We start from the raw sequence: 57,671 nt of genomic DNA, 5'->3' as shown, positions 1-57,671 counted from the left end.
GCATGAATGCGCACCTTACGATGAACCTTACTTCAACAACGCCAGCACATCATCGGTGGTGCCGGTTTCGCCCAGGCGCGGGAAAATGCGCTCGACGCTGTTTTTATGCGTTTCGGCATTCAGGCAGGTCATGGCGTCGGTTGCCAACGTGACGTTGTAACCCAGCTCATACGCCTGACGCGCCGTGGATTCCACGCCGATGCTGGTGGCGATGCCGCAAACTACAACTTGTGTGATGCCGCGCTGCTGCAGCTGCTCGTGCAGATCCGTGTTGTGGAATGCGCCCCAGGTTTTTTTGGTAACGATGATGTCGCCGCGCTGCTGCGCCAGGTCCGGCACCAACGTCGCCCAATCGGCTGGCAAATCGCCAGCGTGTTTCGGCTGCTCATTACGGCCAGGCGCGCCGCCCGCAACGTTGACCAGCACCACTGGGCGCTTTTTCCCACGGAATGCATCGGCCAGACGCGCTGAGCGCTCAATCACTTCATGCGCCTCTAACGGTGCGACCGGCAGCGCAACAATGCCGTTTTGCAGGTCAATCACAATCAGCGCGGTGTTGTCGTCAAGGGTAGTTAAAGCCATGTTGAGTCCTCTCAGGATTATTGGTTGGCAAGTCGTTGCAGTAAGGGAAGCGCGGCCAGCAGCGTGTGCTGTTCCTGCGGGCTCAGTTGCGTTGCGATGCTGTTGAGCAGCCAGTCATCACGTTGTGCGCGGTTGGCAGCAATCAGTTTCAGGCAGGCATCGGTGGGTTGATAGCGGGTTTTGCGGCCATCCAGCGGATCGGCTGCGCCCTGCACCATACCCAGCGTCTGCAGGCTCGCCACGGTGGCACCCATCGACTGCGTGCGCACCCCTTCCAGCGTAGCCAATTCTGTTACCGTCATCGCGCCATCGCGCACCAGATAGCCAAGTACCGACACCTGCGGCCAGGTGAGATCGCCCGGCGGCGCCGATTCACGCAGGCGACGCGCCAGTTTGCCATTGATGCTGCGCAGTAACGCTGCCGCACTGTTGAGATCGCTCATGGCACCTTCTCCTTACTGATGAGCCGCGAGTATATAAATACGAAGGAAAACTGTGTAGTTTACCTTCGTATCAATTTGTAATTGTGCCAGATTGTTAGGTGGTCGCCATGCATGGCGATCCTAGGCGCGCTGCAGATAATGAATCAAACTGTGGAAACGCAGCGGCGTGCTGAGGGGATTGCGGTAGCTGTGCGGCGTGTCGGCGGCGAACTGGCTAGCCTGGCCCGAAAGCAAGCGGCGCCATGTGCCTTCCACGCCCAGCAACAATTCGCCTTCCAGCACCACAACCTGCTCAATCACCCCGCTTTCATGCGCCGAGGAATCACTCTGCGCGCCACCCGCCAGCGTCACTTCCAGCAGATCAAAACGCAGTCTGGCATCGTACGGCAGCAGCGGCTTAACCTGCATCTGCGCGTTGGGCTGGCTGAAGGTCGCCACGCTGCCCGGCGGTTGATCGCTGCCCTGCACAAAAAAGGAAAACGGCACGTTAAAGCCAGTGGCAATTTTCCACAGCGTCGCCACCGTGGGGCTCGATTCACCGCGCTCGATTTGGCCGAGCATCGCTTTGCTCACGCCGGTGCGATCCGCTGCCAGCGTCAGGCTCCAGCCGTTGGCCTGACGCAACTGTTTCAGCGCCAGACTCAAATGTTGATGCAAATTTTCCATGTGTTCTCCCGAAAAGCTCGCGCGCAGTGTAGCACTTGTGCGCTATAACGCTCCATGCCACAATGTGCGTTATAACGCACAATCGGATGTGACCTGATGACCACCGCCACCACACGCAGTGCCTTCTCTTTCCCGATGCTGATTTCGGGTTTTATCGCCGTGCTGGTGGGCTACAGCAGCACGGCAGCGCTGATCTTCCAGGCGGCGCAGGCGGCGGGCGCTTCGCCGGCGCAGATTGGCGGCTGGCTGTCGATGCTCGGCGTAGGTATGGGGTTGGCCTCGCTCGGCTTATCGCTATGGACACGCATGCCGATCCTCGCAGCCTGGTCGACGCCTGGCGCGGCGCTGCTCGCCACCAGCGTGCAGGGTTTGACGCTGAATGAAGTGGTGGGCGTTTTTGTCGCCACCAACCTGTTGATTGTGTTATGCGGCGTTACCGGCCTGTTCGCCCGCCTGATGAATCACATTCCGCAATCGCTGGCGGCCGCGATGTTGGCCGGGATTCTGCTGAAATTTGGCATCGGCACCTTTAGCGGTTTGCAGAGCAATTTCGCGCTGTGCGGCAGCATGTGTTTGGTGTGGTTGTTGAGCCGCCGCTGGCTGCCGCGCTACGCCATCATTCTGGCGTTGATCGCGGGCGTGCTGGTGGCGCTCGGCCAGCAATCGATCCACTTTCCGCCGCATGCGCTGGCGATCAGTCGGCCGGAATTCATCATGCCGCAGTTTAATCTGGCGGCGCTGATTGGCGTGGGTTTGCCCTATTTTCTCGTCACCATGGCGTCGCAAAATGCGCCCGGCATCGCCACCTTGCAGGCGCACGGCTATCAGCCGCCGGTATCTGCACTCACCGGCTGGACCGGCTTTATCGCTTTAGTGCTGTCGCCGTTTGGCGGGTTTTCGGTGTGTATCGCTGCGATTACCGCTGCTATCTGTATGGGCGACGATGTCGATCCGAATCCGGCGCGCCGCTGGATGGCATCGGCATTGGCGGGCGTGTTCTATCTGCTGACCGGATTTACCGGCGGATTGATCGCCATCATGCTGAGCGCCTTGCCGCCGGTGTTGATTGCCACGCTGGCGGGTCTCGCGCTGCTGGCTACGCTGTCCGGCAGTTTGCAGCGCGCCTTAGCCGAACCGGATCAGCGCGACAGCGCCATCGTGGCGTTTCTCATCACCGCCAGCGGTGTTTCGCTGCTCGGCATCGGCTCCGCCTTTTGGGGTTTGCTCGGCGGCATGCTGACCTATGTGATCCTTTCCCCGCGCAGTCGCGCTTAAAATTTCAGCAATCTTCTCCGCACGCGGGAAAAACGCCCTGTTTTTCCCCCTTTATCAGCCGTTTGATTTCGCTGCATTTGGCTTAAGATCACTATCATCGCCAAAAACACACACTGTTCTGCCTCAGACAACCACCGATAAGGGCCCAACGAGTGGCAAAAACTTTTCTGCGCAGCGGCAATCTGGACACGGTACTGGCACTGGGTGAAAACGGCCAGCCGGTCTGGACGTCCGCGCTGCAAATCCGTGAAACCCTGCGCCTGCGCCGCCAAACCACGCTGGCCAATTGCCTCGCGATCCCGCAGGTCAACGAGCGCGGTGACCGCCTCGATTGGTACGCCCCGTTTACTGGCAAAGTAAAATCCTGGCTGAGTGCCAGCGATCACGAGCGCCGTCAGGCGCTGGAAATGCTGACGCTAAACCAGCAGGATCTGCAGGCGCTGAGCCTGCGCGCCCGCGACGCGGAGAATCCGGCGATGCGCTTGTTTGGTGCGTTGCTGAGCAAAACGTTGCAGTTCCCGGATCAGCAGTACGTTTATCTGGTGGATGGCAAACCGGTGATCACCTTCTGGGGCTTTGTTGATCCGCAGGCGCGTTCGCGTGATGACGCGCTGGCCTGCCTGCGCGATTCGCTGGAAGATGCGCTGCCGCCGCTGCTGCCAGAACCGCCAGCACCTGCTCCGCTGGTGGTTGCGCCGGTAATTGCGCCGCTGATCGAGGTGCCGCCTGCCGCTGCTCAACCAGTGATTGAGCCGGAACCTGAAGCCGAAGAACCGGCGGTTGAGGACATTGCTGAGCCCGCGCCTGAACCGCTACCCGAACCTGTCGCGCCGCCACGTCGCGCCTTTGCCGTGCGTCCGCTGATGCTGCTGTTGCCGGTTGCGGCGCTGGTGGCTGCGGGCGTCGCCTACTGGCTGCACAGCGCGCCGCAACCTGCTGCGATTAGCGTTGCGGATGTGCCGGTGCCGGTGAGTAAACCGCCTGCCGTGATGGTTAAAGCGGAAAAACTCGCCGCCACGCTGCCACAAACCGCCGCCACCGTCGTTGCCGCCGCGCCGGTTGCCGCACCTGTCGCATCGCCTGAGGTGGTGGCTGAACACACCGAACCGGCCAAAGCCGATGATTTGGTGATGACCACCGAAGATGCGCGCGTTGGATCGGTGAAATTTATTAACGGCACCTGGCGCGTCACGTTGCGTCAAACCAATCTGCCGACCGGCAAACCGCCAAGCCTGCGCTATCAAATCCGCAACGGCAAAGGCACCGCCACCATTACCCAGGGCGACAACATCCGCTGTAAAGCCGATGTCACTGCCGCGATGACCAGCGCCGGCAGCATGGAAGTGCGCAGCCGCTATACTGCGACCTGCAGCGATAAATCGCGTTACCGCATGCCGGAACTGGTGTGTAAAGCCGGTGATGGCATCGCCAGCTGTACTGCGCAATACGGCGCAGATCAGGTCTTCCCGTTGACGATTAAGCGTGAGAGTAAGTAAACATGTTGGCTCCCCTCATCGATGACAAACAGAAAATCACGCTGATTGAAGATAGCGGTGTGCAGTTTCTTGATTTCGGTTTGCGTTTACCTGCGTTGCAGGCACGTCGTCAGTTCGTGCGGCAAACCGCCAACGGCCCGCTGCTGCGTCTCAACGTCGACGGTAACAGCGGCAAGTTCCTGCTCTATCCGGAAGATGGCGGCGCGGCGGAAGTGGTGCGTCCGGAAACGGACATCGCGCTAGCCGACTCTCTGAAGCTGCTGGCTCATCAATGGCTGCCGCTGCCGGTGCTGCGCTGCACCAGTGGACGTCGTTTTATCGGCGGCCCGGACAACTGGGCACGTCTGCATCTGGCGCCGCTGGCGCAACCCGACGCGGCAGGCAACACCCATCGCATCACCCTCGCCTTTGATACGCGCATTGTGTCTGAGCAGGATGGCGGCGAGCAGCACGGTTTAAGCAAAGCCGATGCGCAGAACGGCGTCAGTTTCGCCCTCGCCTGGCACAACTACGAGCTGGGTGAATTCCTCGACCATACATGGGTTGATGGCTGGCTGCGTGAAACCTTTAGCCAGCAGGTGCATGCGCTGGAATCACGTCGCGAGCAGGAGCTGAACCAGGCGCTGCGTGAATTCGAATATCAGGCGCACTATCTTAACTTGCTGGAACTGCTGGGCGAGCAGCTCGATCTGGCGGAAATCTACATTCAGGCAACCTCGCTGCAAACCCCGGCGGTCAACGTCGATATCATTCTCGACGTCGGCAACTCGCATACCTGCGGCATTCTGGTGGAAGATCACGCCGAAGAGAGCAGCGGCCTGCGTCAAACCTACGAGCTGCAGCTGCGCGATCTCTCCGAGCCGCATCAGGTTTACAACGAGCTGTTCGACAGCCGTCTGGAGTTTGCTGAAACCCGTTTCGGCAAGGCCAATTTCTCGCTGGAGAGCGGCCGGGAAAACGCTTTTATGTGGCCGTCGCTGACGCGCGTAGGCCGGGAAGCCAGCCGTCTGGCGTTGCTGCGTGCCGGCACCGAAGGCAGCACCGGTTTGTCCAGTCCGCGCCGCTATTTGTGGGATGAAGCGCGCTATCAGCCAGGCTGGCGCTTCAACGCCAACGGCAGCAGCGATGAGCCGCAAGCCACCGCGCTGCCGTTCACCTTACTGATTAACGACGAAGGCCAGCCGCTGCACGCACTGGCGGAAGACGACCGTCTGCCGGTGTTCTCCGCCAGCTACAGCCGCAGTTCGCTGATGACCTTTATGCTGTGCGAACTGCTGGCGCAGGCGATGATGCAGATGAACAGCGTGGCGCAGCGCCAGCGCATGCCGCAAAGCCAGGCGCCGCGCCAGCTGCGTCATGTGATCCTGACGCTACCGTCAGCGATGCCGAAGCCGGAGCGTGAGATTTTCCGTCGCCGCATGCAGGAAGCCATCGCGCTGGTATGGAAAGCCGAGGGCTGGCATCCGGCCGAAGAGGAATTTACCGCCGCCAGCCAGGCAAACAGCCTGCGTCCGGTGCCGGATGTGCAGATGGAGTGGGACGAAGCCACCTGCGGTCAAATGGTGTGGCTATTCAACGAAACCCAGGTCAACTTTGCCGGCCGCGCAGAAGATTTCTTCAGCAGCATGGCGCGCCCGGATCGTCCGCGTGAAGTTGACGAGCTGCCGGGTAAAAGCCTGCGCATCGCCTCGATTGATATCGGCGGCGGCACCACCGATTTAGCCATTACCCAATATCGTCTTGATGACGGCCAGGGCAACAACGTCAAAATCACCCCGCGCTTGCTGTTCCGCGAAGGCTTCAAAGTCGCCGGTGACGATATTCTGCTGGACGTGATTCAGCTGTGGATTCTGCCAGCGTTGCAGCAGAGCTTGCAGAAAGCCGGTTTGCAGTTGGCCGAACCACTGATGAACAAGCTGTTTGGTCACGACAGCCGCATGGACGGACAAGCCACGCTGCGTCAGCAAGTGACGCTACAGCTGTTTATTCCGCTGGCGCAGGCGGTGCTGGAGCAGTATGAAAATTGGGATCCGCTCGACAGCCATAGCGAGATCAACGCGCTGTTCGGCGAGCTGGTGCCGCAAAAACCGGCCAGCAGCGTGCTGGCGTTTGTGAATGGCGAAATTCAGCGCACGCTCGGCGGCGACAGCCGATTCGATCTGCTCGAAGTGCCGCTGGTGGTCAGCATGGCGCAGTTGCACGGCGAGTTCCTGCAACACCGTATGGCGATCATTCCGGCGCTGCGCGCGATGTGTGAAGTGGTGTCGCTGTATCAGTGCGATGTGCTGCTGCTCACCGGTCGTCCGTCACGCTTTCCTGGCATTCAGGCGCTGGTGCGCCATCTGCAACCGCTGCCGGGCAGCCGTATTTTGTCGCTGGAAGGCTATCACACCAGCGACTGGTATCCGTTCAACAAGCAAGGCCGCATTGATAACCCGAAATCCACCGCCGCAGTCGGCGCGATGCTGTGCCTGCTGGCGCTCGATCTGCGCCTCAGCAGCTTCTGGTTCCGCGCCGGTGATTTCGAACCGTACTCCACCATTCGCTATCTCGGCGTGCTGGATGAGACCTCGGCGCTCAGCGACGATAATCTGTGTTACAGCGAGATCGATCTCGACAGCAGCAGCTTCGCGCTGGATCGCAAAAGCAGCTTCCGCATTCGCGGCAACGTTTGCCTCGGCTTCCGCCAGCTGGAGAACGATCGCTGGCCGGCCTCGCCGCTGTATAGCCTGAGCATTGTGGACCCGACGCTGGCGCGTCAGGTTGCCGGCGAAAGCGTACTGCGCATTAAGCTGGCGGTGCAGCCCGGCCCGGATAATCTCGGCCCTGAACGCTTAGTGTTAAGCGATGCACGCATGGATGACGGCACGCGCGTGCCGCTGGAGCAGCTGAGTCTGAAACTGAACACGCTTTCTGCCACCGGCAACGCGAATGCGCAATATTGGATCGACAGCGGGAGCGTCTGCAAACGATGAGAACTGCCAAAAAAGCCTCGCCGGTTACGCCCGCGAAACGTCTTAGCCTGATGCAGGAAACGCTGGATGGCGCGCTGAACTGGGTGGAAACCCATCAGGCGCACGCACCGCGTCTGGCAATGGAAGCTGAAACGCTGACGCTGCAGCTGCGCCGCGCGCGCGTGGAGAGCCATGCATTGGCGCGCCAGCTGGCGCGTCCGGTGACGCTGGCGCTGTTTGGCCAGTCGCAGGCGGGCAAAGCCTGGCTGCTGAGTGAGATGGTCGGCGATGCCCAGGGCCAGTTAATCGCACGTCTTGGCGATAAAACCCTGAATTATTTCCAGAACATCAATCCCGGCAATCTCGATTTCGCCATCGCCACCCGCTTCAGCCACCAGCGTGAAACGCAATCCAACGCCTGGCCGCTGGAGATGACGCTGCTAAGCGAAGTGGAACTGATTCGTTTAATGCTGGCCTGTGCCAACACCGAGCTTCAGCCGGACACGGCGCAGATCGATGCCGCATTGCAGCGTTTGCAGCGCCACCGTCAGGATGAAGCGCAGCCTGGCCTCGACAGCGATGCGCTGATCACGCTATGGGCGTGGAGCCGTCGTCACCATCGTCATGCCGAGATTCTCGATCGTCACTTCTGGCCGCAGGCGGTAGCGCTGGCGCCGTGGCTCAACGTGGACGACCGCGTGCAGCTGTTTGCCCTGCTGTGGCCGGGACAGAACGCCTTGAACGAAAGCCTGCGCAGCCTGATGCATTTGCGCCACCAGCTGCGCCATGCGCCGCGCGTGTTAGCGCCACTCAGCATGCTGGTGGATGATGCCGCGCTGCCAGCAGAAAAACTGATTGGCAATGATGCCGACTGGCAGGAGATGATCGAAGTGTGTCCGATCGTCGCCAATCGCGTGGGGAAAGCGCAGCATGTACCGCTTGGATTGCTGTCGCTGCTGACGCTGGAGATCACCTTGCCGCTCAGCTCCACGCCGCGTCAGGCGCTGTACGATGATGCGGATATGCTGGAGCTGCCTGCACCGGGCACGCCAGCCGATCGCGCGCAACAGGATGAACTGGCCCAGCTGCGCAAACGCGATCCGCTGCGCGCCACGCTGCTGGAACAGAAACGTGCGCTGCTGCCGGGCCTGTACGCCGCGCGTCAGGGCATTGATCTGATGCTGATCTGTACCGCCGCCAGCCAGCGTCACGACACCGATGTCGCCGCCAGCGCGCTGCGCGAGTGGCACATACACCAAACCATCGCCGCCAGCGGTGAGAAGCCGCGTCTGATTTGGGCGATCACGCCACATGATGCGCGCTATCAGCAGCAGCAGATTAACGTTGATGAAGCGGTGCAACGCCAGATTGGTCAGCCGGGACAGAGTTGGGGGTCGATGCTGGCGCTGGATCGCGCGGGCGTCGATCGCATGGGCAGCTGGTTGCAGGATGAGATGCAGCCGGAAGCGCGCCGTGAGCGTTTAGCGTTGCAGCTCAGCGCGCTACAGCACAAGCTGGTGGAACGTTTGCAGCCGTGGACCGAATCCAGCGCCACGCCAGAACAGGCAGCTCGCAAGCAGGCGATTTCCGATACGCTGCTGAAATGCTTGCAACATCGCACCGGTTTGCACGGCGAACTATTGGAGCGTTTGCAGCCGTCGCGTGAAGCGGTGCGTCAGCTGTGGCTGAGCCAGAGCAGCAGCCATCACATTCAGCACAGCGCCAAAACCGCGGCCGCTGAGCAGAGCTATTTCGGCATCGGCTTCGAGTTCGATCTGTTTAAAGATGAGCCGGTCGCTGCCGCTGAGCCGCGCAGTTCGGGCGGGCAACGCGATCAGCAGTTCCCGCAGCAGGTGTTTGCGCTGTGGCTGGAGCACTTGCGTCAGTTGCCGGAGAGCCGCAGCCTGCTGGCGCTGCTCAACGTTGATAAGCCGACACTGGAGATGCTGGTGGAAGAGTTAATTACCGCCAGTTTCCGTCTCAAGGTGCTGAGCAAACTGCAAAGCGCGCTTAACGAGCCGGATGCGCAGGCCAGCGCCCATGAAGCGCGTACCGATCGCCAGGTTTCACGCGCCATGACGGTGCTGGGGGATTTTGTGGCGTGGCTGGGCTTTTTACAACGCCCGGAGAGCGAGCGTCCTGAAAGCCGCGTCAATCGCGGTCAGACGATTTTCGCCCGTCCGCCTGCACCGAGCGTCAGCTTCTCGCCGGGACAGCGTTTGACGCGCTTGTCTGCCGCGCCCGCCAATCATACCGCTTACTACATCTATGACTGGCTGGTGGGGTTGAATTCGGTGATCGTTGAGAACAACGGCTACACCGGCGGTGGTGATTTGCCCGCTAATGCCCGCCAGATGCTGGCGATTTTGCTGTTACCGCTGCACGCGTAATTTATTCTCCACGCACCAAACGCAGCTCGCCTTCTAACTGCTGCTGCGCCTCTTCCAGTAACGCCAGCACCGGCGCGAATTCTGCACTCACGCTGGCGTCATCGGCATGCGCTAAATAGAAGGTGGCCGGCAGCGCCATGCCGCCGGTCAGCCAATCCCACAGCGCATCAAGATTGTTACCGAAATCCACTGGGCAGGCACTCTGCTGCACCAGCGCGCGGTAAAACGCCTGGCGATCTGACAAGTTTTCAAAGTCAAAATGGAGCGTCAACATGGTTAAGGCACCTGTTTGAAGCTGCGATAGTGATCGGTGGTGAGGAAAATCAATCCATCATTTGAGTAAAGCAGACGATCGGCGTCGCGGTGACCGCAATCGTAATTCACGTCAGCTTCATACCATTGCCTGCCCGCCTGCATCGGCAGCCTTCTTTCGCGGTTGCTAAAGCGATCGCCACCAATCGCGCGGCCCGGCAACACTTCACACAAGTTGCCTTTGCTGGGATTCCAGCCCTGACGACGCGCTTCATTTTTGGTGAGATAGAGATCGGGTAATGTGTGATGCTGCTGCAGCCAACGCGCCACGGTGTTGGCATCGGTGAGCTGTGAAATATCGGGGTGGCTGGTGGCCCATTTATCGGACAAACGCGGTTTTAGCCCGAGCCACAACGCGGCCAGGATCAGAATTAAGGCAATCCAGAGTTTTTTTGACATGGTGGCATCCTGAAAAACAGGACGACGATAATAACAGATTTAGGGCAGGGAAAAACGCGGGCCAGCAAAGCTGGCCCTGGCGGGGTTTACTGCATCGCGCTGGCGGATGGCGCGGCGTGACGACGCCATGCTCCCGGCGCTACGCCATACTGGCGTTTAAAGCTGCGGTTAAACGACTGCTGCGAGTCGAAACCGAGTGAAATCGCCACGTTAAGAATCGGTTCATTGCTGGTGGTCAAGCGATCCGCTGACTTCTTCAGCTTCTTCTCACGAATGTATTCGCCCAGAGGCAAACCCGTGTGCTCTTTGAACATACGCTGCAGGTGCCATTTCGAATAACCGGCGCGCCCCGCTACGGTATCCAGATCCAGACGCGTTTCAATATTGTTGTCAATCCAGTCGATCAAATCGTGAATAAATGCGGTGGTCATCATCTCGTTTTCTCCGGTCGCCGTTGCGAACAGTATCAGTATCAGTTGCAATTACACTTTAAGGTTGAACGACTATGCCAGTTAATGCAAGTTTTATTATTGCATTAAATGCCGCACTGCGCGTAGGGGCTTTGATCCTTCTGCAACGTAATGATCAAAACCGCACATAAAGTGTATCAGATATTCTTGCAGATGCAGTTTGAGCAAGCCTACACTCGTGGCGTTTTAATGCAATCATAAAAGTTGCAGATTTTTCGTACGTCTCCTTTCATTTTCACCAAAGCGGAATAACAACAATGCATCTGCAAACGTACAGGGTTCAATGGGCGGTAAGCCTGTCAGGAGTGATGTTGCTGGGAAGCCTGCTGGCCGGTTGCGATCGCGGTGTGGCGCAAAACGCCCCGCCGCCACCGCCCGAAGTAAGTGTCGCGCAGGTGGTAGAGCAGAAAGTCAGCCAATGGGATAGCTTTAATGGCCGTTTCGAAGCGGTGCAGAGCGTGCAGCTGCGGCCGCGCGTTTCGGGCTATATCGATCAGGTTAATTATCGCGAAGGCGATGAGGTGAAAAAAGGTCAGGTGCTGTTCACCATCGACGATCGCACCTACCGCGCCACGCTCGAGCAGGCGCAGGCCGAACTCGCTAACGCGCGTAGCCAGGCTACGCTGGCCCGCAGTGAATCGGCGCGTACCGATAAACTGATTGGCACCAATGTCGTGTCACGCGAAGAGTGGGAACAGCGTCGCTCGGCGGCTAATCAGGCGCAGGCCAGCGTGCTGTCAGCACAGGCGGCGGTGGATATGGCGCAGCTGAATCTTGATTTCACCCGCGTTACCGCGCCGATTGAAGGTCGCGCCAGCCGCGCGATGATCACCACCGGCAACTTAGTGACCGCCGGTGACAGCGCCAGCGTGCTGACCACGTTGGTATCGCAGGATCGCATGTACGTCTACTTCGACGTCGATGAAGCCACCTATCTGCATTATCAGGCGATGGCGCGTAAAGGCGAAAATCGCGGGTCACTGCCGGTAGAAGTAGCGCTGACCGGCGAAGAGGGTTTTCCGCATCGCGGCACCGTGGATTTCCTCGATAACCAGCTGACCGCCAGCACCGGCACCATCCGCATGCGCGCCTCGCTGGATAATCAGCAGCGTCAGTTCACACCGGGCCTGTTTGCGCGCGTGCGCTTGCCGGGCCGCGCCGACTTCACCGCCCTGTTGATTGATGATAAAGCCGTGCTCACCGATCAGGATCGTAAGTACGTTTTCGTGGTCGATGCGCAAGGTAAAGCCCAGCGCCGCGATATTCAGGCCGGCGAGTTAGCCGATGGTCTGCGTATTGTGCAGCAAGGCCTGAAGCCCGGCGACAAGGTGATCGTTAACGGCTTGCAGAAAGTCTTTATGCCTGGCATGCCGGTGAACGCCCAACCGGTGGCGATGCGCTCCGCTCAATAACCTTCGAGACTGCCTTTTATGGATTTCTCCCGCTTTTTTATCGACCGACCGATTTTCGCCGCGGTGCTGTCGATTTTGATCTTTACCACCGGACTGATCGCCATTCCGCTGCTGCCGATCAGTGAATATCCCAACGTGGTGCCACCGAGCGTGCAGGTGCGCGCGGAATATCCCGGTGCCAACCCCAAAGTGATTGCAGATTCTGTGGCGACGCCGCTGGAAGAAGCCATCAACGGGGTAGAAAACATGATGTACATGAAATCCGTGGCGGGTTCCGATGGCGTGCTGGTCACCACCGTGACCTTCCGTCCGGGCACCGATCCGGATCAGGCGCAGGTTCAGGTGCAGAACCGCGTGGCGCAGGCTGAAGCGCGTCTGCCGGAAGAGGTGCGCCAACTCGGCCTCACCACGCAGAAGATGTCGCCGACGCTGACGCTGGTGGTGCACATGTTCTCGCCGCACGGCAAGTACGATTCCCTCTATCTGCGTAACTACGCCACCCTGAAGGTGAAGGATGAACTGGCGCGCCTGCCAGGCGTCGGTCAGATTCAGATCTTCGGTGCCGGTGAATACGCGATGCGCGTCTGGCTCGATCCCAATAAGGTGGCGGCACGTGGCTTGACCGCCTCCGATGTGGTCAGCGCGATGCAGGAGCAGAACGTGCAGGTGTCTGCCGGCCAGCTTGGCGCGGAGCCGCTGAAGAAACAGAGCGATTTTCTGCTGTCGATCAACACCCAGGGTCGTCTTGAGAGCGAAGAGCAGTTCGGCAATATCATCCTGAAAACCGCTGACGACGGCACGCTGGTGCGACTGCGTGACGTGGCGCGCATCGAGATGGGTTCTGGCAGCTACGCGCTGCGTTCGCAGCTCAACAACAAAGATGCGGTCGGCATCGGTATCTTCCAGGCGCCGGGCGCCAACGCCATCGATCTGTCAAATGCGGTGCGCGACAAAATGGCCGAACTGGCCACCCGTTTCCCGGACGATGTGCAGTGGGCCGCGCCGTACGACCCAACGGTGTTCGTGCGTGACTCGATCCGTGCCGTGGTGCAAACGCTGTTCGAAGCGATTGTGCTGGTGGTGCTGGTGGTGATTCTGTTCCTGCAAACCTGGCGCGCCTCGATTATCCCGCTGCTGGCGGTGCCGGTTTCGGTGGTCGGTACCTTCAGCATCCTTTATCTGCTCGGCTTCTCGCTCAATACCTTAAGTTTGTTTGGGCTGGTGTTGGCGATCGGTATCGTGGTGGATGACGCCATTGTCGTGGTGGAGAACGTCGAACGTAATATCGAGCAAGGCTTATCGCCGACGGCGGCGGCGCATCAGGCGATGCGTGAAGTGTCCGGGCCGATTATCGCCATCGCGCTGGTGCTGTGTGCGGTGTTCGTGCCGATGGCGTTCCTGTCCGGCGTGACCGGTCAGTTCTATAAGCAGTTTGCGGTGACGATTGCCATCTCAACGGTGATCTCCGCCATCAACTCGCTAACGCTGTCACCGGCGCTGGCAGCACTGCTGCTGAAGCCACATGATGCCGCAAAGGATATGCCGACGCGCATTATCGATCGCCTGCTCGGCTGGCTGTTCCGTCCGTTCAACCGCTTCTTCCAGCGCAGTTCGGATGGCTATGAATCGCTGGTGGGTAAAACCTTGCGTCGTCGTGGCGCGGTGTTCGGCGTCTACGTGCTGCTGCTGGCCGGTGCGGGCTTTATGTTCCATACCGTGCCGGGCGGCTTTATTCCGACACAGGACAAGCTCTACCTGATTGGCGGCGTGAAGATGCCGGAAGGTTCGTCGCTGGCGCGTACCGATGAAGTGATTCGCAAGATGAGCGAGATCGGCATGAACACCGAAGGCGTGGCTTATTCGGTCGCCTTCCCCGGTTTGAACGCGTTGCAGTTCACCAACACGCCGAATACCGGCACGGTGTTCTTCGGTTTGAAGCCGTTCAGTGAACGTACGCGCACCGCCGCGGAAATTAATGCTGAGATCAACGCTAAGATCTCGAAAATCCAGCAAGGTTTTGGCTTCTCGATTATGCCCCCGCCGATTTTAGGTCTGGGACAAGGTTCGGGTTATTCGCTGTATGTGCAGGATCGCGCGGGGCTCGGTTACGGTGCGCTGCAAACCGCCATCAACACCATGACCGGTGCGGTGTTGCAGACGCCGGGCATGATGTTCCCGATTTCATCCTACCAGGCTAACGTGCCGCAGCTGGATGTGCAGGTGGATCGGGATAAAGCCAAAGCGCAAGGCGTGTCGCTGACCGAACTGTTCAGCACGCTGCAAACTTATCTCGGATCGTCGTACGTCAACGATTTTAATAAGTTTGGTCGCACCTGGCGCGTGATGGCGCAGGCGGACGGCGATTTCCGCGATAGCGTGCAGGGTATCGGTAACCTGCGTACCCGCAACGATCGCGGCGAAATGGTGCCGATTGGCAGCATGGTGAATATCACCACTACATATGGCCCGGATCCGGTGATTCGCTATAACGGCTATCCGGCGGCGGACCTGATTGGTGATGCCGATCCGCGCGTGCTCTCTTCGGCACAGGCGATGCAGAAGCTGGAGGAGATGTCGACGCAGGTGCTGCCGAACGGCATGAACATTGAATGGACCGACCTGAGCTATCAGCAATCAACGCAGGGCAATACCGCGCTGATCGTCTTCCCGGTCGCGGTTTTACTCGCATTCCTGGTGCTGGCGGCGCTGTATGAAAGCTGGACGCTGCCGCTAGCGGTGATCCTGATTGTGCCGGTAACCATGCTCTCGGCGCTGGTCGGCGTGTGGCTGACCGGTGGCGATAACAACGTGTTTGTGCAGGTTGGGCTGGTAGTGCTGATGGGACTGGCGTGTAAGAACGCGATTCTTATCGTCGAGTTTGCGCGCGAGCTGGAGATGCAAGGCAAGAGCATTGTCGATGCAGCGCTGGAAGCCTGTCGTCTGCGTCTGCGTCCGATCGTTATGACCTCGATTGCCTTTATCGCCGGTACCATCCCGCTGATTCTTGGCGAAGGTGCGGGCGCAGAAGTGCGCGGCGTAACCGGGATTACCGTGTTCTCCGGCATGTTGGGCGTGACGCTGTTTGGGCTGTTCCTGACGCCGGTGTTCTATGTGACGCTGCGTAAGCTGGTGACGCGCAAGCAACCACAGGCGGAAGTGCAAACGGTGTAAGGGTTTTAGGTGAAATGAACAATCCGGGCCAAGTGCCCGGATTTTTTTTTTGCGTGCAGATTGAGGCAATAAAAAAGGGCGTCATGAATGACGCCCTTACGGATGAGAGTGGTTTTAGCGGCCTTTTTTACACAGGTCGGCGAGTTCGAGATCGGGCAACTCTTCGCAGTTGCTGGTGTCGTTATGCTTCAGTTCGGCCAGCGCGTCCGCTACGGTGCGGGTTTCCAGCACTTTCAGCGACGCTTCTTCAGCCTCTTCAGCAATCGATTTGAAATACCAACACAGGTTGGCACTGACCAGACAACGCGGTGCCACGTCCGGACGTGACGCCCAGAGTTTTTTATCTTCAATCACAGAAGTATAAATGTCGCGCAGTGTGATTTCGGCGGCCGGGCGACCCAGATGAATGGAACCGGTGCGGCCAAGCGTTGAGACGATGATGCCGTCACGCGTGAGCGGAACCATAAGTTTCCGAATGAAACTGGGGTTCGCTTCAAGACCATACGCCAATATGGCACTGGTCGAGCGTTTGCCCAGTTGCTCCGCCATCGCTACGCTCAAAACCATCTGCAAAGCTGTCGGGAAGCGGTAATCAAGCATTTCAATATCCTGAGTTGCGGTTATCTTGTTGTTTTTATGCCGCGACAGTGAGTAATCAATGAGCAATAAATATAACAAACACTGTTGCTTTTTAGAAGTCAACGCCCGTGATCCAGGCACGTATTCCCCATTTAATCGGGCAGAAGCGCACAGGCTGCTTAGTTTATCACTCCCCTTTCCGACTGTGGGCTGGCCTGCGGCAATTTCTGCTGCAAAAGCGCGACCAACAGCACGTTAATCAACGCCAGAACGCATAACAACCACAGCGTGGCGCTGGCACCGAGGTGCTGAAACACATAGCCACCAACCAGCGGCGTCAAGGCCTGACCAATCAAGGCGGGACGCGCCATGCGCCCTACCACAATCGCGTAGGCCTCTGGTTTGACCATCACCAGCGGTAAAGTTCCCCGCACAATGGCGCGCAAACCATTTCCGGCACCGTACAGCACCATGCTGAGCACCGCAAACTGCGGGTAACACGCCAGCAGCAGCAAGCCGAGCGCCACCAATCCCACCGAGAAATAGGTGGTCCAGATCGGGTGACCGCGCTTGAAGGCGATGTCTACGATGCGCGATGCCACCTGACACGGACCGAGAATCGCACTGATGGCCAGCGCCGACGCCAGCGTGTGGCCGCTGGCCTGCAGCAGGGTGATCAGCTGCACCGAAATCGCCGTCATGATCACCGATGCGAGCGTGAAAATGCTGCACAGCAGCCAAAACAGTGTCGGTGCCAGTTCGTCGCCCTGCGCGGTCGGTTTTACCTTAGCGGCGGCGATTTTCGCTTCTGGCGCGGGTAGCGCGTAGAGATAGGCGGGCAACACTGAAACACATAACAATCCGGCAATGGCAAAACAGGCGTTACGCCAATCCAGCCAGTGAATCAGCAGCGCGGTGCCCGGCCACACGATAGTGGTACAGAAGCCAGAAATCAGCGTAATGCCGGTTATCGCGCCGCGTGCCTGGCCGCCATAGAGCGTGCCGAGCGTGGCAAACAGCGCATCGTACAGGCCCATCGCCATACCTACGCCGATAATCAGCCAGGCAAACAGAAACAGCGGCAGATTGTGGCTTAATCCCATGATCACCAGACCGATCGCCATCACCGCCCCGCTCGCCGCCAGCAATGCGCGGCCATAGGAGCGGGAAATCAGTCGCCCACTCAGCGGCGCCAGCAAACCGGAAATCAGCATGCCGAGCGATAGCGCGCCATACACCCATTGTTGCGACCAGCCGGTTTCCGCCACGATCGGATTGGCCATCACCGCCATAAGATAGAAGGATCCGCCCCACGACAGGATTTGTACTACGCCAAGCGTAACTATGGCGGCGGCAGGTGGCTTTGGCTGAGGCTTCACAACATTATTCCGTTAGCAGGCAAAGCATTGTTATAACACGTTCATCCAGCTTGAAAAATCCCACGTTTCCCTGCTTAACAAAATCCTTGCGCTACGCTGGCAGACCGGCGCTCAAGCCAGTACACTAAAAGTATGTTGTAACTATGGAGGCGTTTTATGGCTCGTTATGATTTGGTTGCCGATCTGCACGAATGCGTTAATGCGCTGGAGGCGGGATTGGGCGCGTTACGTCAACACATTGAGCAGCAACCGCTGTTGATTGCGCGCGTGTTTAGTCTGCCGGAAATCGAGAAAGGCCGCGAACATGATGAAATTGAACGCATCGCGGTGACGCAGCATCTTGGTAAAACGGCACGCGACATGGCGCTAATGCATTACTGCCGCCTGTTTATGCAGCATCAATCGGAAAAGCTCAGCACCAAAGCCGCCGTGCGCTTGCCGGGCGCGATTTGCATTGAAGCCGACGGCGATGTGCATGCGCAGATTACGCAGCAGGTTGCTGAGATTAATACTTTGAAGCAGCGGCTGGAACAGCTGATCACCGTGGAGTCGGGCTTGCCGAGCGAGGCGCGCTTTGAGTTCGTCCACCAGCATCTGCGCGGGTTAATTACGCTTAACGCCTACCGTAGCGTAACGCTGCTCAACGCGCCGGACAGTTTGCGCTTTGGTTGGGCGAATAAAAACATCATCAAAAACGTCACGCGTGATGCGGTGGTAGAACAGCTGGAGCGCAGCCTGAAGGCCAATCGTGCGCAGGCACCGTGGACGCGGGAACAGTGGGCAGAGAAAGTGCAGCAAGAGCTGGAAGCAATCCTCGCGTTGCCAGCCGGTGCGAAGCTGAAAATCAAGCGTCCGGTGAAGGTGCAGCCGATTGCCCGCGTATGGCGCGCCAGCGAAAAGAAACAGGTGCAGCTTGCCTGCCCTTCTCCGCTGCTGGTGCTGTGCCGCGATCGCACGCAGGTGCCGATTCTGGGAGAACTGCTGAACTACGATGCCGATAACGTTGCCTGGCGTCATAAACCGCTGGCCGAGCCGCTGCATCTGATCATTCCGCGCCTGCATTTGTGGAGCGATCGGCTGGCGTAAAATTTATTTTTAAATCGCTGCATCCAATTCGCAGGCTGCCCTCGTATATCAGAGTGTGAGCAACTTCTTCGCTCCCTACTACGAGGATTTATGATGAAAAAGCTAATGAGCATTGCAGTCGTATCCAGCACTTTACTGTTCACCGCAGGTGCATTTGCCGCCATGAATGATGACTCCGTGATGGTCGGCGGCGCAGCGATGTATCCGCAAAAGAACATCGTTGAAAACGCGCTGAACTCCAAAGATCACACCACGCTGGTTGCTGCTGTTAAAGCGGCGGGTTTGGTTGAAACCCTCGAAGGTAAAGGTCCGTTTACTGTCTTCGCGCCAACCAATGCGGCCTTCGCCAAGTTGCCTGCGGGCACCGTTGATAGCCTGGTCAAACCGGAGAACAAAGCGAAGTTGACCAGCATCCTGACTTATCATGTGGTGGCCGGTAAATACGACATGAAAGCGCTGGAGAAAAAAATTAAGCAAGGTGGCGGACATGCCGAGCTGAAAACCGTCAACGGCCAACCGTTGTGGATTATGAATAATGGCCCGCACAATATTCAGCTGAAAGATGGTCAAGGCAATGTGGCGAATATCAGCACTTATGACGTCAATCAGAAAAATGGTGTGATTGATGTGATTGATACCGTCTTGATGCCTAAGTAATTGCCTATACTCGGATTGGGCATTTTAGCCAACCGGGAAGATGATGGATAACAGGCTTGCAGAACGGTTAGACAACTTATTGCCGGCGATCGCGAAAGGCGATCGCCGCGCGTTTGAGCAACTGTATCGACTTACGTCGCCGCATCTTTTCGCCCTTGCCCTGCGCATGCTGCGTCAGCAAGGTTGGGCGGAAGAGGTGCTGCACGATTGCTACCTCACCATCTGGAACCGCGCCGCTTCATACGATGCCGCCCTGAGCGCGCCGATGACGTGGATGACGCACATTGTGCGCAATCGCTGCATTGACGGGTTACGCAGCGGACAGGCGCGCCTGACGCTGGAGGCAGAAGAGTTTAGCGACCTGCTACCAATCACCAGCGAAGACGAACAGAATAACTGGCACGATCCGGCACAAGCCGATCGCCTGCGACACTGCATTGGCCATCTGAGCAGCGAACAGCAGCAAAGCATCACGCTCGCCTATTATCAGGGGATGTCCCACAGTGATATTGCCGCCTGGCTGCAACAGCCGGTTGGCTCGGTAAAAAGCTGGATTCGCCGCGCGCTGGAGCATCTGCGGGAGTGTGTGGGCCTATGAACGATAAACTACAACGCGATGAGGCCTTATCAGCCGAGTATGCGCTGGGCACCTTGAGTGGGCTGGCGCGTTTGCGCTTTGCACGCAGGTTGCGTAACGAGCCTGCCCTTGCGGCCAACGTTGCGCGCTGGCAAGCCCTGCTGGCGGGCCTGGATAATCAGCTTGCACCCGTCACGCCACCGGAAAAGGTGTGGAAGAAGATTACATTGAGTTTGCCCGAGCAACGCGTCATTCAACCCAAACGCCATTATGCGGGCTGGCTGGCGGCTGCCAGTGTCGCGGCGTTCGCCCTGCTCGCCTCACTGTTCCTGCAGCAGCCGACGTTAACGCCGTTGACGGTACTGAACGACGCCCAGCATCAACAGCAATGGGTGGTCAGCGCGGACAGCAAACTGGCGCAGCTGAGCCTGACGCCGTTACATCCTGTGACCATCGCCGATAACAACAGTTTGCAGCTGTGGCTGATTCCGCCAGGCAAAGCGCCGATTTCATTGGGTTTGTTGGATAATCAGAAGGCAACGGATGTGGCGTTGAATAGCACGATTTCCCGCTCAGGCATCATTGCCATCAGCCTTGAACCGCGCGGCGGCTCGCCAACCGGCCAGCCAACCGGTCCGGTGTTGTATAGCGGGCGGCTATAAATCACCGCACAATCCGTAGCGGCGCGATTTATCGCGCAATCAATTGCGCCGCTACGAGGGTGCTACGTCTGCCAGTTTTTAACAGCGGTTTACTGCTTCATGCTGCCAACCATCTCCTCCGGACGCACCCATTCATCGAACTGCTCTTCGGTCAGATAGCCCAGCTTCAGCGCCGAGCCTTTCAGCGTCAGGCCTTCTTTATGGGCTTTCTTAGCGATTTCCGCCGCTTTGTCGTAGCCGATATGGGTATTCAGCGCCGTCACCAGCATCAGCGATTCGTTCAGCAGCTGATCGATGCGCTCGCGTACCGGTTCAATGCCAATCGCGCAGTGGTGATTGAAGCTGTCCATGCCGTCGGCCAGCAGACGCACCGATTGCAGGAAGTTGTGGATCACCATCGGACGAAACACGTTGAGCTCAAAGTTGCCGGACGCGCCGCCAATATTCACCGCCACGTCGTTGCCCATCACCTGACAACACAGCATGGTCAGCGCTTCGCACTGCGTGGGGTTCACTTTGCCTGGCATGATCGAGCTGCCTGGCTCATTTTCCGGGATCGCCAGTTCGCCAATGCCGCAACGCGGGCCTGAGGCCAGCCAGCGCACGTCGTTGGCAATTTTCATCAGCGAAGCCGCCAGGCCTTTCAGCGCACCGTGCGCGTGCACCAGCGCATCGCAGGTCGCCAGCGCCTCGAACTTGTTCGGCGCGGTGACAAACGGCTGTTTGGTCAAATCGGCCAGCGCTTTAGCCACGCGAACCGCGTATTCCGGATGGGTATTCAGGCCGGTCCCGACCGCGGTGCCGCCCAGCGCCAGCTCCGCTACGTGCGGAATACTGTTCTCAATATGTTTGAGATTGTGCTCAAGCATCGCTACCCAGCCGGAGATCTCCTGACCGAGCGTCAGCGGTGTCGCATCCTGCAAGTGGGTACGACCAATCTTGACGATATCTTTGAAGGCGTCGGATTTTTCACTCAGCGTCTTTTTCAGCACGTGAATCTGCGGAATCAGCTGCTCCCGCACGGCGATGACCGCGGCCACGTGCATGGCGGTGGGGAACACATCGTTGGAGCTTTGGCTTTTATTCACGTCGTCATTTGGGTGCACCAGACGCGACATGCCACGCTCGCCGCCAAGAATTTCACTGGCGCGGTTGGCCAGCACTTCATTCATGTTCATGTTGGTCTGGGTGCCGGAGCCGGTCTGCCAAATTGCCAGCGGAAACTCCTCGCTGTGCTTATCGGCCAGCACTTCGTCGGCGGCTTTGAGAATCGCCTGGGCACGATTGGCCGGAAGCAAGCCGAGATCCTGGTTCACCTGCGCCGCCGCGCGTTTGGTCAGCGCCAGCGCATGCACCAATGCCACGGGCATTTTCTCGGTTGAGATTTTGAAATGTTCCAGCGAACGCTGGGTTTGTGCGCCCCACAACTTATCTGCCGGTACTTCGATCGGTCCCATTGAGTCTTTTTCAATGCGATTGGCTGCCATGACTACGTCTCCTTAGCTCAGATTTTGAGGTTTCCGCTCTAAACGCCTTCCCGAGACGCCGTTGAGCGAGCAAGATTGTCACATACAAGAATTTAACATTATGCGAGCCTATCGCCTTTATTGCACTTGTTCGTGTATTTTCTATGGCACTTTCTGCTTTAATAAGCCTATTTACTTACGGTTATTAAGGGTAAACGATGCAAAAATTGAACAATTCGCTGCAAAATTACGCGTGGGGCAGCAAAACTGCGCTGACCGAACTCTATGGCATCGAAAATCCACAAGGTTTGCCGATGGCGGAACTGTGGATGGGCGCGCACCCGAAAAGCCCGTCTACCGTTGAGGTCAACGGCGAAGTGCGTTCGCTGCGTGAAGTAATTGATGCCGACAAAGTTGCCATGCTCGGCAAAGCGGTGGCTGAACGTTTCGGCGAGCTGCCGTTCCTGTTTAAAGTGCTGTGCGCCGATCAGCCGCTGTCGATTCAGGTGCACCCCAGCAAAGCCGCTGCCGAACAGGGTTTTGCGCGTGAAAATGCCGCGGGCATTCCACTCAGCGCCGCCGAACGTAACTATAAAGACGCTAATCACAAGCCCGAGCTGGTGTATGCGCTGACACCCTTCCAGGCGATGAACGGTTTCCGTGAGCTGCATGAGATTGTCTCGCTGCTGGAGCCGGTGGCAGGTGCGCATCCGCAGATCGCTCACTTCCTCGAAAACACTGATGAAGCCAATCTGGCAAAACTGTTCGCCACGCTGCTGTCGCTGCAAGACGAGGCAAAATCGCGCGCCATCGGCGTACTGAAATCGGCGCTAAATGCGCGTGAAGGCGAACCATGGCAGACCATCAAATCTATCGCCATCGATTATCCGGATGACAGCGGTCTGTTTTCGCCGCTGCTGCTCAATGTTATTACCCTGCAGCCGGGTGAAGCGATGTTCCTGTTTGCCGAAACGCCGCACGCCTATCTGAAAGGCGTGGCGCTGGAAGTGATGGCGAACTCCGATAACGTGCTGCGCGCCGGTCTGACGCCGAAGTTCATCGATATCCCGGAACTGCTGGCTAACCTGAAATTTCAGGCAAAACCGGCCGCGACGCTGCTAACGCAGCCGCAGCGCGACGGCGAAACCCTGAACTTCCCGATTCCGGTAGAGGACTTTGCCTTTGCCATTCATGGGCTTTCCGCTGCGCCGCAAACGCTGGCACAAAACAGCGCGGCCCTGCTGTTCTGCATTGAAGGTCAGGCGATAATTGAGAAGTCCGGGCAACAGCTGGTGCTGAAGCCGGGTGAATCCTGCTTTGTCGCTGCCAATGAGTCGCCGGTCAACGCGGCAGGCACCGGACGGCTGGCGCGCGTGTTTAATACGCTCAACTGAGATCCGGCTGACGCTGCCAGCATTAACTGCTATTCTTTTAAACTATTAATTTAAAACGCCTGCGGGCGTTTTTCTTCACCCGTCGCGCACCGACCAGCGGCGTGCGGACGCAAGGATAAGGACGACACAGCGATGAAAAAGACCCAGGTTGCCGTAGGTGTGATTGTGGCGCTCGGCGTGATTTGGACTGGTGCTTCATGGTTTACCGGTAAACAACTGGAAAGCCATATGGATGAGATGTTGCAGAACGCCAACGCGCAGCTAAATGCTTACGCGCCGAACAGCCGTTTGACGCTGAGCTATCAGGATTATCAGCGTGGCGTGTTTAGCAGCAAAACCAAATTGGTGGTGCAGGCCAGCTCGCAAACCAATGACAATCCGCTGTTGAAGCCTGGTCAAAGCATCGTGCTTAACGAGACGATCGATCACGGCCCGTTCCCGTTCGCCCAGTTGAAGCGCGGCAGCCTGATCCCAAGTATGGCGTCCGTGCATACCGAACTGGAAAACACCGATGCGGTGAAGAAGCTGTTTGAAATGACCAACGGCAAATCGCTGGTCAACGCCGATACCCGCGTCGGCTACAGCGGTGCGACCAATACCGATCTCAACCTGCTGGCGGTGGATTACAACAATCCGCAGACCGGCGATCGTCTGGCCACCAATGGCGGCACGCTGAACATCAGCGCCGACAGCAAAGGTGACAAAGTCAGCCTCGACGGCGACTTCTCCAGCATCGCGGTCACCAGCAAAAACCAGGTTGAGCTGCCGGTGCTGTTTACGCTGAATGGCCTGAAGCTGAGCGGCGATACCCATCTCAGCCCGGAAGGCGTACGCGTCGGCGATCAGTCGATCTCTCTGGATAAACTGGATGCCAGCATCAACGGCCAGGAAGGTTTGTCGCTGGAGAAGCTGAAAACCACCTCGTCCTTTGACAATAAAGAAGGCAAGATTGGTGGGCAGCTGGATGTCGATGTTGACAAGATTACCCTACAGAAGCAGCCGTTTGGTGAAGCTAAGCTGGCGATGAAGTTTGCGCAGTTTGATGCGCAGGCGGTGAAAGCCTTCTCCGATACTTACAACGCGCAGATGCAGGATCTGCTGAACCAGCCGGGCGTGGCGGAAGATCCGATTCGCTATCAGGCCAGCGTGCAAACCATTCTGCGTAATAACCTGCCAACGCTGTTGAAAGGCTCGCCAACGCTGAGCATCGCGCCGCTGAGCTGGAAAAATGATAAAGGTGAAAGCACCTTTAACCTGAACGTGGGCTTTAACGATCCGGCCACCGTGAGCGGCGAGGCGCAGAGTTTGGGTGCCGCAGTGGATCGCGTGCTGAAAACCCTCGACGGCAAGCTGGCGATCAATATGCCAATGGCAACCGAAACCATGCGTCATGTCGGTTTGGCGGAAGGTTATCAGGGTGACGATGCGCAGAAACTGGCGGATCAGCAGGTTAAGGGTTTAGCAGCGATGGGCCAGATGTTCCGCCTGACGCAGCAGCAGGATGATAACATCGTCACCAGCCTGCAGTACGGCAACGGCCAGGTCACCATGAATGGCGACAAGATGACGCTGGAGCAGTTCCTGTCACGCTATATGCTGGGCGCACCAACCAGCGAAGGTATGCCAGAGTAATTCATGGGGCGGCCAATTGGCCGCCCTTACACTTCGCCGCGCATTAGCTGCGGCGGCACAATCAAACTCTGAATCTCCGCTTCCGGCTGCGCCAGCCGCCGCAACATCCGCTCCGCCGCCCTTCTTCCTACATCACGCGCTTCACTACTGACAAAGGTCATGGTGGGATCGTGCAGCTCCCGCTGCGGATCGTCATTAAAGCCCACCAGCGCCAGCTGCTGCGTGTAGTAGCTATCCACCGCGCCTTCACCAAAGGTTCGCCCACAGCGTAACGCGCCAAAATAGCAGCCGAGCGCGGTGCTGCCGTTATGCGCCAGAATCGCGGTGATGCCGGGATGTTGACGCAACAACTGCAGCGTTAACGCCGACACGCTTTGCTGGCGATCGTCGCACTCGATAATCCAGTCGGACCGGAACGATAGGCCATATTGCAGCAAAGTGGCGCAATAGCCGCCAATCCGCTCGGCGCGCGTCAGTGACGATCCCAAACCGCCCATCCAGGCGATGCGCTGATGTCCCTGCCGAATCAGATACTCCGTTGCCATGCGCGCCGCCTGGCTGTTATCGGGCCGCAGTGAGTCGACATTGTCGAGGCTGCTGGCGCGCGAAGCGCAAACCAACGCGATGTTTTGCTCCTGCGCCTGCGGCACCAGCGTTTCTGCTTGCGCCGCCGCGCCGCCAAGCACAATGCCTTCTGCGCCCTGCGCCACCAGCGTGTCAAAACAGCGTTTAAGGTGTTGTCCGTGTTGACCGCTTTGTGTCAGCACCAGCACTTTGCCCTGCTGCTCCAGCACTTCACTGAGTCCGGCCGTCATCGCGGCATAAAAGGGCTGGCTGAGATCGCGCACGATCAGGCCGATCACGCCGCTTTCGCCGCCGCGCAAAATCGAGGCTGAGCGATTACGCACGTAGCCAAGCTGCTCAATCGCCTGATTAACGCGTGTGGCCGTAGCGGGCGAGATGCGCCCTTTGCCGGAGAGCACCAACGACACGGTAGAGACCGACACCCCGGCGACCAACGCCACATCATGAATAGTGGTTTTCTGCTGGGACATAGTGTTCCGTTACCGACGTCCAAATTCAAAGAGATAAAACGTTACACTGATTGCACCAAAAATAAAGCCTGCAATTAGTCACTCTTTGTGATTATAGCCACAAAAATAAGTGGTAAAACGTTTTATCATCCTTGACCACTTTGAAGCCTTTCACTTTTTATTGCCAGGAGAATCTATGTCCGCCAGCCGCCCCAAAATGTCACTTTGGGAGTTTTTCCAAAGTCTGGGTAAAACCTTTATGTTGCCCGTCGCCCTGCTGTCGTTCTGCGGCATTCTGTTAGGAATTGGCAGTTCTCTCAGCAGTCATGACGTCCTGACGCTAATTCCTCTTCTCGATCAGCCTTTCCTGCAATACCTGTTTATCTGGCTGGCGAAGATCGGCTCTTTTGCCTTTAGCTATCTGCCGGTGATGTTTGCCATTGCCATTCCGCTCGGTATGGCGCGCGAGAATAAAGGCGTCGCCGCCTTTGCCGGTTTTGTTGGCTACGCGGTGCTGAACCTGAGTATTAACTTCTGGCTCAACATCAACGGCATTCTGCCAACCACTGATGCGGCGGTGCTGAAAGCCAATAACGTACAAAACATCCTCGGCATTCAGTCCATCGACACCGGTATTCTCGGCGCGGTGATCGTCGGTATCGTGGTGTTCTGGTTACATGAGCGCTTCCACAACATTCGCCTGCCAGATGCGCTGGCGTTTTTCGGTGGTACGCGTTTTGTGCCGATCGTTACGGCGATGGCGATGGGCGTGCTGGGCCTGGTGGTTCCGCTGATTTGGCCATTCTTTGCACGCGCGATTACCGGCCTCGGCTGGGTGATTAACAGCGCCGGTGAATTTGGTCCGATGATCTTCGGTACTGGCGAACGTCTGCTTTTACCTTTTGGCTTGCAACACATTCTGGTGGCAATCATCCGCTTTACCGATGCGGGCGGCACCATGGATGTGTGCGGTAAAAGTGTTAGCGGTGCGTTAACTATCTTCCAGGCGCAATTGGCCTGTGCAGATACCCACGGCTTCGCCGAGAGCGCCACGCGCTTCCTGTCGCAGGGTAAAATGCCAGCCTTCCTCGGGGGTTTGCCGGGTGCGGCCTTGGCGATGTATCACTGCGCCCGTCCGGAAAACCGTCATAAAATTAAAGGTCTGCTGATTTCCGGCGTGGTGGCTTGCGTGGTGGGCGGTACCACTGAACCGCTGGAGTTCCTGTTCCTGTTCGTCGCGCCGGTGCTGTATTTGATCCACGCGCTGTTGACCGGCTTGGGCTTCACCGTGATGGCGATGCTGGGCGTCACCATCGGTAACACCGACGGCAACGTGATCGACTTCTTCGTCTTCGGCGTGCTGCACGGCCTCTCCACCAAATGGTATTGGGTGCCGGTGATTGCTGCGGTGTGGTTCGTGGGTTATTACGCCATCTTCCGCTTTGCTATCAGTCACTTCAACATCAAAACGCCAGGCCGCGAAGTGGAAACCAACAACGTGGCGCAGCAGGTTAATCGCGCGGCTGTGGGTAAATCTGGCTTTAATACGCCAGCGATTCTGTCGGCGCTGGGCGGCGTGGAAAACATCGCCTCACTGGATAACTGCCTGACGCGTCTGCGCATTACCGTGGTCGACATGAGCAAGGTGGATGATGCAACACTGAAAGCCAACGGTGCGATTGGCGTGGTGCATGTTAACGCGACCAATCTGCAAGTGGTGATGGGCCCGCAGGTGCAGTCGGTCAAAGATGAGATGGCACACCTGATGAGCGCGACGGTGTAATGATGCAGGATTTTGCTTTCAATCAGGTGGTGGATCGCCGCGGTAGCTGGTGTACGCAGTGGGATTTCGTGGCCGATCGTTTCGGCGTGGCGGACTTGCTGCCCTTCACTATCTCCGATATGGATTTCGCCACCGCGCCATGCATCCTCGAGGCGCTGCAACAGCGCCTCGCACACGGTGTGTTTGGCTACAGCCGCTGGCAGCATGATGATTTTCTTTCTGCCATTCAACATTGGATGCGCAGCCGTTTCGCTACCGAAGTGGCGGCAGAATCGCTGGTTTATGGCCCGTCGGTGATTTACATGGTGGCGCAGCTGTTGCGCCACTGGACGCAGCCGGATGATGAAGTGCTGATTCACACCCCCGCTTACGATGCGTTTTATAACACCATCAATGGCAATCAGCGTCGCGTGCTGGAGCTGCCGCTGCAGCGCCACGCTAACGAATGGCTGTGTGACATGACGCAGCTGGAAAGTTTGCTGGCGCGTCCGCGCTGTAAAGTGATGCTGCTGTGCAGTCCGCACAATCCTGGCGGCAAAGTGTGGCGCGAAGATGAGCTGCGCCAGATGGCGGCGCTGTGCGGAAAGCATGGCGTGAAGGTGATCAGCGATGAAATTCATATGGACATGGTGCTGAGTGATGCGCAGCATACGCCCTGGAGCCAGGTCGCGCAGTCCGCCTGGGCGCTATTCACCTCGGCCTCCAAGAGCTTCAACATTCCGGCGCTGACCGGCGCGTGGGGCATCATTCCTGATGAGCGCGATCGTCAGGCGTGGTTCCATGCGCTGAAGCATGAGGATGGCTTATCCTCGCCAGCGGTAATGGCGCTTGCCGCTACCATCGCCGCTTATCGCGCGGGCGCGCCGTGGCTGGATGCGCTGCGCGACCATCTACGTGGCAACATGCAGCATATCGCGCAGCGCCTGAACACGGCGTTTCCGCAGCTTAACTGGCAACCGCCCGCCGCGACTTACCTGGCGTGGATCGATCTCAATCCGCTTGGCATTGATGAACAGGCGCTGCAACAGCGTCTGATTCATCAACACAAAGTGGCGATCATGCCGGGTTCGACCTACGGCGCGGCGAGTCGCGGTTATCTGCGTCTCAACGCCGGTTGCCCGCGCAGCAAACTGGATGATGGGCTGGATCGCCTGATTGCCGGGCTAAAATCGTTCTAAAATGCCACGGATGCTGATTAATTCAGCATCCGTTTTGCTGTTTGCGCAAATCGCTGGCGCTGTTGCGCAAGATGTTTTTATAATCCTCTGCACTTTATGAAACTTAAGCGAGTGCGCCATGATTGATCCAAAACTCCCCCTTACCGACATTCACCGCCACCTTGATGGCAATATCCGCGCACAAACCATTCTCGACTTAGGTCGTCAGCATAATCTTGCGCTGCCCGCTGAAACGCTTGATGCATTGCGTCCGCATGTGCAGGTCACGGCTAATGAACCGGATCTGGTGAGTTTCCTGCAGAAACTCGACTGGGGCGTGAAAGTGCTGGGCGATCTTGATGCCTGTCGTCGTATCGCGCTGGAAAACGTTGAAGATGCGGCGCGCGCTGGCATTCATTATGCGGAACTGCGCTTCTCACCGGGCTACATGGCGATGACGCATCAACTGCCGATTGCCGGCGTGGTTGAGGCGGTGATTGATGGTGTGCGCGCCGGCATTCAGCAATACGGCGTTGATGTACGCCTGACCGGCATTATGAGCCGCACCTTTGGTGAAGAAGCTTGCCTGCGTGAGCTGGAAGCTTTGCTGGCACATCGCGAGGGCATCACCGCCGTCGATTTGGCCGGTGACGAGCTAGGCTTCCCAGGCAGTGAATTCCTCAGCCACTTTAATCGTGCGCGTGACGCCGGTTTCCGCATTACCGTTCACGCCGGTGAAGCCGCAGGCCCGGAAAGCATCTGGCAAGCGATTCGCGAGCTGGGCGCAGAGCGTATTGGTCACGGCGTGAAGGCGATTGAAGATCGTGCATTGATGGATTTCCTTGCTGAGCAGCGCATTGGGATTGAGTCATGCCTCACTTCGAATATTCAGACCAGCACCGTGTCGTCGCTGAGCAGCCATCCGCTGAAAACCTTCCTGCAGCACGGCATTCTCGCCACCATTAACACCGACGACCCGGCGGTTCAGGGCGTTGAGCTGGCCCATGAGTATGAAGTGGCGGCACCTCAAGCGGGATTGACGGCAGAAGAGATGCGTCAGGCACAGGATAATGGTGTAACCATCGCGTTCCTGAGTGATGCAGAGAAAGCCGCGCTGCGCGCGCGCGTAGCGGGATAAAATATTCCCTCTCCCTTTGGGAGAGGGAATAAAGCGAGTATTGGCGCTCCCATGGGAGAGCGAGTAAAGCGAATTAACGCAACGACAGGGTCTGGCGCTTCTCGGCGGACTGCAAGCCCAGCTCGATCAACTCCATCACCTGAATCGCCTCTTCTGCCTGCACCGGATTCGCACCTGTGCCCGCAATCGCATCACGGATACCTGCGTAGTACGCCGGATAGTTACCTGGCAAGGTCAGCAGCTCTTTCTCCACCATCACATCGCCTTCCGCCAGCGTCAGCGTGCCGTTGCGCATGTCGTAGCCCCAATCTTCCTGCGGGGGACGTTCACCCGCTTTCAGACGATCTTCCTGCGGATCCAGCCCGTATTTTACGTAGCTGCCGCGCGTGCCGTGCACCACAAAGCGCGCGGATTCCGCCGCCACCAGCATGCTGGCATGCAGCACCACGCGACGCGTAGGATAGGTCAACACCGCATGGAAGTAATCGGTGGTTTGCGCGCCCGGACGCAGCTCTGCCATATCGACATTGATCGCGACCGGCGTGCCAAACAGCTGCAAAGCCTGATCCAGCACGTGCGGTCCGAGATCGAACCAAATGCCGCTGCCCGCGCCTTTCATTTCACGCCAGCGCTGACGCACTTCCGGACGGAAACGGTCAAAGTGGGATTCGAAGTAACGCACTTCGCCCAGCGTACCGTCGTTCAGCAGGGATTTCAGCGTCAGGAAATCGCTGTCCCAACGGCGGTTATGGAACACCGACAGCAGCAGACCTTTGGCTTTGGCCAGCGCATCCAGCTCACGTGCTTGTGACAACGTCACGGTAAACGGCTTATCGACCACCACGTGTTTACCGGCGTTGAGTGCCGCTTTGGCTAATGGGAAGTGGGTGTCATTCGGGGTCGGAATAACAATCAGTTGCAGTGTCGGGTCGTCCAGCAGCGCTTGTGGATCGGGAACCACCTGCACTGACGGCCAGTCAGCATGCACTTTGCTGGCATCGCTGCTTGAAATCGCCGCCAGCTCAACATCCGGCGTACCGGCGATCAAGGGTGCATGAAAGGTTTTGCTGGCAAAACCGTAGCCGATTAGGCCGACACGTAATTTATCGCTCATTCTCATTCCTCTTGTTCGTTACCAGAATGATTTAAGACGAATCGATCTACAAGAACAAGGCGGAATCACCTGAAAACTCAGGAAATAGCACTCCGTGCGGATTGCCAGCTCTCGTGCGCCACTAACGCATCCTGCGCATCCTGGCTGCGGCGGCGGAAGTCGCTGGGGCTGACGCCAACGCGTTTGCGGAACACGCGTGAGAAGTAAAGTTGGTCATCGTAGCCCACTTCACGCCCGACGGAAGCGATCGGTTCCTGAGTGGTTTGCAGCAGCAGTTTGGCGCGGATCACCCGCTGATCTTCGCGCCAGCGCAGCAGATTAATGCCCATTTGCTCGCGGAACAGATGCGCCAGCCGTGACGGCGACAGGCAAACATGGCGCGCCACTTCTTCAATCTTCACTTCGCCCGCCAGATGATTGGTGACGTACTGGCAAGCTTCAATCACGCGCGGATCGCGGATCTGTTGATGGCTACGCGGATCCTCTTCCACCGCGCGCAGCAGCAAGCGCTCCAGCAGATTCATCGCCAGCTCTTCGGCGAAGCGACGTCCGGAGTTGTGGGTTTGCTCGATGCTGGCGAACAGGCGATCAAACTCGGCACGCTGCGCTTCTGACAGATGCAAGCGCCCCACGCCCTGGCTCTCATCCTGCCACTGCAACCAATCGGTCCAGTAAGCGCGCGGGCGGAAATAGACCCAGCGATGGAACCAGCACGGGCTGTCTGGCGCGCGGCCGTAATAGTGCGGGGTTTTCGGTTGAAACAGCAGCAGATCGCCCGGCTCGCAGTCGAAGGCAGATTCGCCATCAAACACGCGCCCCTGACCTTTAATGGTCAGATTAAGGATGTAGCCTTTCATGCCGTGCGGACGATCGATAAAGAAATCGAGTGCGTCATTGGCATTAATCGGCGTTAAGCCTGCCACCAGCCAGGCATTGAACGCATAGCCCGGCAATAAGGGATTCTGCTGCTCACTTGGGGGTTCGCGATGGTACATAATGCCCTCACTTTTCGGTTTCACGGCGCTGAGCGTGCCCACTTTCCGACACGCTCAGCCTGGGTTATCAGGCGGCTTTACTTTTCTGTTTGTAGCGGTCAAAAATCACCGCCGCTAACAGTATCAAACCGCGCACTACATACTGTGAGAATGGCGAGATATTCAATAAATTCATCGCATTCTCAACCGTGCCCAGAATTAGCACGCCCGCCACTACATAGGAAATTTTGCCAATGCCGCCTTTCAGCGAGACGCCGCCCAGCACGCAAGCTGAAATCACAATCAGCTCGTATCCGAGCGAGGTCATGGGCTGGCCGCTGGTCATGCGCGACGCCAGAATAATGCCCGCCGCCGCCGACACTAAACCGGACAAGATGAAGATGATGATGCGCGTGCGTACCACCGGCACGCCGGCCAGACGCGCTGCTTCTTCATTGCCGCCAATCGCCAGCGTGTTGCGACCAAAGGTGGTTTTGTTCAGCAGGAAACCGAACAGCACCATGGTAGCGATGGTGAGCCAAATCGGTGCCGGCACGCCGAGCCAGTTGGCGTAGCCGAGGGTAAAGAAGCGCTCGTCTTCAATCCCCACCGCTTTGCCGTCAGAAAAGATGTAAGCCAGGCCGCGCACAATCTGCATGGTGGCCAGCGTGGTGATCAGGGCGTTGATTTTCAGCCGCGCAATGACGAAGCCGTTGATAAAACCGGTGGCCATGCCGAGCAGCAAACCGGCTGCCACGCCAATCCACAGGCTTTCGGTCATATTGATCACCACCGCGGTGACCACACCGGCGCAGGCAATCACCGACGCCACAGACAGGTCAAAGTCGCCGGAAGCCAGGCAGAACAGCATGCCGCACGCCACCATGCCGGACATCGACATCGCCAGCCCAAGCCCTTTCATGTTGATGATAGAACCAAAGTTCGGCACGAAAATGGCACACACGATAAACAGCAGTGCGAACACCACCAGCATGCCAAAGTTGTCCCAAATCCGCCCCAGCTGCAGCCCGTTGCGCTGCACCGGTGGCGTGTTGGAAGTGGTAGATGAAGCCATTATTGCTCTCCTTTACATCAGGCCACGGCGGCCGCTTGAGTGGTTTTCGGCATCGCCAGGCTCAGCGTCAGCTGCTCTGTGGCCGTATCGTGGGACAGTTCACCGGCAATGGAACCTTCACGCATCACCAGAATGCGGTCGGCTAATCCCATCACTTCCGGCAGATCGCTGGAGGCAAACAGCACCGCAATCCCCTTTTTCGCCAGTTGATAAATCAGGTTGTAGATTTCGTGTTTGGCACCGACGTCAATGCCGCGCGTCGGCTCATCGAGCAGGATCACGTTCATCTCTTCCGACAGCCAGCGGCCCAGAATCGCCTTCTGCTGGTTGCCTCCGGAAAGATTCATGATCAGCTGCTGCGGGCCTGGCGTTTTGATGTTGAGTGAACGAATGTGGATATCGGCGTTTTTCGCTTCCCAGCTCGGTTTGATCAGGCAACCAGCGGTGAGATTGTGGCGACGCGCGCTGATGTTGATGTTATCGCGCACCGAATGCACCGGAATGATGCCTTCAGATTTGCGATCTTCCGGGCACAGCATGATGCCGGCGCGGATGGCATCGATCGGCTGGCGAATGTTGAGCTTTTTGCCATCCAGCGTCACGCTGCCGCCGCGCAGTTTGGTGGCACCGAACAGCCCTTTCATCAGTTCACTGCGTCCCGCGCCCACTAAACCAAACAGGCCAACGATTTCACCGGCACGCACCGTCAACGAAATCGGCGTGCGCACGCCCTTTGCCTCCACCGCGTCCAGCTGCAGACGCACCGGGCCCAGTTCACGCGGCGCGTAACCATAAATATCCCCCAGATTGCGCCCCACCATCGCCTGCACCAAATCATCGTGATGGGTGTTTTTCATGTCGGTGAAGGTGCGCACGTAGCGGCCATCTTTAAACACGGTGATGGCATCGCTCAGGGCAAAAATCTCCTCCATGCGATGCGACACGTACAACACGGTGCGGCCCTGCTCGCGTAGCTGACGGATGACGCGGAACAAGTGATCAATTTCGCGCGCCGACAGCGAGCTGGTCGGTTCGTCAAAAGCGATGATGCGCGCGTTACGCGCCAGCGCTTTAGCGATCTCCACCATCTGCCATTGGCCGAGCGACAGATATTTCAGCGGCATGTCCGGATCGATATCCATGCCAAGATTTTGCAGCTGCAAACCGGCTTCATAGCGCAGCAGTTTGCGATTCACCAGACCGCGCTTGTGCGGCAGCTGGCCGAGATAGATATTTTCCGCCACGCTCATTTCCGGCACCAGATGCAGTTCCTGGTAAATGATCGCCACGCCGGCATCCAGCGCATCCACGGTGGTGTTGAAACTCTTCGGCTGGCCTTTAATGCGGATCTCGCCGCCGCTCGGCTGGTAGCTACCGCTGAGGATCTTCAACAGCGTTGATTTACCGGCACCGTTCTCCCCCATCAGCGCGTGCACTTCGCCGGCACGGCAGCTGAATGAGATGTCCTGCAGCGCTTTCACGCCGGGAAAGGTTTTGCTGATGCCATGAAACGACAGAAAGGCTTGATCAGTGTTCATGGTGACTCCTCTAAGCCTTCATGCTTCGCACTGTAACTGCGTTGGCTACGTGAACTTACCCCGGTCACTTACAAAAGTAAGCTTCCGGGGATAAGTGCACTTGCCGCCTTGTTACAGCACGAATCATTTTGGCTAAACATTTAGATGGTGCTGCTCAAACAACGAACAACGTGATTACTTCAGCCCTTTCTTATCCAGCTCGGCTTTGAAGTTATCGCGGGTAATCAGCACCACATCGGTGACCTCGGTGAACTTCGGCGGCTCCTGATCTTTGGTCACCCAGTTGTAGAGCATCTCGCTGCTCTTATAACCGTGCACGTCCGGGCTTGGCAGCAGCGAACCGTAGAAGCCGGTGGCGGAACCTTTCGACAGCTCACTCACCGCATCAACACCGTTAATGCCGATACCGATCACATCGGGCGCTTTAAAGCCCTGACCTTCGGTGGCGCGAACGCCGCCCAGCACGGTGTTATCGTTCATGCCGAGAATCAGCCAGTGTTTCACTTCCGGATGCTGCACCAGCAGCGAGTTACCGGCGTCAAAGGCGCCTGGAATATCATTGGATTTGGTCGGCACCTGATAGATCTGCTTCTCCGGGAAACCGGCAGCTTTCAGCGCGTCCATCGAACCGCTGGTGCGACGGCGTGCGGTGTCGAGTTCGTTGGCGGTGATGGCCATCACGCCGGTCTCTTTCACATCCCAACCGCGTTTCTGCATCTCTTTATACAGTTCCTGCCCCTGACGCTCGCCAATCTTGGTTGCCGCCATCATCACCAATGGCACGGTATCCATCGGCTTGCCTTTGGCGGTCACGAACTGATCATCGACGGCAATCACTTTCAACCCGTAACCGCGCGCTTTGGCGACAATCGCGGAGCCGAGTTTCGGATCTGGCGTACAGATGACGAAGCCTTTCGCGCCGCTGGCGGCCAGGCTGTCGATGGCGTTGAGGGTTTTCTCACCGTCGGGCACGGCAATTTTGATCACTTCAAAGCCGAGATCCTTGCCGGCTTTATCCGCGAATTTCCATTCGGTCTGGAACCAGGGTTCCTCCGGTTGTTTAACGAGGAAACCGAGTTTCATGGTCTCGGCGATAGCGGATTGTGACATAACCGCAGCGAGACCTAGCGCCGCCAGCGTTTTAGTGAATTTATGCATGATGCTCTCCGGCATAATGTTGTTTTAGGCTGTTATTAACCAATCGGTGTAAACGCTACCAATCAAATCATTCTGTGGGGTACAGCTAAAAATCAGCGCGTTAGCGCAAAGGTTGTACAAAGGCTGCGCAAACGCTGGGCTAGTTGTAGCGGGAATGGACGGGAAAAATGTAGAGCGGTATCACATCCCAAAACGATGACAAAATCCTCCATATATTCAGCAAATTTAACCGGTCGTTAACTTTTGCAGTGGATCACACATCCCCGCCGATGGCAGAAAAGTGCATATTCTCAGCGACTGATGACTAACCGCTTCTGCCGCCCCATTCCAGGATAGAGCCAGATAACTCACACAGGAGAATCCCAATGGGTGCTGGCGCCATAACAATTGGGCTGGATTTTGGCAGTGACTCGGTGCGTGCGCTGGCCGTGGACTGTCACAGTGGTAAAGAGCTGGAAAAAGCGGTGGTCAACTATGCACGCTGGGCCAACGGCGAATTTTGCGATGCGCACGCCAACCGCTTTCGTCACCATCCGCAGGACTATATCGATGCGTTAGAACAGGCGATTGTCACCGTGGTTAACGCCTTAACGCCTGAACAGCGCGCCGCCGTAGTGGGGATTGGCGTGGATTCCACCGGCTCGACGCCTGCGCCCATCGATCGTGATGGCAACGTGCTGGCGCTGCGCCCGGAATTCGCCACCAACCCCAACGCGATGTTCGTGCTGTGGAAAGATCACACCGCGATTGAAGAAGCCGAAGAGATCAATCAGCTGTGTCGTAGCGGTCGTTTCAACGACTACACCCGCTATATTGGCGGCGTCTATTCGTCGGAGTGGTTCTGGGCCAAGATACTGCACGTGTCACGCGCCGATGCTGCGGTACGTGACGCGGCAGTGTCTTGGGTGGAACTGTGCGATTGGGTGCCCGCGCTCCTCAGCGGCACTACCGCACCCGCGCAGCTGCGTCGTGGACGCTGTGCCGCCGGGCACAAATCACTGTGGCATCCGGAGTGGCAAGGTTTGCCGCCGGCTGACTTCTTCCGCGCGCTCGATCCTCTGCTGGTCGAGCAGCTTGATTCCCCCTTGTTCGCAGACACCTGGACCGCCGATGTGCCGGTGGGCACGCTCAGCAGCGAATGGGCGCAGCGCCTCGGCTTATCGCAACAGGTGATTCTTTCGGGCGGCGCGTTTGACTGCCACATGGGCGCGGTTGGTGCCGGTGCGCAGCCTTATACGCTGGTGAAAGTGATTGGCACCTCAACCTGCGACATTCTGATTGCCGACAGCGACACCGTTGGCGACCGCGCCATCAAAGGCATCTGCGGCCAGGTAGATGGCAGCGTAGTGCCGGGCGCGATTGGCTGCGAAGCCGGCCAGTCGGCGTTTGGCGATATTTATGCCTGGTTCAGCCGCCTGCTCGGCTGGCCACTGCAGCAGGCGGCGCAGCACCATCCGGAGCTGCAACCGCAGTTAGCCGCGCTGCAAAAAGATCTGATCCGCAACCTCACCGAAGCCTGGGCGGCCAATCCGCAACTCGATCATCTGCCGGTGGTGCTCGACTGGTTCAACGGCCGCCGCACGCCAGACGCCAATCAGCGCTTGAAAGGTGTGATCACCGATCTCAATCTCGGCACCGATGCGCCCGCGCTGTTTGGTGGCCTGATCGCCGCCACCGCGTTTGGCGCACGCGCCATTATGGAGTGTTTTGAACAGCAGCAGATTCCGGTGCAGAGCATCCTGACGCTCGGCGGCATCGCCCGCAAATCCCCCGCCATCATGCAGGCGTGCTGCGACGTCATGAACCGTCCGCTGGATATCGTCGCCTCTGACGAATGCTGTGCGCTCGGCGCGGCCATTTTTGCCGCCGTGGCTGCGGGCGTGTATGCCGATGTGCCTGCCGCCCAGCAGGTGATGGCCAGTCCGATTGATGTGACGCTGCAACCCAACGCCGCGCGCGTGGTGGTTTATCAGCAACTTTATCAACGTTATCAAAACTGGTGCCAGGCTGCTGAACCGCAGTACGCTGCGCGCACCGCATCCGCTCAGTAAAGGAGAGATTTAATGGAACAGCACAACGTACAACAGGTGTGGTTTGTTATTGGTACGCAGCACCTTTACGGCGCGGAAACCTTGCGTCAGGTTGAACGGCACGCTCGCCAGGTAATGGACGGATTGAATCAGGCCGGCACCTTGCCGGTGTCGCTGGTGCTGAAGCCGCTGGTGAAATCACCAGACGAAGCGCTGGCATTGTGCCGCGACGCTAACCACGATAATCAGTGCGTCGGTATCATTACCTGGCTGCACACCTTCTCGCCGGCCAAGATGTGGATTGGTGGCCTGAGCATCCTGAATAAGCCGCTGCTGCAATTCCATACTCAGTTCAACGCGGAGATTCCGTGGGACAGCATGGATATGGACTTTATGAACCTTAACCAAACCGCGCACGGCGGTCGCGAGTTCGGCTTTATCGGCGCGCGCATGGGTTTGCAGCACAGCGTGGTGACCGGTCACTGGCAGGATAAAGCCAGCCAGCAGCGCATCGGACGCTGGATCAATGCCGCGCTGGCAAAACAGGCCAGCCAGCAGCTGAAAGTGGCGCGCTTCGGCGACAACATGCGCGAAGTGGCGGTGACCGAAGGCGATAAAGTCGCGGCGCAGATTCAGTTTGGTTACTCCGTGAATGGCTGGGGCGTGGGCGATTTGGTCGAGGTGGTGAATAGCGTCAGCGATGGCGACGTCAACGCGCTGATCGATGAATACGAAAGCCAATATCGCTTCACCGATGCCGCCGCCGTCAATGGCGACAAACGTCAAAACGTACTGGATGCGGCACGCATTGAGCTGGGTCTGAAACGTTTCCTCGAAGCCGAGGGCTGCAAAGCCTTTACCACCAACTTCCAGACTTTGCACGGCATGACGCAACTGCCCGGTTTGGCGGTGCAGCGCTTGATGGGCCAGGGCTATGGATTTGCCGGTGAAGGCGACTGGAAAACCGCCGCGCTGCTGCACATTCTCAAGATCCAGGCAGGCACACGCGCGGGCGGCACTTCCTTTATGGAGGATTACACCTATCACTTCTCACCGGGCAACGATTTGGTGCTGGGCTCGCACATGCTGGAAGTGTGCCCGTCCATCGCCAAAGAGGAGAAGCCGCTGATTGATGTGCAGTTCCTCGGCATTGGCGACAAAGCCGATCCGGCGCGCATGATCTTCTCCACGCCGGCCGGACGCGCGGTGAATGCCAGCGTCATCGATCTGGGCGATCGTTTCCGTTTGCTGGTGAATGTGGTGGATGCGATCGAACAGCCCAAACCGCTGCCAAAATTGCCGGTGGCCCGTGCGCTGTGGCGTGCCCAGCCGTCGCTGGCCACCGCATCAGAAGCCTGGATTCTGGCCGGCGGCGCGCACCACACGGTGTTCAGCCAGGCGCTGGATCTGGATGATATGTATCTGTACGGCGAGCTGAATGGCATTGAAGTGCTGGTGATTGATGAGGAGACGCGCTTACCGGCATTTAAAGATGCGCTGCGCTGGAATGAGGCGTATTACCGCCTGGCACGTTGATTTCGTCCTCTGCGATATTCCCCTCATCCTAACCTTCTCCCGCAAGCGGGAGAAGGAACCGTTTTATAAACGCTGTCACTCCGAACTCAACGCCTGCTTTTGCTTCAGGGAAGAGTGCTGCTTATCGCTGCACCGTCGGCTCCCTCTCCCGCGCGCGGGAGAGCAGCTGTGTTTAAAGTCAATGGATGCCGCTACGCCGGCCTCCATTCTTTATTGTCCCTCAGCATCGCGTTCAAAATGGTTATCAGCTTTCTCACACACGCCGTTATCGCGACTTTGAACACTTTTCCCCGCCCTGTCAGGCGCTCAAAAAAAGCTTTGATTGTTGGGTTGTAACGCACCGCCGTCAGCGTGGCCATATACAGCACCGACCGCACCGCACTTCGGCCGCCCCAGATGCAGCGCTTACCTTTCATTTTTCCGCTGTCGTGCGCGTAAGGGCACACGCCGACCAGCGCACTGATTTTATGACGGCTCAGCGCTCCCAGTTCCGGCAACATTGACAGCAACACAGCCATCGTCGTCGGTCCTATTCCCTTTACCTCTTCCAGAAGCTTAACCTTCTCTTTCCACAGCGGCATCGTTCTTATCTGTCTGTCGATATCGTCATCCGCATCCTTAATCTCCGCTTTCAGCCAGTCAATATGACGCTTGAGGCTCGCCGATATGGCAACGTCATCACAGCTTTTATACCGGTTTATTTCCATCGCACGATTCTCAACCAACTGCCTGCGACGGGTCACCATGCCTGCCAGCCGTTGTGTCTGCTCATCCGGCGTGGCGCGTACTTCCGGCTCCATGCGCCGGCCAAACTCGCAGATGAGGCGCGCGTCGTTTGGATCGGTTTTATGCAGCGTTCCCGTTGCGCGGGCGAAATTTTTTACCAGACGCGGATTGACTACAGCAACGGCAAAGCCCTGCAGCGTCAGCGTGGCGGCCAGCAGCGAGTGATAGCGGCTGGTTGCTTCCATAACCACAAGTTTCACGCGAAGGGCAGACAATACGCTCAGCAGTTGCTGATGACCGTCGGGTGAATTATCGAGATGCAGATAAGTACAGGAAGTATCGATATAAACGTCAAACGTCTCTTTAGCAATGTCGATGCCGATTACAGAGTATTCAGTCATTTCACATCTCCCGGCCTTGTAAGATACGGACTCGCAGAGCGGTCCTGGCAGCTGTTCGGGTTAAGAGAAAAACTGACGTTCCGCCATAAGCTCTCCCGCGGGCTTGATGTCCCAGAGGGCAGACGGGCTGAAACGTCAGGTACAACGCTTTGACAGTGTAGCCGCCCGGAGGCGGGTAACTAAGATGACTTTAAACATACAAGGGTTGGGGTGAGGGAAAGGCGGGTGAAGAAGTTAAGAGGTCAAACGCTTAACAGGTGCGTTCTGCTGGCGATCCCACATCACGGTGAGCAGGCGTTGCAGCGCGATAAATGCAAACAGCAGAATGCCGATGGCGATCTTGGTCCACCATGAACTCAAGGTGCCGTCGAAGTTAATCCAGGTCTGAATCAATCCCTGAATCAACACGCCGAACAGCGTGCCCAACACCGTGCCCACGCCGCCAGACAACAAGGTGCCGCCAATCACCACCGAGGCAATCGCGTCCAGTTCCACACCCAATCCCGCTAGCGCATAGCCCGCCGAGGTATAAATGGAGAACACAATGCCCGCCAATGTCGCCAGCGTGGTCGACAGCATATAAATCCTGATGGTGGTCGCGCGCGTTGACACGCCCATCAACTGCGCCGAAGTCAGGCTGCCGCCAATCGCATACACCTGATTACCAAAGCGCGTACGGTGCGCCAGAATAATCCCGCCGAGTACCACCACCAGCATAATCAGCGCCAGCAAACTCAGGCGTCCGCCGCCAGGGATCTTCCACGCCAGACTCGACAGCGTGGTATAGAGCGGATGATCGATAGGAATCGAATTCTCCGACACCAGATAGCTGCAGCCGCGCAGGAAAAACATCCCCGCCAGCGTAATGATAAACGCCGGGATTTTCAGCGCATCGATCAGCCAGCCCATCATCGCGCCAAACAGCGCGCCCATCGCCAGCACCAGCGCAAACGCCAGAAGCGGATCGAGATGATAATCACCAATCACCCGTGCCAGGAACACGCCGCTAAAGGCAATCACCGCGCCCACCGACAGATCAATCCCGCCGGACAAAATCACGAACGTCATCCCCACGGCGATAATGCCGAGGAAAGCGTTATCGGTGAGGATATTGCAGATCACGCGCGTTGAAGCAAAGCCGGGAAATTGGCTCAAGCAAAACAGATAACCCGCCACAAACACCAGCAGCGTGATCATCAATGGCAGATGACGTTTCATCATTTCGGGCGTCTCCGTTTCAACATGGCAATAAAGCGTGGCGACTGCAGCAGCAATACGCACATCACCACCACCGCTTTCACCACCTGATTGAGTTCAGGCTGGAAGCCGGACAGCAAAATACCGGTATTCATCGACTGAATAATCAACGCGCCAATCAGTGACAGCACCAGATTGAAGCGCCCGCCCATCAGCGAAGCACCGCCAATCACCACCGCTAAAATGGCATCCAGCTCCAGCCACAAACCGGCGTTATTGGCATCGGCACCGCGAATATCCGCAGCGACGATCATGCCCGCCACCGCCGCGCACATGCCGCTAATCACATAGGTCGACATCACCACCAGCCAGCCATTCACACCGGCATTGCGCGCCGCACGCAGGTTAATACCGACCGCTTCGATAAACAGTCCGAGCGCGGTTTTGCGCGTCAGCAGCCACACCACGAGCGCCACCAGCAGCGTAATCCATACCGGCACCGGCAGCAGCCACAGCGAACCGCTACCAAACCACGCCAGGCTATCGCTGTTGAAGGTAACGATTTGGCCCTGCGTAATCAGCTGCGCCACGCCGCGTCCCGCCACCATTAAAATCAAAGTGGCGACAAACGGCTGAATTTTTAGTAGCGCCACCAAAATGCCATTCCATAAACCGCAGGCCAGGCCGGTACCGAGCGTCGCCAGAATGATGAACGGCAAACTATGCCCCGCCACCGTCAAGGTCGCCGCCGTTGCGCCGGCAATCGCCATCACCGCGCCCACTGACAGATCGATGCCGCCGGTGGCAATCACCAGCGTCATGCCAATCGCCAGCAGCGCCACCGGCGCGGCGCGATTGAGGATATCAATCGGGCTGCCGAACAAACGGCCATCCTGAATGTGAATGGCAAAAAAGTTATTCGCCACCAGGCTATCCACCAGCAGCACCAGAATCAGCGCCACAATCTGCGGCATGCCAGGCGGCAGCTTCGGCTTACGCCGTTCGGGTTTGTCATGTGTCATAGGGGATTCAAGCATGTTGTGCTCCTCCATCGGCGATGGCGTTGACGATCGCGGCCACCGACAGCTGCTCCAGCGGGATTTCGGCCACCTGCTTCAAATCGCGCATGATCAACACGCGATCGGCATAGCCCACCAGTTCTTCGAGTTCAGAGGAGATAACCAGTAGCGCCAATCCGTCGGCGCACAGGGTTTCAATTAAGCGAATGATTTCGGCATGCGCGCCGACATCGATGCCGCGCGTTGGCTCGTCGAGGATCAGAAATTGTGGTTTGGTCACCAGCCAGCGCGACAGCAGCACCTTCTGCTGATTGCCGCCGGACAACAGCTCAACCGGCTGATCGGCATGCGGCGTGCGAATGCCGAGGCTCTTGATAAAGCGCTCGGCGATCTCCTGCTGCTCACGACGCTTGATCGGTCGCAGCCAGCCGCGCTGCGCCTGCAGCGCCAGAATGATATTTTCGCGCACCGACGCGCCACCAATGATGCCGTCGGTTTTACGATCTTCCGGACAGAAACCCATACCGAGGCGCGAAGCCTTGGCGGGCGTACGGATGTTCTGCACTTTGCCCTTGATGGTCGCGGTGCCACGATCCGCCCGGCGAATGCCAAACAGCACTTCGGCGGTTTCGGTACGGCCTGAACCGAGCAGTCCGGCCAGTCCCACCACTTCACCCGGACGCACCTGCAGGTTGAACGGTTCAATGGTGCCCTTCTTGCCGTAATTTTCAAACGACACCACCGGCTGATTGCTGCGCAGCGTGCTGCCCTGACGCTGCAAAGCGGTTTCCAGCAGCTCGCGCCCCAGCATCAGCTTGATCAGTTCAATCTGCGGCAGTGTGGCGGTATCGCGCGTGGCAATAAACTGGCCGTTACGCAGCACGGTGATGCGATCGGTAATGCGGTAAACCTGGTCGAGAAAATGGGTAACAAAAATCAGGCTCATCCCTTTAGCTTTTAGCTGCGCCATCAGGGTAAACAGCATTTCGACTTCATTGGCATCGAGGCTGGCGGTCGGTTCATCAAGGATCAGCACCTGCGCGGAGAGATCGACCGCGCGGCAAATCGCAATGATCTGCTGCATCGCCACCGAGTAATGCCCCAGCGGACGCGTTACGTCGAGTACAAAGCCGTAGTTGCGCATCAGCGCATCGGCGTCGCGCACCATGCGCTTGCGATCAATCATGCCGAAGCGACGCGGCTCGCGGCCAATGTACAAATTATCCGCCACCGACATATTCGGCAGCAGATTCACTTCCTGATAAACCGTGCCAATGCCCATCTCCTGTGCATCAGCGGTGTTATGCGGCGTAATCGCCTTGCCGTTCAGGGTTACCGTGCCGGCATCACGGGTATACACGCCGGTCAGAACTTTAATCAGCGTGGATTTGCCCGCGCCGTTTTCGCCCAGCAACGCCATGATCTCGCCCTTACGGATGCTGAACGAGACATTATCCAGCGCCTTCACGCCGGGAAAGCCTTTGCTGACGCCGCTAATGGTCAGCAGTGCGGTTTCATCGGAGGTGCTCATCAGGTTCTCCCTCGCCTTACGTCATCATAAACCGCCCCGAAGGGCGGTTGCGGGGATCAGTAACCCATGCCTTTTTTGGTATCGAGCTGCGCCTGTGCGGAGTCCGGCAGATATAGTTTCGATTCTGTTTTGATGATTTTCGGCGGCATCGTGCCGTCTTTCTTGAATTTCTCCAGCGCGTCGAATGCCGGACCGGCCATATTAGGCGTCAGCTCCACGTTGGCATTGGCTTCACCGGCCAGCATCGCTTTGTAGATATCGGGCACGCCATCAATCGAGCCGGTCAGGATATCTTTGCCTGGCTTGAGGCCAGCTTCTTTAATCGCCTGAATCGCACCGATCGCCATATCATCGTTATGCGCGTAAACCATGCAGATGTTCTTGCCGTTGTTTTCCGCCTTGATAAAGCTCTCCATCACCTCTTTACCTTTACTGCGGGTAAAGTCACCGGACTGCGAGCGAATCACTTTGATATTATCGTGGCCGGCGATGGCTTCGGCGAAGCCTTTCTTACGGTCAATCGCCACGCTGGCGCCGACGGTACCTTGCAACTCGACGACGTTACATTTTTTGTCCGCGACCGTTTTCACCAGCCAGTCGCCAATCAACTTGCCTTCCAGCACGTTGTCCGCAGTGACCACCGCCATGTACAGCGATTTGTCTTTCACCACGATGGCGCGATCGAGTAAGAACACCGGGATTTTGGCGTCTTTGGCTTCTTCCAGCACGGGTTCCCATCCCGTTTGCACCACCGGCGCAATGAAGATGGCATCAACGCCCTGCGCGATGAACGAGCGCACCGCTTTGATTTGGTTCTCTTGTTTCTGCTGGCCATCGGCGATTTTCAGCGTGATACCGCGCTTTTGCGCTTCACTTTTTGCCACATTGGTTTCTGCTGAACGCCAGCCAGATTCCGAGCCAACCTGTGAGAAGCCCACCGTCATATCAGCAGCCAACACCGACGTACTCAGTGCCGAGCTCACCATGGCGGTCAAGAGTAAACGTTTCCACATAATTTCATTCCTCTGAAGGGAGTGTGTTGTAGGGGTACAAAACGCGAATTAAGCCTGGCTGAAAAGCGCGTAAACAAGCGCGACACACTTCACAAATCAGAGTGAATTAAAGGAGTTACGTGAACAGGCAATGCTTTATAGATCGTGGCATTATGGACAAAATGCCTGCTAATTATTGCGGAGGGGGTTAAATAAATGTAATAAACAGAATCGGTTATGCTTCTCACTTCTGGAAACGATTACAGCGGGCGCGTAAAGAATGGTTATTGTCTGCAGCGACAATCAATTATTGGTTTTGTGACTGCTCGCACAGAATGTGAGTGCCGGTTTCACGGCGTGTGCATAAATTTGCTGACCAGAGCGGAATAAACAGCGGATTCATTCGCAGCACGATCGCAAATACCTATTATAGAGACGGAGAAATAACGGCTTTCCAACAATGCGTTAATAGCGTGAGATTTTCTCACAAGCCCGCTAAATACCGGCCTGAATTTGCCTTAAATCGTACTTTATATGCGCGTTTAAAACGCGTAAAAGCCAAAAAAGTGTCGTTTCATGAGCGAATTAGCGCATGTTGTCTGAATTTTGTATTTTTTTATAAGTCGTGTATGGACTCTCGCTGCGTGCTCCCTATACTTGGGCACTTCCAAGTACTTTATATTTAAATGGCAATCATGACTGCATTAGATTACCTGCTGAAATTCCGCAAAGTGAATAATCTCGATAGTCTGGAAAAACTCTACGACCATCTGAATTATTCGCTGACTGATGATAAAGAGATCATCAATATGTATCGTGCCGCCGACCATCGACGTGCTGAACTGGTCTCTGGCGGACGTCTGTTCGATATGGGCCGCGTGCCGAAAACCGTCTGGCGTTACGTGATCTAATTGATTTATCCCCTCTCTATCTGCGCTCTTGCGTTGTCCAGGTCGGGCGTGCCCCGTTTGGACATGATACGCTCTGCATCGCCCTCTTCTCTGCAAACAGGATCTTGTCGATGACCCAACTGGTGAACCCGCCACGTATTGCTGGCTGGCTACTGCTGCCGCTGGCGTGGCTGATCATGACCATGCTGACCAGTGCGCTGGTGGTGGCAATGTATCTGAGCCCGCTGTTTAAACCCGAATTACGCACGACGCTGTTCTCACACGGCGGCACTTTGCTGACGCAATGGTCGATCTCGCTGCTGACTGCTGCGGTGGTATGGGCGTATAGCATTTGGGTGTGCTGGATTTTCTGTAAACGTTCGCGTCGCTTACCGCGCCATTACATTCTGTGGCTGCTGATGACCATCTTGCTGGCGTTAAAAACCTTTGCCTTCACGCCGGTGGCCGATGGCAAAGCGATTCAGACTTTACTGCTGTCGCTGCTGGCGGCTGCGGTGTTTGTGCCCTATTTCAAACGCTCTCAGCGCGTAAAACAGACGTTTATCCAGCCATAATGACGTGAGTTTCGTCAGCAATTTAATTCTGAGTGCTCTCAATGCTCACACAAACCCGTTGAAGGTTGAGATGCACCTCTCAATTCCGGATAATAGACGCCTTTCGGCTTCCCAGGTTAAAAAATGACCGATTACTTACTTCTCTTTGTTGGCACGGTGCTGGTGAACAACTTTGTGTTGGTCAAATTCCTCGGCCTTTGCCCATTTATGGGCGTGTCAAAAAAACTGGAAACGGCCATTGGCATGGGACTTGCCACCACTTTCGTGATCACGCTGGCGGCGATCTGCGCCTGGCTGGTGAATCACCTGATTCTGGTGCCGCTCGATCTGGTCTATCTGCGCACCCTCGCCTATATCCTGGTGATTGCTGTTGTGGTGCAGTTCACCGAAATGGTGGTGCGTAAAACCAGTCCGTCGCTCTATCGCCTGCTGGGTATCTTCCTGCCGCTGATCACCACCAACTGTGCGGTGCTGGGCGTGCCATTACTGAGCGTTAACCTCAACCACACCTTCCTGCAGGCGGCGCTGTATGGCTTCAGTGCGTCACTCGGCTTCTCGCTGGTGATGGTGCTGTTCGCTGGCATGCGCGAGCGTCTGGTACTGGCGAATGTTCCCGCACCGTTTAAAGGTAACTCGATTGCGCTGATCACCGCTGGTCTGATGGCGCTGGCCTTTATGGGCTTTACCGGGCTGGTGAAATTCTAATGACCGCGATTTGGATAGCGATTATCGCGCTGGCTGCATTGGGCCTGGTGTTTGGTGCCCTGCTGGGTTACGCCTCACGTCGCTTCGAGGTGGAAGAAGATCCGATTGTTGAGCAGATCGATGAGATTTTGCCGCAGAGCCAGTGTGGTCAGTGCGGCTATCCCGGCTGCCGCCCGTATGCCGATGCGGTGGGTAACAACGGTGAAGCGATCAATAAGTGCGCGCCCGGCGGCGAGCAGACGATGCTCAAGCTGGCCGCGCTGCTCAACGTTGAACCGCAACCGCTCGACGGCGGCGCAGACGTGCTGGAGCCGATACGTACCGTGGCATGGATCGATGAAGAGAATTGCATCGGCTGCACCAAATGTATTCAGGCTTGCCCGGTGGACGCCATCGTGGGTGCCACGCGCGCCATGCACACCGTGCTGAGCGATGTCTGCACCGGCTGCGATCTCTGCGTTGCGCCTTGCCCGACCGACTGCATTGAGATGCGCCCGGTTGCCACCACCACGGCCAACTGGAAGTGGAATCTCGACACCATTCCTGTACGGGTGATCCCGGTAGAAACCCATGCTTAATTTGTTAAACCTGTTCCGCAAAGAGAAGCTGTGGGATTTTCAGGGCGGCATCCATCCGCCTGAGATGAAAACACAGTCTAACGGTACGCCGCTGAGCCAGTTACCCCTGCCTGAGCGCTTTATCATTCCGTTAAAACAGCATATCGGCCATGAAGGCGAGATTTGCGTGGCGCCCGGCGACAAAGTGCTGCGCGGCCAGCCGCTGACCTTTGGCGGCGGACGCATGCTGCCGGTGCACGCGCCAACGTCCGGCACCATCGAAGAGATTGCGCCACACATGACGGCGCATCCTTCTGGCCTCTCCGAGCTGTGCATTTTCCTGCGTGCCGACGGCGAAGATCGCTGGACCACGCTCGATCCGCAGCCCGATTATCGCGCCCTGTCGCGTGAAGAAGCGGTAAAACGCATTCACAATGCGGGCATCGCCGGATTAGGCGGCGCGGGCTTCCCGACCGCCACCAAACTGCGCGGCGGCCTGCGCGGCGTGAAAACCCTGATCATCAACGCCGCCGAGTGCGAGCCGTACATCACTGCCGATGACCGTTTAATGCAGGATTGTGCTGCCGAAGTGCTGGAAGGCTGCCGCATTCTGGCGTGGGTGTTGCAGGCGGAACGGGTGCTGATCGGCATAGAAGATAACAAACCGGAAGCCATTGCCGCGCTGAAACAGGCATTGGGCGGCGATCGTGAATTGCAGATTCGCGTGATTCCGACCAAGTATCCGTCTGGCGGCGCGAAACAGCTGACGCAGATTCTCACCGGCCTCGAAGTGCCACACGGCGGACGTTCCACCGATATCGGTGTGCTGATGCAAAACGTCGGCACCGCGTGGGCGGTAAAACGCGCCATCGTAGACGGCGAACCGATCACCGAACGCGTGGTGACGCTGACCGGCGCAGCGCTGGCGCGCCCGCGCAACGTCTGGGGACGGCTCGGTACGCCCATCAGCCACCTGCTGCAGCATGCCGGTTTTACGCCGGGATCGCGCCAGATGGTGATCATGGGCGGTCCGCTAATGGGCTTTACCCTGCCGTCGCTGAACGTGCCGCTGGTGAAAATCTCCAACTGTATTCTGGCGCCGTCGGCCAGCGAAATGGGCAACGATCAGCAAGAGCAATCCTGTATCCGCTGCAGCGCCTGCGCCGATGCCTGCCCGGCGAAATTGCTGCCGCAGCAGCTGTTCTGGTACAGCCAGGGCGGCGATCACGAAAAAGCACGCGCGCACAATATTGATGACTGCATTGAGTGCGGCGCCTGCGCTTACGTCTGCCCGAGTAACATTCCGCTGGTGCAATATTACCGCCAGGAAAAAGCCGAACTGCGCGCCATCGATCTTGAAGCGAAACGTACCGCCGAAGCGAAAGCGCGTTTCGAAGCGCGTCTGGCACGCCTGGAACGCGAAAAACAGGCGCGTGAAGCGCGTCATGAACAGGCTAAACAGCGCGTGGCGCGTAGCGATCAGGGTGAACTCGACGCCGCCGTGGCACGCGTGAAAGCGCGTCAGGAAAAAACACCGGAGCAGGATGCTGCGGAACGCGAAGCGCGTCATGCACAAGCCTTAGCGCAGCAGGCCGAGAAGCAAGCTGAAACGCAGGCGCTGAGTCGTCAGTCCGGCGATCCGCGTAAAGCGGCGGTGGAAGCGGCGATTGCCCGTGCGAAAGCGAAGAAAGCGGGCGCACCGGCGGCTGACGTCGCGCTTGCCGAGCCGCCAGCTGATGCGCCTGCGGCAGAAGTCGATCCTCGTAAAGCGGCGGTGGAAGCCGCGATTGCGCGTGCGAAGGCGAAAAAAGCCGCCGCGGCGACAGAACCCGCACCCGCTGAGCCGCCAGCCGTCGCGCCTGCTGCTGAAGTCGATCCGCGCAAGGCCGCCGTTGAAGCGGCGATTGCGCGCGCCAAAGCGAAGAAAGCCGCCGCCGCTGCCGCGCAGCAGGCTGAAGCCACATCACCTGAAGTGGAGGCTGCTGCCTCTCCTGACTCCGCCGACCCACGCAAAGCGGCGATTGCCGCTGCGGTCGCCCGTGCCAAAGCGCGTAAAGCGCAGCAGCAGCCTTCGACGACTGAGGATTAAATGGCTTTTCGTATTGCAAGTTCTCCCTATACCCACAACCGCCGCAGCACCGGCAATATCATGCTGCTGGTGGTGTTTGCCGCGCTGCCGGGCATGGCCGCACAATGGTATTTCTTTGGCGTCGGTTTCTTAATTCAGGTTTTGCTGGCCACCGCCACCGCGTGGGCCACCGAAGGGGCGATTCTGCGCCTGCGTAAAACGCCGGTGTTGCCGACTTTATCCGATAACTCTGCCCTGCTCACCGCGTTGCTGCTGGGCATCAGCCTGCCGCCGCTCGCGCCGTGGTGGTTGGTGGTGTTAGGTACCATTTTCGCCATCGTCATCGCCAAACAGCTGTACGGCGGTTTGGGGCAAAACCCGTTTAACCCAGCAATGGTCGGTTACGTGGTGCTGCTGATCTCCTTCCCGGTGCAGATGACCAGCTGGCTGCCGCCCGATAGCCTGCAGGCGATCAAACCCGGCCTGCTGGATTCGCTCAGTATGATCTTCACCCACCACACGCTGGCCGGTGAAACCATGCAGCAGCTGCAGCTCGGCGTTGATGGCGTCAGCCAGGCGACACCGCTCGATACCTTTAAAACCGGCCTGCGTGCTGGGCACAGCGCTGAACAGCTGCTGGCGGAGCCGATCTACAGCGGCGTGTTAGCCGGTGTTGGCTGGCAGTGGGTTAACCTCGGTTATCTGCTGGGCGGCGCTCTGCTGCTGGCAAAGAATGCTATCCGCTGGCACATTCCGGTCAGTTTCCTCGTCTCGCTGGCGTTCTGCGCCACACTGGGCTGGGTGTTCTCGCCGGAGTCGCTTAACTCACCGCTGATTCACCTGTTCTCCGGTGCCACTATGCTCGGCGCGTTCTTTATTGCTACCGATCCGGTGACCGCCTCCACCACCAATCGCGGCCGCCTGGTTTACGGCGCGCTGATTGGTTTGCTGGTGTGGCTGATTCGCAGCTTTGGTGGCTATCCGGACGGCGTCGCCTTCGCGGTATTGCTGGCCAATATTTGTGTGCCGCTGATTGATTACTACACTCAGCCGCGCGTTTACGGCCATCGCAAGGATTGAAGATGATCGAAGCTATTCGTAAAAATGCGGTGACGCTGGCGGCCTTTGCGGTGATCACCACCGGCGTGACGGCGGTGGTTAACTATGTCACCAAGCCGACGGTGGAGCATCAGACCGCGCTACAACAGAAAAATTTGTTAGATCAGGTGGTGCCGACCGATCTGTACGACAATCACATCCAGCAAGAGTGTTATCTGGTGACCGATGCGCTGGCGCTGGGCAATGATCGCCCGCACCATCTCTATTTAGCGCGTAAAGGCGATCAGCCGGTGGCCGCCGCGCTTGAGACCACCGCGCCAGACGGCTATTCTGGGGCGATTCAGATGCTGGTCGGTGCCGATTTCCACGGCAAAGTGCTGGGCGTGCGCGTGGTTGAGCACCATGAAACGCCGGGCCTCGGCGATAAAATCGAACTGCGTATTTCAGACTGGATTAACAGCTTCAATGGCAAAGTGATCCACGGCGCGGATGACAAAAATTTTGCGGTGAAAAAAGACGGCGGTGAATTCGACCAATTTACCGGCGCAACCATTACGCCACGCGCGGTGGTTAACGCCACCAGGCGCACCGCGCTGCTGATTGAAACACTGCCAGCGAAGCTCGCTTCGTTGCCTGAATGTGGAGATGCAAATGAGTGAAGCCAAAAATTTACTGGTCGGCGGCCTGTGGAAAAATAACTCCGCGCTGGTGCAGCTGCTCGGTCTCTGTCCGCTGCTGGCGGTGACCTCAACCGCGACCAACGCCCTCGGTTTAGGCCTGGCGACCACGCTGGTGCTGACCATCACCAACAGCGCAATTTCCGCCTCGCGTCGTTGGGTGCCGGCCGAAATCCGTATTCCGATTTACGTGATGATCATCGCTTCAGTGGTGAGCTGCGTGCAGATGCTGATCAACGCCTATGCGTACGGTTTGTATCAGTCGCTCGGCATCTTTATCCCGCTGATTGTCACCAACTGCATTGTGGTGGGTCGCGCCGAAGCGGTCGCCTCAAAGAGCAGCATTCCGCTCTCGGCGCTGGACGGTTTTGCCATCGGCATGGGCGCAACCTGCGCGATGGTAACGCTGGGATCGATTCGTGAACTGATTGGCAGCGGCACGCTGTTCAACGGGGCGGATCAGCTGCTGGGGCCGTGGGCCAAAGCGCTGCGTATTGAAGTGGTGCACTTTGATTCGCCGATGCTGCTGGCGATGCTGCCACCGGGCGCCTTTATCGGCCTTGGCATGCTGCTGGCGGCAAAATACCTGATCGATCAGAAGATGAAACAGCGTGCGGCCACCCGTGCAGCAGCGCCTGAAGCGGAGCCGCAAGGCGCAACCGGGAAAGCGGTGTGAATAAAGAGAAACGCGCGCAGATCCTGACGCGCCTGCGTGATGAGAATCCGCATCCGACCACAGAACTGAACTTCAGCACGCCGTTTGAGTTGTTGATTGCGGTATTACTCTCCGCGCAAGCCACCGACGTCAGCGTCAACAAAGCTACCGCGAAGCTCTATCCGGTGGCGAATACCCCGGCAACGATGCTGGCGCTGGGCGTGGATGGCGTGAAGGAGTACATCAAAACCATCGGCCTGTTTAACAGCAAGGCGGAGAACGTCATCAAGACCTGCCGCATTCTGCTGGAACAGCACGGTGGCGAAGTGCCGGAAGATCGTGCGGCGCTGGAAGCGCTGCCGGGCGTCGGGCGTAAAACCGCCAACGTGGTACTGAATACCGCTTTCGGCTGGCCGACCATCGCCGTTGATACCCATATTTTCCGCGTCAGCAATCGCACCCGCTTTGCGCCGGGCAAGAATGTGGAAGAAGTGGAAGATAAGCTGCTGAAAGTGGTGCCGGCGGCGTTTAAAGTCGATTGCCATCACTGGCTGATTCTGCACGGTCGCTATACCTGCGTGGCGCGCAAACCGCGTTGCGGATCCTGTCTGATCGAAGATCTGTGTGAATTCGACGCTAAAACCGAATTCTGAATCGCGGGCTCTGACACATCTGCTGCGTCACGGCAAATGTGCCCTTTTCAACTGCGCGCACTAAAGCTCATAGCGGGCCCCGGCCAGCGCACTCGCTGCTGGCTTAACTGACACGCATTACGCCATAGACCAGCTGCGTATTTAACCTGCGGCGGCCTGCAACCAGGCGACCACCAGCGGCGACAGCCGGTTTTGTAACGCCGCCCTTTCGGACTGGAACAAGGTGGCGACAAAGAACGGGTGATCGGTCAATTCAATGCCGCGCACGTCGCCTTCCATATCCCACGACGTGATCTGCAGACTCTGCGTCGCCAGCGCTGCGCTGAACTCGGCGTTGACGCCAAAGTTGCAGTGGTAACCCTCATCGCTTTGTAACGCACCGTAAGCCCGAGCAATACGTGAACCCGGCTGGAAGGTCACGCTGCCACGCTGTTCCACCAGCGAACAGGCCAGTGGCGCAATCACCCAGCGACCGCTGGGATCGGTTTCCGCATGCACCGCATCTTCCCAGCCCAGCACATTGCGCGCGTACTCAACGATGGCGTACTGAAATCCGCCGCACGAGCCCAAAAATGGCTTACCGCTTTCCCGCGCCCAGCGAAGGGTGGCAAACACGCCCGCATCATTGAGATAAGGACTGCCCGGAACCAGCCAAATCGCCTGGTAATCATTGAGGTTGTGCTGATTGAGTTCCGGCGTGGCGATCCAGTCGGCGCTGACGTTGAGTGAAAGGGTTTTTGCAGCGAGTTGTACAGCGGGAGGAATGGCCTGATGCGCAACGGCATTAGCACGGTAATCGCCAATCAGGGCGACACGAATCGACTTCATCATGACTACGTCCTTTCAGGGAAAAAAGGAGGTTACAGCAAAGTTAACCCGCTGTCTAAACGCCTTTAAACGTCGATTTATGCGGCTTTTGTTTCCACGCATTGCGCTTATGGACGCCTGTTTATCTGCCAAATAAGGTGTCAGACCGCGCTAATCTTCGCCAGATGTCAGCTACGCAAACGTTTTCTTCTTTTACCCTGATAATTAATTCGTGGTTTTGTGCGCAGGATCAACTAATTAGCGTTCTGGAATCTTTTGACTGCTTATTACGCTCACCAATCAAGCTGTTGTGCTTATATTGTGCACAACGGCAATAATAATCTCTGTATAAATTATGGTCTTTAGCGTTATGTTCTGATAAATCCGCTCTGAGCAGTTTATATCAGGAAAATGATCTTCACGATCTGCATTTCACCTGTTTATCCTGATATAATGCCCTCAAGCGAGATTTAACACTGATTTACAACTTTGTATAACGGCATTAACCCTACCTATTGCAAGTATTTCAGCGTGCAGAAAATGCTTGCCCTGTTGGACTGATTCAGCCAAATTAGTCGCCGTTTTTCCTTTCTAATAACAATGTTGCGCGGGATTACCCAGCCCGACGCAGACTTAATTCCTGTCGCAAAACAGGCTATGTTAAAACTGAGGTATACGTGTCAACTGCAAACAAACACACTGACGGGGCGCCAAGCCTCAACGCTTTTAAGCAACCGAAAGCGTTTTATCTGATCTTCTCCATCGAACTGTGGGAACGTTTTGGTTACTACGGCCTGCAAGCCATCATGGCGGTTTACCTGGTTAAACAGCTGGGCATGTCCGAAGCGGACTCCATTACGCTGTTCACCTCGTTTAGCGCGCTGGTGTATGGTTTAGTCGCCATCGGCGGCTGGCTCGGCGATAAAGTGCTGGGTACCAAACGCGTCATCGTGCTCGGCGTAATGGTGCTGGCGCTGGGTTATGCGCTGATTGCCTTCTCCGGCCATGACACCTCAATGGTGTATATCGGCATGGCGACTATCGCGGTAGGTAGCGGTTTGTTTAAAGCTAACCCGTCTTCCCTGCTGTCGACCTGCTACGAGAAAGATGACGCGCGCCTCGACGGTGCCTTCACCATGTTCTACATGTCGATCAACATCGGTTCGCTGTTCTCGATGATGCTGACGCCGTGGCTGGCCGCGAAATATGGCTGGGGCGCCGCGTTCTCGCTGTCGGTTGTCGGTCTGGTGATCACGCTGCTGAACTTCCTGTTCTTCCAGCGTGTCGTGAAAAACTACGGATCCAAGCCGGATTTTGCCCCGCTGCAGATGGGTAAACTGCTGATGACGCTGATTGGCGTGGTAGCACTGATTGCGCTGGCGGCCTGGCTGCTGCATCACCAGAGCATCGCACGTATGACACTGGGCGTCATCGCCGCAGGTATCGTGGTGATCTTCGCCAAAGAAGCCTTCGCGCTGAAGGGGGCCGCACGTCGTAAGATGATCGTGGCCTTCCTGCTGATGGTTGAAGCGATTGTGTTCTTCGTGCTTTACATGCAGATGCCAACCTCACTTAACTTCTTCGCTATCCGCAACGTTGAGCACGCGATTCTCGGCATCACCTTTGAGCCGGAGCAGTTCCAGGCGCTGAACCCGTTTTGGATCATGCTGGCAAGCCCGATTCTGGCCGCGGTGTACAACAAGCTTGGCGATAAAATGCCGATGCCACACAAATTCGCCTTCGGTATGGTGCTGTGTTCAGCGGCCTTCCTGGTGCTGCCGTTTGGTGCCAAATTTGCCAACGAAGCCGGTATCGTCTCAGTGAACTGGCTAATCCTTAGCTATGCGCTGCAGAGCATTGGTGAGCTGATGATTTCCGGTCTGGGCCTGGCAATGGTGGCACAGCTGGTACCACAGCGTTTAATGGGCTTCATCATGGGTTCGTGGTTCCTGACTACCGCGGGTGCGGCAATGATTGCCGGTAAAGTCGCGAACCTGATGGCGGTGCCGAATGATGTGACCGATCCACACATGTCACTGGCGGTCTACAGCCATGTGTTCCAGCAGATTGGTATCGCCACCGGCGTAATCGCCCTGCTGATGTTAATCACCGCGCCACTGCTGAACCGCATGACGCAGGATGATAGTCAAACTGAACTGAAACGCGCCAGCGCCAATAAGTAAGCAGAAAGCCGGGCATGTCCCGGCTTTTTTCTACCGACTATTTCGCCGCCATTCACATTTCCTTTAACGATTTCTGCTACCCACACTTCGCTTTTTGCTCGCTTAACTTCATGATGTCGGCTCACTGTTAATCTGAGTGGAATAAGCATGGACAGGTTTGATGAGCTTGAGGTGTTTGTCGCGGTTATCCAGCAAGGCAGTTTGGCTGGCGCCGCACGTTTGTTACAGCGATCGCCACCGGTGATCACGCGCACCCTCAACACCCTTGAAGCCCGCCTCGCCACCACTTTGATTGAACGCACCACGCGCCAGCTGGCACCCACCGAAGCTGGCTGGCAGCTGTTTGAGCAGGCACAGCGCGTGCTGAGCGATTATCAGCGCGCCATCGACAGCGCTCACCACAGCGGCCTGCATGGCTTGCTGCGTTTAACCGCGCCGGTGCAGTTTGGTCGTCGCCACGTCATGCCCCTGGTGAATGCCTTCCTGCAACAGCATGCGGAGATGCAGATTGAAGTGGTGCTCAGCGACAGCTATCAGGACCTGATCGAAAACGGCCTCGATATCGCGCTGCGCATTGGTGCTCTGCAGGACTCTTCGATGGTGGCGCGTCAGGTTGGCCATGTGCGTTCGACGCTGGTTGCCAGCCCCGACTATCTGCAACAGGCTGGCATGCCTGTTCATCCCACTGAACTGACTCAACATGCGTTAGTGACGAGCCTGCGCCATACACGCGAGTGGCGCTTCGCTCACGACCTGCGCGTGCGCATCACGCCGCGTCTGCGGGTTAATGACGTGGAGAGCCAGCTGGAAGCGCTGCGCAGCGCACACGGCATCGGACGGCTGCTGTCGTATCAGGTTCTCGACGATATCCACAGCGGGAAACTGCTGCGCTTACTGCCAGAATGGGAACCCGCGCCGCTGCCGGTGCAGTTAGTGACCCAGCGTGTGAAGAATATGACGCCTAAAGTGCGGCAATTTTGGGATTTTGCGCTCGAAAAGCTGCCGTTACTGCCATGCTTTGCTGAATAAACCTGAACGGTGACCGCAATTCCTGATCGCAGTCACGGGTAAATATCCCTGGCAGACTTATGCTGCTTTGATCACCACAACACTCAAGGAGAAGCCATGATGAAACTCTATTGTAAGCCCGGTGCCTGTTCGCTATCACCGCATATTGTCGCGCTGGAATGCGGACTCGACTTCACCCAGGTGAACGTGGACCTGCAGAAAAAAGTGACCGAGCAGGGAGAAGATTACTGGCAGATTAACCCGAAAGGACAAGTGCCGGCGCTGCAGTTTGACGATGGCAGCATCCTGACCGAAGGCGTGGCGATTGTGCAGTATCTGGCGGATCTCAAGCCGGATCGCCATCTGCTGGCACCGACCGGCAGCCTGACGCGCTATCACACGCTGGAGTGGTTGAGTTTTGTCAGCAGC

At 57.4% G+C, this 57,671-nt stretch carries 50 protein-coding genes (1 of these 50 running past the window's edge); 29 read left to right on the top strand and 21 right to left on the bottom strand.

Annotated elements, in window-relative coordinates; translation table 11 throughout:
- Window positions 1-27: 27 nt before the first annotated feature.
- The 3 genes from FCN45_RS09110 to FCN45_RS09100 all read right to left on the bottom strand — a co-directional run bounded on the left by FCN45_RS09110 (window position 28) and on the right by FCN45_RS09100 (window position 1,691).
- Window positions 28-582 (bottom strand): isochorismatase family protein, encoded by a 555-nt coding sequence (locus FCN45_RS09110; RefSeq protein ID WP_137385720.1) that lies wholly within the window; start codon window positions 580-582, stop codon window positions 28-30.
- Window positions 583-599: 17 nt separating this feature from the next.
- Window positions 600-1,025, bottom strand: a complete 426-nt coding sequence (locus FCN45_RS09105) for a MarR family winged helix-turn-helix transcriptional regulator (RefSeq protein WP_137385719.1) — start codon at window positions 1,023-1,025, stop codon at window positions 600-602.
- A 120-nt stretch (window positions 1,026-1,145) separates the two neighbouring features.
- Window positions 1,146-1,691, bottom strand: a complete 546-nt coding sequence (locus tag FCN45_RS09100; RefSeq protein WP_137385718.1) for a helix-turn-helix domain-containing protein — start codon at window positions 1,689-1,691, stop codon at window positions 1,146-1,148.
- A 96-nt stretch (window positions 1,692-1,787) separates the two neighbouring features.
- Here FCN45_RS09100 and FCN45_RS09095 point away from each other — a divergent pair, with 96 nt between their 5' ends.
- From FCN45_RS09095 to FCN45_RS09080, 4 genes are all read left to right on the top strand, one after another.
- On the top strand, window positions 1,788-2,966 hold the full coding sequence (locus FCN45_RS09095) for a benzoate/H(+) symporter BenE family transporter (protein WP_137385717.1): 1,179 nt from the start codon (window positions 1,788-1,790) through the stop codon (window positions 2,964-2,966).
- 152 nt (window positions 2,967-3,118) lie between these two features.
- The gene (locus tag FCN45_RS09090; protein ID WP_137385716.1) at window positions 3,119-4,462 is read left to right on the top strand and encodes an SrfA family protein; all 1,344 of its coding nucleotides are present in this window, start codon (window positions 3,119-3,121) and stop codon (window positions 4,460-4,462) included.
- A gap of 2 nt (window positions 4,463-4,464) precedes the next feature.
- The gene (locus FCN45_RS09085; protein WP_061720134.1) at window positions 4,465-7,437 is read left to right on the top strand and encodes a virulence factor SrfB; all 2,973 of its coding nucleotides are present in this window, start codon (window positions 4,465-4,467) and stop codon (window positions 7,435-7,437) included.
- On the top strand, window positions 7,434-9,806 hold the full coding sequence (locus tag FCN45_RS09080) for a virulence factor SrfC family protein (RefSeq protein WP_137385715.1): 2,373 nt from the start codon (window positions 7,434-7,436) through the stop codon (window positions 9,804-9,806). Before FCN45_RS09085 ends, FCN45_RS09080 begins: the two co-directional genes overlap by 4 nt.
- Before the next feature lies 1 nt (window position 9,807).
- Here FCN45_RS09080 and FCN45_RS09075 read toward each other — a convergent pair whose 3' ends face one another.
- The 3 genes from FCN45_RS09075 to FCN45_RS09065 form a co-directional block, all read right to left on the bottom strand.
- Window positions 9,808-10,080: a barstar family protein gene (locus FCN45_RS09075; protein ID WP_137385714.1), complete on the bottom strand. Its 273-nt coding sequence runs from the start codon at window positions 10,078-10,080 to the stop codon at window positions 9,808-9,810.
- Window positions 10,081-10,082: 2 nt separating this feature from the next.
- The gene (locus FCN45_RS09070) at window positions 10,083-10,517 is read right to left on the bottom strand and encodes a ribonuclease domain-containing protein (RefSeq protein WP_137385713.1); all 435 of its coding nucleotides are present in this window, start codon (window positions 10,515-10,517) and stop codon (window positions 10,083-10,085) included.
- A gap of 86 nt (window positions 10,518-10,603) precedes the next feature.
- Entirely contained in the window at window positions 10,604-10,951 is a 348-nt protein-coding gene (locus FCN45_RS09065; RefSeq protein WP_008110158.1) for a helix-turn-helix domain-containing protein, read from the bottom strand.
- 293 nt (window positions 10,952-11,244) lie between these two features.
- Between FCN45_RS09065 and FCN45_RS09060 the strand changes: the two genes are divergently transcribed.
- A complete protein-coding gene (locus FCN45_RS09060; RefSeq protein ID WP_137385712.1) occupies window positions 11,245-12,399 on the top strand; it encodes an efflux RND transporter periplasmic adaptor subunit in 1,155 nt (384 codons plus the stop codon).
- An 18-nt stretch (window positions 12,400-12,417) separates the two neighbouring features.
- Entirely contained in the window at window positions 12,418-15,570 is a 3,153-nt protein-coding gene (gene oqxB / locus FCN45_RS09055) for a multidrug efflux RND transporter permease subunit OqxB (protein ID WP_137385711.1), read from the top strand.
- 114 nt (window positions 15,571-15,684) lie between these two features.
- Here the strand turns inward: oqxB and FCN45_RS09050 are convergent, their stop codons facing one another.
- Window positions 15,685-16,170: an Rrf2 family transcriptional regulator gene (locus tag FCN45_RS09050; protein WP_008110154.1), complete on the bottom strand. Its 486-nt coding sequence runs from the start codon at window positions 16,168-16,170 to the stop codon at window positions 15,685-15,687.
- Window positions 16,171-16,328: 158 nt separating this feature from the next.
- Window positions 16,329-17,528, bottom strand: coding sequence for an MFS transporter (locus FCN45_RS09045; protein WP_137385710.1), 1,200 nt, complete (start codon window positions 17,526-17,528; stop codon window positions 16,329-16,331).
- Between the two features lie 156 nt (window positions 17,529-17,684).
- On the opposite strand from FCN45_RS09045, the gene tus reads away from it, so the two are divergent.
- From tus to FCN45_RS09025, 4 genes are all read left to right on the top strand, one after another.
- Complete coding sequence (gene tus, locus FCN45_RS09040; RefSeq protein WP_101764501.1) at window positions 17,685-18,614, top strand: DNA replication terminus site-binding protein; 930 nt, start codon at window positions 17,685-17,687, stop codon at window positions 18,612-18,614.
- Between the two features lie 93 nt (window positions 18,615-18,707).
- Window positions 18,708-19,271, top strand: coding sequence for a fasciclin domain-containing protein (locus tag FCN45_RS09035; RefSeq protein ID WP_101764502.1), 564 nt, complete (start codon window positions 18,708-18,710; stop codon window positions 19,269-19,271).
- Between the two features lie 43 nt (window positions 19,272-19,314).
- The gene (locus FCN45_RS09030; RefSeq protein ID WP_110866066.1) at window positions 19,315-19,869 is read left to right on the top strand and encodes a sigma-70 family RNA polymerase sigma factor; all 555 of its coding nucleotides are present in this window, start codon (window positions 19,315-19,317) and stop codon (window positions 19,867-19,869) included.
- Window positions 19,866-20,510: an anti-sigma factor domain-containing protein gene (locus FCN45_RS09025; RefSeq protein ID WP_137385709.1), complete on the top strand. Its 645-nt coding sequence runs from the start codon at window positions 19,866-19,868 to the stop codon at window positions 20,508-20,510. Before FCN45_RS09030 ends, FCN45_RS09025 begins: the two co-directional genes overlap by 4 nt.
- An 89-nt stretch (window positions 20,511-20,599) precedes the next feature.
- Here the strand turns inward: FCN45_RS09025 and fumC are convergent, their stop codons facing one another.
- Window positions 20,600-21,997, bottom strand: coding sequence for a class II fumarate hydratase (gene fumC, locus FCN45_RS09020; protein ID WP_137385708.1), 1,398 nt, complete (start codon window positions 21,995-21,997; stop codon window positions 20,600-20,602).
- A gap of 197 nt (window positions 21,998-22,194) precedes the next feature.
- Here fumC and manA point away from each other — a divergent pair, with 197 nt between their 5' ends.
- Window positions 22,195-23,370, top strand: coding sequence for a mannose-6-phosphate isomerase (manA, locus tag FCN45_RS09015; RefSeq protein WP_137385707.1), 1,176 nt, complete (start codon window positions 22,195-22,197; stop codon window positions 23,368-23,370).
- Window positions 23,371-23,502: 132 nt separating this feature from the next.
- Complete coding sequence (locus FCN45_RS09010) at window positions 23,503-25,002, top strand: YdgA family protein (protein WP_137385706.1); 1,500 nt, start codon at window positions 23,503-23,505, stop codon at window positions 25,000-25,002.
- Window positions 25,003-25,028: 26 nt separating this feature from the next.
- On the opposite strand, the gene malI is transcribed toward FCN45_RS09010, so the two are convergent.
- Window positions 25,029-26,057 (bottom strand): Mal regulon transcriptional regulator MalI, encoded by a 1,029-nt coding sequence (malI, locus tag FCN45_RS09005; RefSeq protein WP_137385705.1) that lies wholly within the window; start codon window positions 26,055-26,057, stop codon window positions 25,029-25,031.
- A gap of 175 nt (window positions 26,058-26,232) precedes the next feature.
- Here malI and malX point away from each other — a divergent pair, with 175 nt between their 5' ends.
- The 3 genes from malX (at window position 26,233) to add (ending at window position 30,114) form a co-directional block, all read left to right on the top strand.
- A complete protein-coding gene (gene malX / locus FCN45_RS09000) occupies window positions 26,233-27,819 on the top strand; it encodes a maltose/glucose-specific PTS transporter subunit IIBC (RefSeq protein ID WP_137385704.1) in 1,587 nt (528 codons plus the stop codon).
- On the top strand, window positions 27,819-28,997 hold the full coding sequence (locus FCN45_RS08995; protein WP_137385703.1) for a MalY/PatB family protein: 1,179 nt from the start codon (window positions 27,819-27,821) through the stop codon (window positions 28,995-28,997). The genes malX and FCN45_RS08995 overlap by 1 nt, the downstream gene beginning before the upstream one ends.
- A gap of 118 nt (window positions 28,998-29,115) precedes the next feature.
- Window positions 29,116-30,114 carry an adenosine deaminase gene (gene add / locus FCN45_RS08990; RefSeq protein WP_101764511.1) on the top strand — a complete coding sequence of 333 codons (999 nt, stop codon included), beginning with the start codon at window positions 29,116-29,118 and terminating at the stop codon, window positions 30,112-30,114.
- Between the two features lie 73 nt (window positions 30,115-30,187).
- Here the strand turns inward: add and FCN45_RS08985 are convergent, their stop codons facing one another.
- From FCN45_RS08985 to FCN45_RS08965, 5 genes are all read right to left on the bottom strand, one after another.
- Window positions 30,188-31,228, bottom strand: coding sequence for an oxidoreductase (locus FCN45_RS08985; protein ID WP_137385702.1), 1,041 nt, complete (start codon window positions 31,226-31,228; stop codon window positions 30,188-30,190).
- A 77-nt stretch (window positions 31,229-31,305) separates the two neighbouring features.
- Window positions 31,306-32,223, bottom strand: a complete 918-nt coding sequence (gene araC / locus FCN45_RS08980; protein WP_101764513.1) for an arabinose operon transcriptional regulator AraC — start codon at window positions 32,221-32,223, stop codon at window positions 31,306-31,308.
- 67 nt (window positions 32,224-32,290) lie between these two features.
- Window positions 32,291-33,277, bottom strand: coding sequence for an L-arabinose ABC transporter permease AraH (gene araH / locus FCN45_RS08975; protein ID WP_008110235.1), 987 nt, complete (start codon window positions 33,275-33,277; stop codon window positions 32,291-32,293).
- 17 nt (window positions 33,278-33,294) lie between these two features.
- Complete coding sequence (gene araG / locus FCN45_RS08970) at window positions 33,295-34,815, bottom strand: L-arabinose ABC transporter ATP-binding protein AraG (protein WP_110866058.1); 1,521 nt, start codon at window positions 34,813-34,815, stop codon at window positions 33,295-33,297.
- Window positions 34,816-34,989: 174 nt separating this feature from the next.
- On the bottom strand, window positions 34,990-35,973 hold the full coding sequence (locus tag FCN45_RS08965; protein ID WP_101764515.1) for an arabinose ABC transporter substrate-binding protein: 984 nt from the start codon (window positions 35,971-35,973) through the stop codon (window positions 34,990-34,992).
- 365 nt (window positions 35,974-36,338) lie between these two features.
- Between FCN45_RS08965 and FCN45_RS08960 the strand changes: the two genes are divergently transcribed.
- Window positions 36,339-38,024, top strand: coding sequence for a ribulokinase (locus FCN45_RS08960; protein WP_137385701.1), 1,686 nt, complete (start codon window positions 36,339-36,341; stop codon window positions 38,022-38,024).
- Window positions 38,025-38,036: 12 nt separating this feature from the next.
- A complete protein-coding gene (gene araA / locus FCN45_RS08955; protein ID WP_137385700.1) occupies window positions 38,037-39,539 on the top strand; it encodes an L-arabinose isomerase in 1,503 nt (500 codons plus the stop codon).
- A gap of 191 nt (window positions 39,540-39,730) precedes the next feature.
- Here the strand turns inward: araA and FCN45_RS08950 are convergent, their stop codons facing one another.
- The 5 genes from FCN45_RS08950 to ytfQ all read right to left on the bottom strand — a co-directional run bounded on the left by FCN45_RS08950 (window position 39,731) and on the right by ytfQ (window position 45,426).
- On the bottom strand, window positions 39,731-40,666 hold the full coding sequence (locus FCN45_RS08950; protein ID WP_137385699.1) for an IS110 family transposase: 936 nt from the start codon (window positions 40,664-40,666) through the stop codon (window positions 39,731-39,733).
- A 234-nt stretch (window positions 40,667-40,900) separates the two neighbouring features.
- Window positions 40,901-41,887 carry a galactofuranose ABC transporter, permease protein YjfF gene (gene yjfF, locus FCN45_RS08945; RefSeq protein ID WP_101764518.1) on the bottom strand — a complete coding sequence of 329 codons (987 nt, stop codon included), beginning with the start codon at window positions 41,885-41,887 and terminating at the stop codon, window positions 40,901-40,903.
- A complete protein-coding gene (gene ytfT / locus FCN45_RS08940) occupies window positions 41,884-42,900 on the bottom strand; it encodes a galactofuranose ABC transporter, ATP-binding protein YtfT (RefSeq protein WP_101764519.1) in 1,017 nt (338 codons plus the stop codon). The genes yjfF and ytfT overlap by 4 nt, the downstream gene beginning before the upstream one ends.
- The gene (locus FCN45_RS08935) at window positions 42,893-44,413 is read right to left on the bottom strand and encodes a sugar ABC transporter ATP-binding protein (RefSeq protein WP_137385698.1); all 1,521 of its coding nucleotides are present in this window, start codon (window positions 44,411-44,413) and stop codon (window positions 42,893-42,895) included. The genes ytfT and FCN45_RS08935 overlap by 8 nt, the downstream gene beginning before the upstream one ends.
- Before the next feature lie 56 nt (window positions 44,414-44,469).
- Window positions 44,470-45,426, bottom strand: coding sequence for a galactofuranose ABC transporter, galactofuranose-binding protein YtfQ (ytfQ, locus tag FCN45_RS08930; protein WP_008110249.1), 957 nt, complete (start codon window positions 45,424-45,426; stop codon window positions 44,470-44,472).
- A 674-nt stretch (window positions 45,427-46,100) separates the two neighbouring features.
- Here ytfQ and ydgT point away from each other — a divergent pair.
- The 9 genes from ydgT (at window position 46,101) to nth (ending at window position 53,244) form a co-directional block, all read left to right on the top strand.
- Window positions 46,101-46,316, top strand: a complete 216-nt coding sequence (gene ydgT, locus FCN45_RS08925; RefSeq protein ID WP_167391211.1) for a transcription modulator YdgT — start codon at window positions 46,101-46,103, stop codon at window positions 46,314-46,316.
- 110 nt (window positions 46,317-46,426) lie between these two features.
- The gene (locus FCN45_RS08920) at window positions 46,427-46,870 is read left to right on the top strand and encodes a DUF2569 domain-containing protein (protein WP_101764523.1); all 444 of its coding nucleotides are present in this window, start codon (window positions 46,427-46,429) and stop codon (window positions 46,868-46,870) included.
- 123 nt (window positions 46,871-46,993) lie between these two features.
- The gene (rsxA, locus tag FCN45_RS08915; RefSeq protein WP_101764524.1) at window positions 46,994-47,575 is read left to right on the top strand and encodes an electron transport complex subunit RsxA; all 582 of its coding nucleotides are present in this window, start codon (window positions 46,994-46,996) and stop codon (window positions 47,573-47,575) included.
- On the top strand, window positions 47,575-48,153 hold the full coding sequence (rsxB, locus tag FCN45_RS08910) for an electron transport complex subunit RsxB (protein WP_110866053.1): 579 nt from the start codon (window positions 47,575-47,577) through the stop codon (window positions 48,151-48,153). Before rsxA ends, rsxB begins: the two co-directional genes overlap by 1 nt.
- Entirely contained in the window at window positions 48,146-50,221 is a 2,076-nt protein-coding gene (gene rsxC / locus FCN45_RS08905; RefSeq protein WP_137385697.1) for an electron transport complex subunit RsxC, read from the top strand. The genes rsxB and rsxC overlap by 8 nt, the downstream gene beginning before the upstream one ends.
- Window positions 50,222-51,280 (top strand): electron transport complex subunit RsxD, encoded by a 1,059-nt coding sequence (gene rsxD / locus FCN45_RS08900; protein WP_110866051.1) that lies wholly within the window; start codon window positions 50,222-50,224, stop codon window positions 51,278-51,280.
- A 2-nt stretch (window positions 51,281-51,282) separates the two neighbouring features.
- On the top strand, window positions 51,283-51,918 hold the full coding sequence (gene rsxG / locus FCN45_RS08895; RefSeq protein ID WP_137385696.1) for an electron transport complex subunit RsxG: 636 nt from the start codon (window positions 51,283-51,285) through the stop codon (window positions 51,916-51,918).
- Entirely contained in the window at window positions 51,911-52,612 is a 702-nt protein-coding gene (locus FCN45_RS08890; protein WP_008110261.1) for an electron transport complex subunit E, read from the top strand. Before rsxG ends, FCN45_RS08890 begins: the two co-directional genes overlap by 8 nt.
- Entirely contained in the window at window positions 52,609-53,244 is a 636-nt protein-coding gene (gene nth, locus FCN45_RS08885) for an endonuclease III (protein ID WP_137385695.1), read from the top strand. Before FCN45_RS08890 ends, nth begins: the two co-directional genes overlap by 4 nt.
- Window positions 53,245-53,385: 141 nt before the next feature.
- Here the strand turns inward: nth and FCN45_RS08880 are convergent, their stop codons facing one another.
- A complete protein-coding gene (locus tag FCN45_RS08880; protein ID WP_137385694.1) occupies window positions 53,386-54,075 on the bottom strand; it encodes a CTP synthase in 690 nt (229 codons plus the stop codon).
- 653 nt (window positions 54,076-54,728) lie between these two features.
- On the opposite strand from FCN45_RS08880, the gene dtpA reads away from it, so the two are divergent.
- The 3 genes from dtpA to gstA form a co-directional block, all read left to right on the top strand.
- Window positions 54,729-56,234, top strand: a complete 1,506-nt coding sequence (gene dtpA / locus FCN45_RS08875; RefSeq protein WP_137385693.1) for a dipeptide/tripeptide permease DtpA — start codon at window positions 54,729-54,731, stop codon at window positions 56,232-56,234.
- Window positions 56,235-56,381: 147 nt separating this feature from the next.
- Window positions 56,382-57,263, top strand: coding sequence for a LysR family transcriptional regulator (locus FCN45_RS08870; RefSeq protein WP_137385692.1), 882 nt, complete (start codon window positions 56,382-56,384; stop codon window positions 57,261-57,263).
- Between the two features lie 99 nt (window positions 57,264-57,362).
- Window positions 57,363-57,671: the 5' portion of a glutathione transferase GstA gene (gene gstA, locus FCN45_RS08865; protein ID WP_210421281.1), read on the top strand. The gene runs 297 nt beyond the window's last position; only the first 309 of its 606 coding nucleotides appear in the window; its start codon is at window positions 57,363-57,365; its stop codon lies off the right edge, out of view.

This window comes from Pantoea sp. SO10, assembly GCF_005281435.1.
Lineage (GTDB): Bacteria > Pseudomonadota > Gammaproteobacteria > Enterobacterales > Enterobacteriaceae > Pantoea > Pantoea leporis.
The sequence above is the reverse complement of the archived record's forward strand: the minus strand, read 5'-3'. Positions and strand labels throughout refer to the sequence as shown.

What these genes read in the sequence shown, in the direction of transcription:
- FCN45_RS09110 (WP_137385720.1), bottom strand. Translation starts at nt 582, where the DNA reads ATGGCTTTAACTACCCTTGACGACAACACCGCGCTGATTGTGATTGAC.
- FCN45_RS09105 (WP_137385719.1), bottom strand. Translation starts at nt 1,025, where the DNA reads ATGAGCGATCTCAACAGTGCGGCAGCGTTACTGCGCAGCATCAATGGC.
- FCN45_RS09100 (WP_137385718.1), bottom strand. Translation starts at nt 1,691, where the DNA reads ATGGAAAATTTGCATCAACATTTGAGTCTGGCGCTGAAACAGTTGCGT.
- FCN45_RS09095 (WP_137385717.1), top strand. Translation starts at nt 1,788, where the DNA reads ATGACCACCGCCACCACACGCAGTGCCTTCTCTTTCCCGATGCTGATT.
- FCN45_RS09085 (WP_061720134.1), top strand. Translation starts at nt 4,465, where the DNA reads ATGTTGGCTCCCCTCATCGATGACAAACAGAAAATCACGCTGATTGAA.
- FCN45_RS09080 (WP_137385715.1), top strand. Translation starts at nt 7,434, where the DNA reads ATGAGAACTGCCAAAAAAGCCTCGCCGGTTACGCCCGCGAAACGTCTT.
- FCN45_RS09075 (WP_137385714.1), bottom strand. Translation starts at nt 10,080, where the DNA reads ATGTTGACGCTCCATTTTGACTTTGAAAACTTGTCAGATCGCCAGGCG.
- FCN45_RS09070 (WP_137385713.1), bottom strand. Translation starts at nt 10,517, where the DNA reads ATGTCAAAAAAACTCTGGATTGCCTTAATTCTGATCCTGGCCGCGTTG.
- FCN45_RS09065 (WP_008110158.1), bottom strand. Translation starts at nt 10,951, where the DNA reads ATGATGACCACCGCATTTATTCACGATTTGATCGACTGGATTGACAAC.
- FCN45_RS09060 (WP_137385712.1), top strand. Translation starts at nt 11,245, where the DNA reads ATGCATCTGCAAACGTACAGGGTTCAATGGGCGGTAAGCCTGTCAGGA.
- oqxB (WP_137385711.1), top strand. Translation starts at nt 12,418, where the DNA reads ATGGATTTCTCCCGCTTTTTTATCGACCGACCGATTTTCGCCGCGGTG.
- FCN45_RS09050 (WP_008110154.1), bottom strand. Translation starts at nt 16,170, where the DNA reads ATGCTTGATTACCGCTTCCCGACAGCTTTGCAGATGGTTTTGAGCGTA.
- tus (WP_101764501.1), top strand. Translation starts at nt 17,685, where the DNA reads ATGGCTCGTTATGATTTGGTTGCCGATCTGCACGAATGCGTTAATGCG.
- FCN45_RS09035 (WP_101764502.1), top strand. Translation starts at nt 18,708, where the DNA reads ATGAAAAAGCTAATGAGCATTGCAGTCGTATCCAGCACTTTACTGTTC.
- FCN45_RS09030 (WP_110866066.1), top strand. Translation starts at nt 19,315, where the DNA reads ATGGATAACAGGCTTGCAGAACGGTTAGACAACTTATTGCCGGCGATC.
- FCN45_RS09025 (WP_137385709.1), top strand. Translation starts at nt 19,866, where the DNA reads ATGAACGATAAACTACAACGCGATGAGGCCTTATCAGCCGAGTATGCG.
- fumC (WP_137385708.1), bottom strand. Translation starts at nt 21,997, where the DNA reads ATGGCAGCCAATCGCATTGAAAAAGACTCAATGGGACCGATCGAAGTA.
- manA (WP_137385707.1), top strand. Translation starts at nt 22,195, where the DNA reads ATGCAAAAATTGAACAATTCGCTGCAAAATTACGCGTGGGGCAGCAAA.
- FCN45_RS09010 (WP_137385706.1), top strand. Translation starts at nt 23,503, where the DNA reads ATGAAAAAGACCCAGGTTGCCGTAGGTGTGATTGTGGCGCTCGGCGTG.
- malI (WP_137385705.1), bottom strand. Translation starts at nt 26,057, where the DNA reads ATGTCCCAGCAGAAAACCACTATTCATGATGTGGCGTTGGTCGCCGGG.
- malX (WP_137385704.1), top strand. Translation starts at nt 26,233, where the DNA reads ATGTCCGCCAGCCGCCCCAAAATGTCACTTTGGGAGTTTTTCCAAAGT.
- FCN45_RS08995 (WP_137385703.1), top strand. Translation starts at nt 27,819, where the DNA reads ATGATGCAGGATTTTGCTTTCAATCAGGTGGTGGATCGCCGCGGTAGC.
- add (WP_101764511.1), top strand. Translation starts at nt 29,116, where the DNA reads ATGATTGATCCAAAACTCCCCCTTACCGACATTCACCGCCACCTTGAT.
- FCN45_RS08985 (WP_137385702.1), bottom strand. Translation starts at nt 31,228, where the DNA reads ATGAGCGATAAATTACGTGTCGGCCTAATCGGCTACGGTTTTGCCAGC.
- araC (WP_101764513.1), bottom strand. Translation starts at nt 32,223, where the DNA reads ATGTACCATCGCGAACCCCCAAGTGAGCAGCAGAATCCCTTATTGCCG.
- araH (WP_008110235.1), bottom strand. Translation starts at nt 33,277, where the DNA reads ATGGCTTCATCTACCACTTCCAACACGCCACCGGTGCAGCGCAACGGG.
- araG (WP_110866058.1), bottom strand. Translation starts at nt 34,815, where the DNA reads ATGAACACTGATCAAGCCTTTCTGTCGTTTCATGGCATCAGCAAAACC.
- FCN45_RS08965 (WP_101764515.1), bottom strand. Translation starts at nt 35,973, where the DNA reads ATGCATAAATTCACTAAAACGCTGGCGGCGCTAGGTCTCGCTGCGGTT.
- FCN45_RS08960 (WP_137385701.1), top strand. Translation starts at nt 36,339, where the DNA reads ATGGGTGCTGGCGCCATAACAATTGGGCTGGATTTTGGCAGTGACTCG.
- araA (WP_137385700.1), top strand. Translation starts at nt 38,037, where the DNA reads ATGGAACAGCACAACGTACAACAGGTGTGGTTTGTTATTGGTACGCAG.
- FCN45_RS08950 (WP_137385699.1), bottom strand. Translation starts at nt 40,666, where the DNA reads ATGACTGAATACTCTGTAATCGGCATCGACATTGCTAAAGAGACGTTT.
- yjfF (WP_101764518.1), bottom strand. Translation starts at nt 41,887, where the DNA reads ATGATGAAACGTCATCTGCCATTGATGATCACGCTGCTGGTGTTTGTG.
- ytfT (WP_101764519.1), bottom strand. Translation starts at nt 42,900, where the DNA reads ATGCTTGAATCCCCTATGACACATGACAAACCCGAACGGCGTAAGCCG.
- FCN45_RS08935 (WP_137385698.1), bottom strand. Translation starts at nt 44,413, where the DNA reads ATGAGCACCTCCGATGAAACCGCACTGCTGACCATTAGCGGCGTCAGC.
- ytfQ (WP_008110249.1), bottom strand. Translation starts at nt 45,426, where the DNA reads ATGTGGAAACGTTTACTCTTGACCGCCATGGTGAGCTCGGCACTGAGT.
- ydgT (WP_167391211.1), top strand. Translation starts at nt 46,101, where the DNA reads ATGACTGCATTAGATTACCTGCTGAAATTCCGCAAAGTGAATAATCTC.
- FCN45_RS08920 (WP_101764523.1), top strand. Translation starts at nt 46,427, where the DNA reads ATGACCCAACTGGTGAACCCGCCACGTATTGCTGGCTGGCTACTGCTG.
- rsxA (WP_101764524.1), top strand. Translation starts at nt 46,994, where the DNA reads ATGACCGATTACTTACTTCTCTTTGTTGGCACGGTGCTGGTGAACAAC.
- rsxB (WP_110866053.1), top strand. Translation starts at nt 47,575, where the DNA reads ATGACCGCGATTTGGATAGCGATTATCGCGCTGGCTGCATTGGGCCTG.
- rsxC (WP_137385697.1), top strand. Translation starts at nt 48,146, where the DNA reads ATGCTTAATTTGTTAAACCTGTTCCGCAAAGAGAAGCTGTGGGATTTT.
- rsxD (WP_110866051.1), top strand. Translation starts at nt 50,222, where the DNA reads ATGGCTTTTCGTATTGCAAGTTCTCCCTATACCCACAACCGCCGCAGC.
- rsxG (WP_137385696.1), top strand. Translation starts at nt 51,283, where the DNA reads ATGATCGAAGCTATTCGTAAAAATGCGGTGACGCTGGCGGCCTTTGCG.
- FCN45_RS08890 (WP_008110261.1), top strand. Translation starts at nt 51,911, where the DNA reads ATGAGTGAAGCCAAAAATTTACTGGTCGGCGGCCTGTGGAAAAATAAC.
- FCN45_RS08880 (WP_137385694.1), bottom strand. Translation starts at nt 54,075, where the DNA reads ATGATGAAGTCGATTCGTGTCGCCCTGATTGGCGATTACCGTGCTAAT.
- FCN45_RS08870 (WP_137385692.1), top strand. Translation starts at nt 56,382, where the DNA reads ATGGACAGGTTTGATGAGCTTGAGGTGTTTGTCGCGGTTATCCAGCAA.